Raw genomic sequence first — 55,118 nt, forward strand, 5'->3', positions numbered from 1 at the left:
CCTCGAAAACGCCGGAACCTGGCTTGAGGTCCGCGGCCACGAGGACCTCAACGGCCGGCCCCGGGCAACCTCCGCTGTGAAAGAATAAGCAACGTGACAAGCACTTTCGACTGCACTGATCCCGCCCTGCTCAGCGAAGGCCTGGCCCGGGCACAGCAGGCCATCGCCGCGCGGCAGTGCGTGGTCCTGCCCACCGACACCGTCTACGGCATCGGCGCCGACGCGTTCTCCGCGCAGGCCGTCGCCACGCTGCTGGCCGCCAAGGGCCGCGGGCGGAGCATGCCTCCGCCGGTGCTGATTCCCCGGGTGCAGACGATGGACGGGCTGGCGGTCGACGTCCCCGAGCAGGCGCGTGCCCTGGCCGAGGCCTTCTGGCCGGGGGGCCTGACGCTGATCCTCCACGCCCAGCCCTCCCTGACCTGGGACCTCGGCGACACCCGCGGCACGGTTGCGCTTCGGATGCCGGACGATCCCACCGCGCTGGAGCTGCTGGCCCTCACCGGCCCGCTGGCGGTCTCTTCGGCCAACCGGACCGGCTCGCCGGCGGCAGCCAGCGCCGCCGAGGCCCGCGAACAGCTGGGGGAGGCCGTCGAGGTCTACCTGGAAGCCGGTGAACGCACGGCTGCATCCGGGCCGGCGCTGGCCTCCACCATCGTTGACGCGACCTCGGTGCCGCTGCGGGTGGTCCGCCGGGGCGCCGTCGATATCGAACGGCTGCGCTCAGTGGTGCCGGACGTGCTGGACCTGGGCGAGGAGCCCGGCGAGGTCAGCGGTTCGAATGCCGGCGGGGAGCCGGCCGCCGGGTAGCTCCGGCACGCTTGGTCCGGCCGGCGCCGGCGCGCCGCAGGACGGCGTGGACGGAGGGGGCGGGAACGTTGCCCGTCCGTTCCGCCCACCCCGGCTCCTGGCGCTGGCCGAACCACATCAGTTCCACCCGCCGGAGCGGTCCGTGCAGGCGTTCGGAGGCCAGTGACGAGACGCGGTAGCCGACACGCAGCACGAGCCGGCACAGCCATGCCGGCAGGTGCAGCGGACGGCGCCCGCCCGCAGCCAGCAGCACATCGGATACCGACGCCTGTTCCCACGGCTGCAGGACCACGGCCGGAACTTCGCCGGGATGCATCGCCACCAGCTGCACGAAACGGGCCAGGGCGTCCACCGAGCTGACCGGCGTGGGCGCGGTCCCCGGCGCCGCGACGGAGGCCAGCGGCGAACCGGCCAGCCTGGCCAGGCGTTCCGTCGTCGGCCGGCCGGGACCCTGCACCGACGTTGCACGGATGGTCACCACGGAGCAGGAGCCGGCGGGGCGGGCCGCCAGGGCCTGTTCCCCGAACGCCTTGGAGCGCGAATAGGGCGAAAAAGGTTCCACCTGGCCGCTCTCGTCAAGGGAGGGCCGGTGGCCCTGGACCGCCGCGCTGCTCAGGTGCACGAAGCGCCGGACCCCGGCGGCCTCCGCTGCGTCGGCCGCCAGCACCGGCAGCAGGGCGTTGGCCCCGCGCAGGGCGGGTGAGTCCGCCGCGTCCGGCACCGCCAGGCCGGCGGCGTTGATCACGGCGTCGGCGCCCAGGAAGGTGCGGGCCAGGCGGGCCCGTTCGGCATCCAGGCGGGCAGCTTCCGCAGCCAGGTCCGCACCGCGGGAGGCGGCGGCCTCCAGCCGCGGCGCGGCCACGGCGCGCACCTCGACCCCGGTTTCCTCCAGCACCGCTCGGACCGCACCGCCGACAAAGCCGCCGGCGCCCAGGAGCACGATGACCGGCCGGCGTGCGGGGTCAGGCCCGGAGGGCGGGGAACCGCAGGGGCGGGGCAGGGAGGTACCGGAACTCATGAACCGCTTTCCACGGAGGACGGGGGGAGGGACTCGGCCAGCGGCGGCATGGGCCGCCAGGAGTCGTCGCGCAGGATGCGCCGGGCCTCACGCCAGCCGCGCAGCAGCGCGGCCGCTCCGCCGACCCGGTGCTCGACGGCCACCAGGCGGAGGACTTCCTTCGCCGCCGTCAGGGCCGTGCCGAGGGCAAAGCCGGCGGGGCTGAACACCCCGTGCTCCTGCAGGTACCGCGCCATGTAGCCGCGGTTGCGCATCATGCAGTACCGGCTCAGGTCGCTGGAATCGTTCAGGTGCCGGATGCCCAGGTCGATGCTGCGCTGCGGCCGCACCTTGCGCAGCACGAAATCGTTGACGTACAGGACCTCGTGGCGGCGGGAGGCCAGCCAGCCGTAGATGGTGTCGTCGCCGTTGATGAAGAAGCGCGCATCGGGCAGCCCGATCTCACGCACCAGCCCCGCGCTGATCAGCATGCCCTCGAAGCAGCCCACATTGGTGCGGAAGACGGGGCTGTCACGGAACACGTTGCCGGGGACGGGGTAGTGGATGCCCAGGGCGGGCAGGAACCGGTGCTGCCAGAAGAACGGCTTGCCGGCGTCGTCGAGCCGGCGGCCGTGGATGCAGTCGGCGGAGCCGGTCCACTTGCCCAGCGCGGCCAGCGCCCCGGGAAGGATTTCGACATCGTCGTCCATCAGCCACAACCACTGTGCGCCGGCGGCCAGCGCCTGCGCGGCGCCGGCGGCGAATCCGCCCGCACCGCCGGTATTGACCTCAAGGCGCACGACGTCGAGCGGCACCGGCAGGGTGCCCCGTGCGGCGGCGATCACGGCGCCGGTGTTGTCGGTGGACGCGTTGTCCACCACCACCACCCGCTCCGGCGCGGGGTCGAGTGCTGAAACCGTCGCCAGCAGCCCCGCGAGGTAGTCGGCGCGGTTGTACGTGGCGATGACGATCGTGACGGCGGGTGCGGCGGCCGCGGTGTCGGCGTAATCGGCGGAGGCCATGGCGCGCCCTAGAAGCCCAGCTCCGACGGTGCCCCGAACCGGCGGCCCCGCAGGCCGGCGCCGTAGGCCTTCAGCCAGGCGGCGAAGCCCCGCAGGTCGCGGCGGCGGGCAAAGTACACCGGGTAGCCGACGACGTCGGCGACCAGCGAACGCACCCGGCGGTACCGGCGGGTCAGTTCGCCCCGGTTGCGGTAGTAGTAGAACTGCTTGAAGGCGGTCTCGGGCACCAGCACGTGCCAGCGTTCGCCGAAGACCTCCTGCACCTCGGCCCAGGCGGCCGGATGGCTGAGGGCGGCGGTGGTCACCGTGCCGAAGGGGACGCCGGCGCGCCGCAGCCGCAGCATGAAGTCCGTCTCGTCGCCGCGGATGAACAGGCGCAGGTCCGGCAGGCCGACCTTGAAGAACACCTCGCGGCGGATCAGGGCGCCGTTGAAGAAATGCCCGACGCCGGGCAGGAACCCCTGCCTTTCAACCTCGGCCCGGTCATGCGTGAGCCTTCCGTCGATCCGGAAGTGGAAGGACAGGGTGTCGGGGCGGCCGGGAGCGACCACCAGGGGAAGCACGACGTCCAGGTTCCGTTCCCGGGCGGCCTCGAGCAGGACGGCCAGCACCTGGGGATCCTCGGGATGGGCGTCGTCGTCCATGATCCAGATCCACTCGGCGCCGGAGGCCAGCGCGGTGAGGATGGCCAGGGAAAAGCCGCCGGCGCCGCCCAGGTTCGTCTGCGAACGGACATAGCTGACCAGGCCGCCGGCCTCGGCGGCGATGTCGGCGACGTCGCGGCTGCCGGAATCGACGAGGGCGACGGTCTGCAGGGGAACGGTCTGCGCGGCGAGGGCCTTGAGCAGGGTCCGGACGTCGTCCGGACGGTCGAAGGTCACCGCTGCAACGGCCACGGAGTCAGCCACATTGATCCTTTCGCGGCCGCGTCCGGGCAACGGCGCTGAGCCGGTGCGCGCGGGGATGCGGTTAGTATTCTGGTTGGAGTCCACTCTATTACACGTTGACTCCGGAGCCCGGGTGCACCTGCCGGGCCCTGACACCAGAACGGGCACCATATCGGGCAGCGGATCGGGTACGGAGCCGGGACCTACAGCCGTTTGAGGAACATGACGCAATCACGCACGGAGCAGTCGGCAGCACACGGCGGGGACAAGCCCGCGCTGTGGCTCTGGTCCCAGTACGCCCTGGATTCCCTGGCCTGGATCGTGGCCATCGTGCTGGCCCTGGTGCTGCGCTACGAGCTGACCGTCGAACAGATCAGCCTTGGCGGACTGGCGGTGTTCTGCGCCGTCGCCGTGCTGACCCAGCTGGGTGTGGGCTGGTCGTTCGCGCTCTACCGGGGCCGCTACAGCTTCGGCAGCTTCCACGAGATGCGCCTGCTCGCCGTCGTGACCCTGGTGGTCTCCTCGATCCTCGTCCTGGTCAGCGTCCTGTTCGGCCTGGTCATCGACATTCCGCGCAGCACCGGCATCATCGCCTTCCCCTTCGCCTGCCTGTTCATGGCCGCGATCCGCTATCTGAAGCGGATGTACGTCGAGAGCCGGGTCCGCCCGGGAGACGAGGCCCACCGGGCCCTGATCTACGGAGCCGGCTTCCTCGGCGGCTCCCTGGTCACCCGGATGATGAAGGACCCGTCCTCTCCGTACTATCCCGTGGGGCTGATCGACGACGATCCGGCCAAAAAGCACCTGCGCCTGTCCACCGTGCCCGTGCTGGGCCGCCTCGGGGACCTGCCCGAGCTCGTCGCCCGCACCCGGGCCACCGTGGTCATCATCGCCATCGGCGACGCCGACGCCCGCCTGGTCCGCGAGGTCACCGACCGCGCCGAAGGCCTCGGCGTCCGGGTCCTCGTGCTGCCGCCGCTGCGCGACATGCTGGCCAAGGGAACGGCGGCAGGGCTCACCGACTTCCGGGAAGTGGCCGTGGAGGACCTGATCGGCCGCCGCCCGGTGGACATCCACGTCGACGAGGTGGCCGGCTACGTCTCCGGCCGGCGCGTCCTGGTCACCGGAGCGGGCGGCTCCATCGGCTCCGAGCTGTGCCGCCAGCTCACCGAATTCGATCCGGCCGAGCTGATCATGGTGGACCGCGACGAGACCGGCCTGCAGCTGACGCAGCTCTCCATCACCGGCCGCGGCCTGCTCAACGGCCGCGACACCGTGCTGGCGGATATCCGTGACGCCGCCGCGCTGGAACGCATCTTCCGCGAACGCCGCCCCGAAGTGGTCTTCCACGCAGCGGCGCTGAAGCACGTCTCCCTGCTGGAGCAGTACCCGCAGGAGGCGTGGAAGACCAACGTCCTGGGCACGGCCAACGTGCTGCGCGCCGCGGAAAAGGCCGGTGTCCGGCACTTCGTGAACATTTCCACCGACAAGGCGGCGAACCCGACCACCGTGCTGGGCCACAGCAAGCGGGTCGCGGAAAAACTCACCGCATGGATGGCCGGACACACCGGCGAGCGGTACGTCTCCGTCCGGTTCGGCAACGTGATCGGCAGCCGCGGTTCCATGCTGCCGCTGTTCACCGAACAGATCCGCCAGGGCGGGCCGGTCACGGTCACCGACCCCGAGGTCACCCGGTTCTTCATGACCATCCCCGAGGCCTGCCAGCTGGTCATCCAGGCCGGCGCGATCGGCCGCGGGGGAGAGGTCCTGATCCTCGACATGGGCGAGCCGGTGCGCATCCTCGACGTCGCGCGCCGGATGATCGCCATGTCCGGCAAGGACATCGAGATCGTCTTCACCGGCCTGCGCAAGGGCGAGAAGATGCACGAGGTCCTGGTCGGAACCGGCGAGGACGATTCACGGCCCTTCCATCCCAAGGTCTCCCACGCGCGGGTCCAGAGCCTGGACCCGGCGGACCTGGAGATGGACGAGTGGCTGGAGCGCTGCGGCCTCGGCCCCGAAGCCGGGCAGCCGGGCACCGGCGCCGCCACGGTACGCACCCTCGATTCCGGCGCCGCGCGCCGTGCGGACCCGTCGGCGGACCTGCCGGAACGGCGGATCGGCTGATGCTCCTGGCTGCTTCGGCCGCCGCTGCCTTCCTGGTCAGCCTGCTCCTGCCGTTCGCCTTCATACCTCTGCTGCGCCGCCTGGGCGTGATCGACGTGCCCAACGAGCGCTCCTCCCATACCCGGGCGGTGATCCGCGGCGTCGGTGCCACGGTGGCCGCGGGCGTGCTCGTCGGCCTGGCCGCCGTACTGCTCACCGGCTACGTCGCCGTGGACCGCTCCATCATCCTGATCCTTGCCGGGATGCTCTTCCTGGCCGCGCTGCTGGGCTGGGTGGAGGACTGGCGGGGACTCTCCGTGCGCACCCGCGCCGGGCTGCAGCTGGGCATCGGCCTGGCCGGCACCGGGGCACTGATCCAGGCCATGGACCAGAGCTGGTGGTGGGCCCCGGCCGGAATGCTGGCAATCGCGGGCTACATCAACGTTGCGAACTTTATGGACGGCATCAACGGGGTTTCCGGCCTGCACGCCGTCGTGGTCGGCGGGCTGTACGCCGTCAGCGGGATGCTGACCGGCCAGCTGTGGCTGACAGCCGCCGGCGTGGTCGTCGCTGCGGCCTTCGCCGCCTTCCTGCCGTGGAACCTCGGGCGCGGATCCGTCTTCCTGGGCGACGTCGGCAGCTACCTGCTGGGCGCCTCGATCGCGGGGATGGCCGTCGCCGCCTTCCTGGCCGGCATCTACGTCGAATACCTGCTCTTTCCCGTCGTGATCTATCTGGCCGACACCTTCACCACGCTGCTCTCGAGGGTGCGGCGGGGGGAGCGGTGGTACGCCGCCCACCGCGAGCACGTCTACCAGCGGCTGACCGACGCGGGCCTGAGCCATCTGCAGGCCACCGGCGTCGTCACCGCCTGCACCCTGCTGGTGGGCTCCACCGGCCTGGTGACGGCGGGTGCGTCCCTGGGCGTGACTGCGGCGGGAACGGTCTTTGCCGCGGCCGTGACCGCCTTCTATCTGGCCTCCCCGCGGATCTTCGCCGCCCGGGCGAACGCCTGACCGGAGCGGACTTCTATGTGCGGTAGAATTCCTGAGGGGCTGCAGCCAGCCCCGACATTTTCCGCAGTTCGACCACAGCAAGGATGACCCCTTCGCCATGAGCACCGCAGACGGCGCCCCGGCCGCCGGCTTCCTTGCCGCCTCCGGGGAGGAACGTTCCCCGTGGCTGAAGGTCCTGAAGGCGGCCCTGGCCTGGTCCGGCGCCGCCGGAGCGGCGTGCGCCGTCGCCGGCTTCGCCTTTGCGGGCGTTGCCGGCCTGGGAAGCGTCGCCTTCGCCTGGGTCCTGATCGTGGCGTTCTTCGCACTGAGCCTGCTGGTCGGGCACATCGTGGGCCGCAGTAATCCGGGCGGCACGATGGCCGTGTTCGTGGTGGTCTACGGCATCAAGGTGGTCCTGTTTGCGGCCGCACTGCTGTTCCTCGGCCGTCCGCAGTGGCTGGAGTCCGGCTGGTTCCTGGCCTCTGCGGTGGCTGCGACCGTGGCCTGGCAGGCAGGGGAAATCCGCGCCTTCTCACGCGTACGTTTCCTGCTTTATGACGACGCCGCGGACGCTTCGGCGGGCCCCGGCAGCGGGAGGGAAGCCTGAAATGCAGGAGAACAACGGCGGGGCCGGCTACGACGCCGGCATGCGCGTTTTCAGTTACATCGTTGGCGGGATCGTCGCCTGGGGTTTGATAGGGTTACTTCTGGACAATCTGTTCGATATGCGATGGCTGGTGCTCGTAGGAATGCTCTTCGGCGGTGCCGCTGGTTTCTACCTCGCCTACGCACACGGGCTGACCCGTCCCGTTGACTCAACTCCCGGCGGCACAGAGGCCAGGAACCGGGAGACCGAGCAGTAATGCCACAGTTTTTTCCAAGGGCACACAGATCTGCCCCGATACATATGCCCGATGAAGTACACAGCAGAGAGGAAACGCGTTGATCGCGCTTGCGCTCCCGGCGACCACTGAGGACGGATTCGTTCCGCCGGCAATTGATGAAATGCACCTCCCTGAAGTTTGGCCCTGGGGCGCGGAGTACGGCGACGGCATCGGGAAGCAGATGATCCTCGTCCTGCTGTCGGTGGGCATCATCGCCTGGTTCTTCATCGCCGCCTCCCGGCGCGGAACCCTGGTTCCCGGCCGGCTGCAGTTCCTGGGCGAGTGGGCCTACGGCTTTGTCCGCAACGGCATCGCCCGCGACGTGATCGGTGAGCGCGACTTCCTCAAGTTCGTGCCGTTCCTCTTCGCGCTGTTCTTCTTCATCCTGGTCAACAACATCTACGGTGCGATTCCGTTCATCCAGCTGCCGAGCTTCTCGCACCCCGGCGGCGCGTACCTGCTCGCGCTGATCGTGTACGTGACCTGGATCGGGATCGGCATCAGGAAGCACGGCATCCGTTACTTCAAGATGGCCGTCGTTCCCTCCGGTGTCCCGTGGTACATCCTTCCCGTCCTGGTGCCGATCGAGATCATCTCCAACTTCGTGGTCCGCCCGATGACGCACAGCCTGCGTCTGTTCGCGACCATGATGTCCGGCCACCTCATCGTCATGCTCGCCGGTTCCGGCATTGAATACCTGCTCGTGCTGCAGGACAACGTCCTGCTGCAGGGTGCCTCCATCCTCGTCCTCATCGGCGGCATCGCCATGTACATGCTGGAAGCCCTGATCATGGTCCTGCAGGCCTACGTCTTCGTCCTGCTGACCGCGATCTACATCCAGGGCGCCCTGGCGGACGAACACTAAGACTTCCCCCCAAAGGGAACCCCCAAGCAACCTCAACCTGCCTTCGGGCATCTTGAAAGGAAAAATAAGAAATGGAAATCACGGGTAGCCTCAACGCCATCGGTTACGGCCTCTCCGCCATCGGCGGCGCCATCGGCGTCGGCCTGGTGTTCTTCGCCTACATCTCCGGCGTGGCCCGCCAGCCGGAAGCCCAGCGCGTCCTTCAGCCCATCGCCTTCCTCGGCCTGGCCCTGACCGAAGCCCTCGCTATCCTTGGTCTGGTTCTCGCGTTCATTGTTGGCTAACCCCAGCCAACCGACCAACCAACCAGATAGGACGGGTGAATAGTGGATCAGGTAGCTATCCGGGCTGCCGCTGAAGGCGCCAACCCCCTGATTCCCAATGTTTGGGAAATCCTGGTGACGGGCATCAGCTTTGCGATTCTGATGTTCATCGTCGTGAAGTTCGTGGTTCCCGCTTTCGAGAAGGTGTACGCCGAGCGCGCCGCCGCCATCGAAGGCAACATCGAGAAGGCCGAAAAGGCGCAGGCTGAGGCCAGCGCTGCCCTTGAGGAATACAAGGCGCAGCTGAACGACGCCCGCACCGAAGCCAACCAGATCCGCGAACAGGCCCGTGCCGAAGGCGCGCAGATCCTGGCCGACCTCAAGGCCAAGGCTGCCGCCGAGTCCGCTCGCATCACCGAGCAGGCCCACGTGCAGATTGCCGCGGAACGCCAGGCGGCCGTCACGTCGCTGCGTGCCGAGGTTGGCACGCTGGCCACTGAGCTGGCCGGGCGCATCATCGGTGAAGCACTCGAGGACGATGCACGGTCGGCCCGCGTGGTGGACCGCTTCCTCGCGGACCTCGACAAAGAGAATGCAGGTGCAGCTAGGTAATGGCAGGTGTATCGAGCGAGTCGCTGGCCGCGGCACAGGAGCAGCTGGAGAAGTACCTCCCGCATGCGACTCTGTCGCTGGCTGAGGAACTCTTTGGAATCGTCGGCGTCCTCGACGCCGGTGCCGGGGTCCGCCGCGCACTGACCGATCCGACCCGCGAGGGTTCCGAGAAGGCGGCGCTGGTTTCCAACCTGTTCGCCGGCAAGGTCTCGCCTGAGGCGGAGACCATTGCCACGGGACTTGCTGCTTCCCGGTGGCGCGATCCGCGCGACATCGGCGACGCGCTCGAGCTCCTGGCGGCGACCGTGGTCTCCGCCGTGGCTGAGAACCGCGGTCCGGGAAGCGCCGGGCTGGACGCGCTGGAGGATGACCTGTTCCGGTTCAACCGGGCGGTTGCCTCGAGCCACGAGGTCCAGCGGGCGCTTTCCGACCCGCAGGCTCCGGCGGACTCCCGCACGGCGCTGGCTGAACGGCTGGTGCCCGGCGCCGGTCCCGAGGCCCTGGTGCTCATCCGACAGGCGGTTGCGCATCCGCGCGGCATGCGCCCCACCGGTGTGATCTCGCGCTTCCTGGAGCTGGTGTCCGCACGCCAGCGTCGGTGGATCGCGGAAGTCCGCTCCGCACGGCCCCTGACGGCCGAGCAGCGGACCCGCCTGCAGGCATCGTTGGACGCGCTCTACGGCCGTGAGCTGAAGATCAACGCCGAGGTGGACCCCTCCTTGATCGGCGGGGTCCGGATTACAGTGGGAGACGAGGTGCTCGACTCATCGGTCGTCTCCCGACTTTCCGAACTTCGACGGAAGCTCGCCGTCTAGGAGCTGGCCGAACAGCCCGTTCCACGAGCACGTTTTGAGAATTAATCCCGGTCATCGGCGTTCATCCGATGATCACAACATAGGAGAGCAGGGACTGCAGATGGCCGAATTGACCATCAACGCCGACGACGTCCGTAATGCGTTGAACGAATTCGCGGCGTCCTACGAACCCGGAAGCGCCGATCGCGTTGAGGTTGGCCGAGTCACCACCGCCAGCGACGGCATCGCCCGTGTGGAGGGCCTGCCCTCCGTCATGGCGAATGAGCTTCTTCGGTTCCAGGACGGCACCCTGGGCCTGGCCCAGAACCTTGACACCCGGGAAATCGGTGTCGTTGTCCTCGGTGACTTCACCGGCATCGAAGAAGGCCAGGAAGTGCACCGCACCGGCGAGGTGCTGTCCGTGCCGGTCGGCGACGGCTTCCTCGGCCGCGTGGTGGACCCGCTGGGCGAGCCCCTGGACGACATGGGACCGATCGAAGCGGAGGCCCGCCGCGCACTGGAGCTGCAGGCTCCGGGCGTGACCCAGCGTAAGTCGGTGCACGAGCCGCTGCAGACCGGCCTCAAGGCCATCGACGCGATGATCCCGATCGGCCGCGGCCAGCGCCAGCTGATCATCGGTGACCGCAAGACCGGCAAGACCGCCATCGCGGTCGACACCATCCTGAACCAGAAGGCCAACTGGGAGTCCGGCGACGTCACGAAGCAGGTCCGCTGCATCTACGTCGCGATCGGCCAGAAGGCTTCCACCATCGCCGAGATCAAGCGCACGCTCGAGGACCAGGGCGCGATGGAGTACACCACCATCGTCGCCTCCCCGGCGTCCGACCCGGCCGGCTTCAAGTACCTGGCGCCCTATGCCGGCTCGGCCATCGGCCAGCACTGGATGTACGGCGGCAAGCACGTCCTGATCATCTTCGATGACCTCTCGAAGCAGGCCGAAGCCTACCGCGCCGTGTCGCTGCTGCTGCGCCGCCCGCCGGGACGCGAAGCCTACCCGGGCGACGTCTTCTACCTGCACTCCCGCCTGCTGGAGCGCTGCGCCAAGCTCTCCGACGAGCTGGGTGCCGGCTCGATGACCGGCCTGCCGATCATCGAAACCAAGGCGAACGACGTTTCGGCCTACATCCCGACCAACGTCATCTCCATCACCGACGGCCAGATCTTCCTGCAGTCGGACCTCTTCAACGCCAACCAGCGCCCCGCGGTCGACGTCGGCATCTCGGTGTCCCGAGTCGGAGGTGCCGCTCAGCAGAAGGCCATGAAGAAGGTCTCCGGCACCTTGAAGCTGGAGCTGGCGCAGTACCGCGACATGCAGGCCTTCGCCATGTTCGCCTCGGACCTGGATGCCGCCTCCCGGCAGCAGCTGACCCGCGGCGCCCGCCTGATGGAGCTGCTGAAGCAGGGCCAGTACGCACCGTTCCCGGTCGAGGACCAGGTTGTGTCCATCTGGCTCGGCACCAACGGCCACCTGGACGACGTCCCGGTCGAGGACGTGCAGCGCTTCGAGTCCGAGTTCCTGGACCACGTGCGCCACACCTCCAAGGTCCTGACGGTCCTTGCCGAGACCGGCAAGCTGGAGGACAGCACGGTCGAGGAGATGCAGCGGCTCGTCGAGAACTTCAAGCCGGGCTTCTTCGGTGAAGGCGACAACCGCATGGTTGCCGCCGGACACGAGGAATACTCCGCGCTGGACGAGGAAGCCGTCGACCAGGAAAAGATCGTCAAGCAGAAGCGCTAGCGGCTTTGGAGCTCCGCGGCCGGGCAGCCCCCGGCCGCGGAGCCCTCGCCAAAGCCACGTAGCCCCCGGCCGAAGGGCCGGGAACCGAAAGGAAAAGTATGGGAGCCCAAATTCGGGTCTACCGCCAGAAGATCGCCTCGACCACGTCGATGCAGAAGATCTTCAAGGCGATGGAGCTGATTGCTGCCTCTCGCATTGGAAAGGCACGCAACCGAGTGGCTGCGTCCCTGCCGTATTCCAACGCGATCACCCGTGCCGTTTCTGCTGTGGCGTCCCAGTCGGAGATCGACCACCCGCTGACCACCGAGCCGGAGCAGATCCGACGCTCAGCAGTGCTGATCCTGACCTCCGACCGCGGCCTGGCCGGTTCCTACTCGGCCGGCGTGCTCAAGCAGAGCGAGTCCCTGATTGAGCTGCTGCACGAAGAGGGCAAGGAAGTCCGCCCCTACCTGGTGGGACGCAAGGCGCAGGCCTACTACGACTTCCGCGGACGCGAAGCCGTCAAGGTCTGGACCGGCGGCACCGATGCCCCGGAGTTCGAGACTGCACGCGAAATCGGCGCGGCGCTCCTGGAGGCCTTCAACACGCCTTACGAGGAGGGCGGCGTCGACGAGATCCACATCGTCTTCACGCGCTTCAAGTCGATGGTCGTCCAGGAGCCGGCGGTCATCCGCCTGCTGCCCCTGGAGGTCGTTGAGGAGGACCAGGCACCCACCGAGGGTGAGCTGCTGCCGCTGTACGAGTACGAGCCTGACCCGGAGCAGGTGCTTGACGCACTGCTGCCGCGGTACATCGAGTCCCGTATCTTCGCAGCCATGCTGCAGGCTGCCGCCTCCGAACTGGCTGCCCGCCAGCGCGCCATGAAGGCCGCCGGTGACAACGCCAACGACCTGATCAAGAAGTACACCAGGCTCCGGAACAACGCCCGCCAGGCGGAGATCACCCAGGAGCTTTCCGAGATCGTGGCCGGAGCGGACGCCCTGGCGTCCTAGCCGTACGAGCCTCAAGAACTTAGCCCACACGCCATCTACTGAGTGAAGTGAGAGAGATGACTGCCCAGACTGTCGAGCACGGAGCGACCTCCGCGGCTTCGGGTGCCACCGGCCGTATCGCCCGTGTCATTGGCCCGGTTGTCGACGTCGAATTCCCGGCTGACGCAATCCCCGAAATCTACAACGCGCTGACCACCGAGCTGACGCTCAACGGTGAGACCAAGACCATCACCTTCGAGACCTCGCAGCACCTGGGCGACAACCTCGTGCGTGCCATCTCGCTGCAGGCCACCGACGGCCTGGTCCGCGGCGCGGCCGTGACCGACACCGGTGCACCGATCACCGTTCCCGTCGGCGACGGCGTCAAGGGCCACATCTTCAACGTCCTCGGCAAGCCGCTGGACGTCACCGAGGACAAGCTCGAGATCAACGAGCGCTGGCCGATCCACCGCAAGGCCCCGAACTTCGCGGACCTCGAAGGCTCCACCGAGATGCTGGAGACCGGCATCAAGGTCATCGACCTGCTGACCCCGTACATCAAGGGCGGCAAGATCGGCCTGTTCGGCGGCGCCGGCGTCGGCAAGACCGTGCTGATCCAGGAAATGATCACCCGTGTGGCCCGCAACTTCGGCGGCACCTCCGTGTTCGCCGGCGTCGGCGAGCGGACCCGCGAGGGCAACGACCTCTGGGTGGAAATGGAAGAGGCCGGCGTCCTGAAGGACACCGCCCTTGTGTTCGGCCAGATGGATGAGCCGCCGGGAACGCGCCTGCGCGTGGCCCTGACCGGCCTGACCATGGCGGAGTACTTCCGCGATGTGCAGAACCAGGACGTGCTGCTGTTCATCGACAACATCTTCCGGTTCACCCAGGCCGGTTCCGAGGTGTCGACCCTGCTGGGCCGCATGCCGTCCGCCGTGGGCTACCAGCCCAACCTGGCTGACGAAATGGGCCTGCTGCAGGAGCGCATCACCTCGACCAAGGGCCACTCGATCACCTCCATGCAGGCGATCTACGTCCCGGCCGATGACTACACCGACCCGGCACCGGCGACCACCTTCGCCCACCTGGACGCGACCACCGAGCTCTCCCGCGAGATCGCCTCGCGCGGCCTGTACCCGGCCGTGGATCCGCTGACCTCCACGTCGCGCATCCTCGACCCGCAGTACGTGGGCCAGGAGCACTACGACACCGCGATCCGCGTGAAGCAGATCCTGCAGAAGAACAAGGAACTGCAGGACATCATCGCGATCCTCGGCGTCGACGAGCTTTCCGAAGAGGACAAGATCGTCGTGGCCCGCGCCCGCCGCATCCAGCAGTTCCTGTCGCAGAACACCTACACCGCCAAGCAGTTCACCGGCGTCGAGGGCTCGACCGTGTCCATCAAGGACACCATCGAGGGCTTCAAGGCCATCTGCGACGGCGACGTTGACCACATTGCCGAGCAGGCGTTCTTCAACGTCGGCGGCATGGACGACGTCGAGCGTCAGTGGGCGAAGATCCAAGAGCAGACCGGGAAGTAAGCCCCATGGCCGACACTGCTGAACTCGAAGTCGAGATCGTCGCGGCGGACCACTTCGTGTGGTCCGGCCCGGCCCGCCTGGTCAAGGCGCGTACCACGGAGGGTGACATCGGCATCATGCCGGGCCACACCCCGCTGCTCGCGATCCTGGCCGCCGGCGAGCTGGCCATCGACCCGGTGGACGGTAAGCGCATCGAGGTGTCCGTCGACGGGGGATTCTTCTCCGTCGACAGCAACCGCGTGGTCATCGTGGCCGACAACGCGAAGGTCAACGAGTCCGCAACCTCCGGGAACCGCTGACCAAACGCAATGAGCAGCTTCTATGTGTTCATTGCCCTGGCGGGCCTGCTGGGCCTCCTGGTTCTGGCCGTAGTGCTGTTTTGGGTGCGCCGCACGCAGCTGCGGCGCACCCTTGGCACATTTGACGCCTCCATCTGCCTCCCGCCCGGCGGGTGGCGGATGGGGGTGTGCCGCTATACGGACACCCGGCTGGAATGGCTCCGGCTGGTCTCCCTGAGCCCGATCCCGCGGTACCGCTTCCTGCGCAGCTCGCTGGAGATCGACGGCTGGCGCCAGCCCAGCGAGGCCGAACGGGCCCGGATCCAGCCCGGCGCCGTCGTCGTCAACCTGCGCTACGAGGGCGAGCCGCTGCAGATGGCGATGCGCTACGAGGTCTACACCGGGCTGTCCTCCTGGCTGGAGGCCGGTCCCGTGATCGGCATCGGCACCTGGCGCTGACCCGATCCTTTCCCGTGCCGCCGTCCCCCTAGGATGGAGGACATGGAAGACGTCATAGCAGTCACCGGCCCCTCCACGCTCAACGGCACCGTCCGGGTCCCCGGGGCCAAGAACAGCGTCCTCAAGCTGATGGCCGCCACCCTGTTGGCCGAGGGCGAATCCACCATCACCAACGTGCCGAACATCCAGGATGTCTGGATCATGGCCGAGCTGCTGCGCCGGCTGGGCTGCGCCGTGGACTACGACGTCGAGGCGGCCAGCGTGCGGATCGACGTGCCGCGGATGCCCGGGCATCAGGCGGATTACGACCTGGTCCGCGCGATGCGGGCCTCCATCAGCGTGCTCGGGCCCCTGGTGGCCCGCTGCCGCCGGGCTGAGGTCGCCCTGCCGGGCGGAGACGCCATCGGCTCCCGCGGACTCGACATGCACCGGGCCGGGCTGGAGCTGATGGGCGCCGAGATCAGCATCGATCACGGCTACCTGATCGCCAGCGTCCCCGAAGGCCTGCGCGGGGCGCGGCACATCCTCGACTTTCCCTCGGTGGGTGCCACCGAGAACCTCATGATGGCCGCCACCCTGGCAGAGGGCCGGACCGTGCTGGACAACGCGGCCCGGGAGCCGGAGATCACCGATATCGCCGAAATGCTCATCGACATGGGCGCCGACATCAGCGGCGTGGGCACCAACACCCTGGTCATCAACGGGGTGCCGAGCCTTCGCCCGGTCACGCACCGCGTGGTGCCCGACCGGATCGTGGCCGGCACCTGGGCCTTTGCCGCCGCCGTCACGGGCGGGACGATCACCATCCAGGACGCGGATGCCTCCGCCCTCACCGTGGTGCTCGACAAGCTGGTCCAGGCCGGCTGCGCCGTCACCGTCGATACCGACGGATTCACCGTCAAGGGGCCGGAGCGGCCCGAACCCATCAACGTCTCGACCCTGCCGTATCCCGGCTTCCCGACGGACCTGCAGCCCTTCGTGGTGGCCCTGAACGCCGTGTCCAGCGGTTCCGGGATGGTCACGGAAAACGTATTCGAGGCGCGCTGGGGCTTCACGTCCGAACTCGCCCGGCTGGGCGCCGTGGTGCGGCTGGACGGCCATCACGCCCTCGTCCAGGGCGTGCCCCGGCTCTCGGGAGCCCCCGTGGTCGCGAACGACATCAGGGCCGGGGCCGCGCTGGTCATCGCCGGCCTCGCGGCCGAGGGCACCACGGAGGTCCGCGGAGTGGACCACATTGACCGCGGCTACGAGCGCTTCATGGAGAACCTGCGGGGCCTGGGCGCCAGGGCGGTGCGTCGACGGGCCTAGGCTCCGGCAGGCAGGCACCGCGGGGCCGGCCTCTTAACGCAGGAACGGCTTCCTCCGGAGAGGAAGCCGTTCCGCGCCCGTGCCGTCAGCCGGGGCAGGCGGTTGGATCAGAGGGCGGTGACGCCGGTGGCCTGCGGGCCCTTGGCGCCCTGGCCGATCTCGAACTCGACGCGCTGGTTCTCATCGAGGGTCTTGAATCCATTGGACTGGATCTCGGAGTAGTGGACGAAGACGTCGCCGTCGGAATCGTCGGGGGTAATGAAGCCGAAACCCTTTTCGGCGTTGAACCATTTCACGGTTCCCTGTGCCATGTGAATCTCCTAAGGAAAGAAACTGCACCCGCCACTGTTATGGCGGGCCGCGCGCGGGGCGCCCTTACCGTTACCGAGGCGGGAAGACCCAATTCCTTGCCGGGGTTATACCGGGCGGCAGTTCCTTGAGGAGCTTCACGCTCGCAACCGTCTTGCGAGCATGCAAAACACCTACACAAAGACTGGCTATAGCCTTACATATGAAAAAGTCGCCGGTCAACGGATTTCGACATTTTTCTTTCGTCTTTTGCGGGTCGGGGGCGTAGGCTTTGCCGCGTGCTCAGTCCTGCACCGTTCCTGCGCGGACCACGGACAGCAGGTCGAGTCCGCCGTCGACCGCCACCACGTCCGCCCGCAGGCCGGTCCGCAGGGCGCCGAGCATTTCGTCGAGCCGCAGCACCCCGGCCGGGACCGCCGACGCGGCCAGGACGGCGTCGCCCAGCGGCACGCCCGCCGACACCGCGGTGCGTACCCCGTCCAGCACGCTGGATGTGCCGCCGGCCAGCGAGCCGCCCTCGGCCAGCACGGCCCGGCCGCCGCTGACCCGGACGCGGGAGGACCCCAGCAGGTAGCTGCCGTCGCCCAGGCCCGCCGCCGCCATCGAATCGCTGACCAGGGCCACGTTCGCTGCCCCGGCCAGGGCGAAGACGGTACCGACCATGGCGGCGTCCAGATGGACTCCGTCGCCGATCAGTTCCACCACGGCCTCTCCCGCCGCGGCCGCACGGAGGCAGGCTCCGGCCGGGCCGGGCTCGCGGTGGTGCAGCGGCGGCATGCCGTTGAACAGGTGCGTCACCGTGGGGCGCCGGTCGGGGCCGGCGGCGTCGGACAGCACCCGCCGGGCCCGGGCAAGGGACGCGGCGGCCGCCCGGTCGCCGGCGTCGGTGTGCCCCGCCGAGGGAACGACGCCGGCCGCCGCCAGCGCGTCCACCAGGGCATCGGCGCCGGGCAGTTCGGGCGCGTACGTCATGGTGGCCAGGGCGCCGGGCGCGGCGTCGAGCAGCCGGGCCAGGACGGCGGGGGAGGGGTCGATGAGGAAGGAAGGATCCTGCGCCCCGCACCTGCGGGTGGAGAGGAAGGGCCCTTCGGCGTGCAGCCCCGCGATCAGGCCCTCGTCCACCAGCGGCGCCAGGGTCCGGAAGGCCTCGGCCATGCGCGCCGGCGGCCCCGCGACGACGCTGGCCAGGAACGTGGTGGTGCCGCTGCGGTGCAGGTGGGCGGCGGCGCGGCGCGCGTCGTCGGCCACGGCGGTGCTGAAGTCCGCGCCGACGGCGCCGTGGCAGTGCAGGTCCACCAGGCCCGGCAGCAGCAGCGCCCCGGCGGGCAGGTCAAGGACCGGCAGCGGCCGGACATCCGGCGCCGCGGACGCTTCGCCGACGAAGGTGAGTACGCCGTCCTCCCAGCACACCGCTCCCTCGTCGATGATTCCGCCGGGAGCGACGACGGTGCCGAAGGCACAGCCGGAGGCGGCGGGTGAGGAGGCGGCGGAGGTGGTGCTCATAGGGGGATTCTATGCACTTTCGGAATCCGTTTTTGTCCGCCCGCGGCGGTGGCGGGAGCGTCAGAAGAGCCGGGACTCGCTGTCATCGACGCCGCGCATCTCGTCGTAGTCCAGGGTCAGGCAGCGGATGCCGCGGTCCTCCGCGAGCACGCGGGCCTGCGGCTTGATCTGCTGCGCGGCGAACACGCCGCGGACCGGAGCGAGCAGCGGGTCGCGGTTGAGCAGCTCCAGGTAGCGGGTCAGCTGCTCCACGCCGTCGATGTCGCCGCGGCGCTTGAGCTCCACGGCCACGGTGGCTCCGGAGGCGTCCCGGGCGAGGATGTCCACCGGCCCGATCGCCGTCATGTACTCCCGCCGGATCAGCGTGCTGCCGGCGCCCAGCAGGTCGATCTGCTCGGCCAGCAGGCGCTGCAGGTCGGCCTCGACGCCGTCTTTGATCAGGCCGGGATCCACGCCCAGGTCGTGGCTGAGTTCGGAGAACTGCTCGTAGACGTTGATCACCAGGCGGTCGTCGGTCTTGGTGCTGGCGACGTTCCAGACCTCGAGCACGCCGGCCTCGGCGTCGTCGGGCCCCGGCTCGGTGATGCGCAGGGTGGCCGGGGGGCTCATCCAGTTCAGCGGCTTGTAGGAGCCGCCGTCGGAGTGGATGAGGACCGAACCGTCGGCCTTCACCATCAGCAGCCGGACGGCCAGGGGCAGGTGGGCGCGGAGGCGTCCGATGTAGTCAACGGAGCAGCGGGCTATCACTAAACGCACAGTTGCACTTTACCCGCTGGGCTCGGGCACAATGATGAGCATGCCCCGCTCCAACCGCCCCCGCCGCACCCCCGGCGCCACGGCCGCCGGACGGACGGCCCGGAGCAAATGGGCCCGGGCTGCCCCCGAGTACGACCTCGAGCGGACCCGCGCGGGCATTCCGCACCGCGAATCCGCCGCCGACGGCGAGTGGTCGGTGCGGCGTATCACCGCCTCGAATGCGGCCAAGGAGTACCGCTGCCCGGGCTGCGGACAGGTCATCCCGCCGGGCATCGCGCATGTCGTGGCGTGGCAGGAGGACTCGCTGCTGGGTCGGCAGACGGCCGTGGAGGACCGCCGGCACTGGCACGAGCGCTGCTGGCGTTCCCGCCCCGGCGGCAGGCTGCGCTGACCGCTGTCCCCGCCTAGCGCTGGTCCTGGCGGCTGATCAGGACTTCCTTCAGCAGCAGCATGACCGCCGCGGCGGTCGGGATGGCGATCAGCGCCCCGAGGACGCCCAGCAGCGAACCGCCGGCGATGACGGCAATGACGGCCACCGCGCCGGGCACGGCCACGGCACGGCTCATGATGCGCGGGGAGACGAAGTAGGCCTCGAACTGCAGGTAGGCCATGTAGAGGATGGCGAAGACGACGGCCGTCTGCCAGCTGGCCGTCAGCGCCACCAGCGACACCAGGATCAGCGCGATCGGCGGGCCCACCAGCGGGATGAAGGCCAGCAGGGCGACGACGAAGGCCAGCAGCACGGAGAACGGCACGCCGGTGATGGTCATCACGATGAAGGCATAGGTCGCGTCCAGCACGGCGACCACGCCCTGGCCGATCACGTAGTTGCCCACGGAGGAGGTGATCTCCTCCGAGAGCTGCTCCACCCGCCGCCTGCGGCTGCGCGGGGCCAGGCGGTAGGCCCACGCCTTCATCGACGGCAGGGAAGCGAGGAAGTACAGGGTCAGGACCAGGATGATCAGCGTGCCGAACAGGCCGTTGGCGATCACCGACCCCACGCTGAGGACCCCGCCGAACACGCCGCCCAGGGCCTCGCTGTTGGAGAAGAATCTGTTGATCTCCTCGCCCAGCCGTTCCCGGACGTGGAACTGGTCCTCGACGGTGCGGAAGAAGTCCGAGTCCAGGAAGGCGTTGACGTACCCGGGCGCGTTGGCCACGATCTCGCTGGTCTGGTTCACGATGGTCGGAATCAGGGTCGCGAAGAAGCCGGCGATGATGCCCGCCAGGGCCAGGACCGTCAGCGTGATGCCGGCCGGGCGCGGCAGGCCGCGGGCGGCGAGCCAGCGAACCACCGGATCCAGGCCCAGGGCGATGAACAGCGCAGCCCCGATCCAGACCAGCAGTTCGCCGACGTTGGTGACCATGAAGTAGAGCAGCAGGGCAAAACCGACGCCGACGGTGAACAGGAAACCGAACCGGACGGGATTGGTGCTCACGTCCCGCGCCGGTGCCGGATGGACCGCGACGGCGCCGGCGGCCTCCTCTGGCTCCGGGGGCGTGCCGGCTGTGTCGGCTGTGCCGGCTTCGGGAGGAAACTCGAAGCGGCGGCGGGGGCGGGCGCCGGGCACCCGGGCCCGGGACAGGCGTGCCGCCGCGGACACCAGCTTGGCGCGCAGCTCGTGTCCGGGCGCGGCGCGCTGCGGGCCGCCGTCGGAACGGGTGCCGTCGGCTCCGCCGGTCCCGTTGGTCCCGCCTGACGGGCCCGGGCCGCTGTCCTCGCTCATCTGCGCAGATTCCCCCTGCTGGTGCCTGTGGATATGAAGCGAAGGTTATCAGGACCACCCCTGCCGCACCCGCCGCCGCCCGAAGCCCAAATAGGCCCGCCTATGCCGATTCGTTACCATTGGGCTGTAACGGCCCGCTGCCCCGTGGGCGTGCCGCTGCTCCGTGCCGCCGGACCCACCGGCTCCGGCAGACCCGTGACGACGATAGGTAAGTTGTGCGAAACAAGACAGCAGTTCCGCTCATAGTGCTCGGCGTCGTGCTGATGCTCATCGGCATCGGCCTGCGCACCGTCTGGGCACCGCCGGAAACGGCCACCGCCCGCTCCGCGGAGGACACGCCTGCCTCGGCGCTGACGGTCCTGGAGCCCGGGGTCCTTCAGGACCGCTCGGGACCGGTGCGGATCCGTGCGACCGGCGAGGGGAACCTGCTGCTCGCCGTCGGCCGGGCCGACGACGTCGACGCCTGGGTGGCCGACGCGGCCGTGACCAGGCTCAATGACGACGGCGATGCGCTGGCCGGAGAGCGGACCGAGGGCGAGGCCGAGGTGCCTTTCCCCGCCGGCTCCGATCTTTGGGTCGTCGAGGAAACCGGCGAGGGCGCCGTTGAGTACGCCTACGAGCCGCCCGCCGAGGGCAGCTGGAAGATCCTGCTCGCCTCCGACACGGGCCAGGCACCCACGGCCGTCGAGGTCAGCTGGGCCAACGACTCCACCAACCCCCTGGCGCTGCCGCTGATCGTGCTCGGCGCGCTGGTGGCCGTGCTGGGCGCGGCCCTGGGCTTCCTGCCCGGCCGCGGAGGCGGCGGACGCCGCGCCGCGGACACACCTGCCGGCAACCGGCCTCCCCGCCAGGCGCAGGAGGCCGGAACACTGCAGCGCCGCGCCGTGCGTCCCGCAGCGGTCCTGGCCGCCCTTGCGCTGGCCGCGGTCCCGGCGGCGGGAGCTTCCGCCGCCGATGACGACGGGCAGGAGACTCCGGTCCCCGTGGTCCTGGATTCGCAGCTGCAGCGCATCCTCGACGACGTTTCGGCCACCGTGGAGGCGGCAGACGCGGCCTCCGACCCCGCCGGCCTCGAAGCCCGGGTCGCCGGCGCCGCCTTGGCCATGCGCACCGCCAGCTATGAGGTGCGGGCCAAGGCACCCGATCTGCCTGCCCCGCTGCCCGTGGCGGCCGAACCGGTCCGGGCCCGCCTCGTCGAGTCCACCGACGCCGGAGAGTGGCCCCGCCGGCTGCTGGCCGTCACCCAGGCCGAAGGCCAGCAGGTGCCGCAGGTGCTGATGCTGGTGCAGGACTCGGCCCGCCAGAACTACCGCCTGACCAGCGCCGTCGGGATGCTCCCCGGCACCACGTTCCCGCCCGTCCCGGCGGCCGGCTCCGGCGTGGACGCCGTCGCCGCGGACTCCGCCGAGGGACTGGGGCTCTCCCCGGCGGCGGCCATGGACGCGGTCGCCGACGCCCTGACCAATCCCGACGGAGCCAATGCCGACACCTTCGCCGAGAACACCTTCGCCGAGGCCGTCACGCGCTTCCAGTCCGAGGTCACGGCCAACCCGGAGAACGAGTTCGCCACCATCAGCTTCCAGCACACCGCCGAGCAGAACCAGACCCAGGCCCTGCGCACGGCGGACGGCGGTGCCGTGGTCACCGGCTACATGGTGCACAACTACAGCAGCTCACCGCGGGAGGCCGGAGACTCGATCAACCTCAGGGACACCGTCTACGAGGCCCTCACCGGCGAAGCCGTGACCGACACGGGGATCGATGTCCGCTACGGCGAAGCCGTGCTGCTCTACCTGCCGCCCGCCGGCAGCGGCGAGCAGGCCCAGGTGATCGGCGCCGCCCAGCAGCTGCTGAACGCCGTCCTGAAGTAGCCCGCCGCAGACCGAAAACCGGCCCGGACAGCTGTCCGGGCCGGTTTTCGCTGCCGGCACCCGCGGGGTGCCGGCAGCGGCCTCCTGACCGATCCGAGAAGACGTATTAGGGTGAAGCAATGAGCATTCCGAACGGCCGTCCCGCACCGGGGCCTTCCGCGTCCATGAACCTCAGGGGGGCGGTGGATCTCTCCGCCCTCAAGGCCCGCGCCTCCGCCCCGGCGCCCTCGCCCGGCGGCGGCGACGAGGCCGGCGCCGGCGCGTCCGCCTGGACTGCGGAGGTGAACGAGCAGACCTTCCCGCAGGTCATCCAGGTGTCGTCCCAGGTGCCGGTGCTGATCGACCTGTACTCGGCCGACCTCGAGGCCTCGCGCCAGGTCAGCGAGGCGCTGGCCCGGATCACCGCCTCCCTCGGCGGCCGGGTGCTGCTGGCCCGGGTGGACGTCAACGCGTATCCGCAGATTGCCCAGGCCTTCCAGGCGGTGGCGGTGCCGACCGTCGCGGCCGTCCTCAAGGGCCAGCCGGTGCCGCTTTTTGAAGGCCCGGTGCCCGAGGACCAGATCCGCGGCGTCATCGACGAGCTGCTGCGCGTGGCGGAGGCCAACGGCGTCACCGGTTCCCTCGGCGCCGACGCCGGGACCGGCGCCGCGGACGAGGCGGAGGAGGCGCCCCTGCCGCCCCTGCACCAGGAGGCCTACGACGCGATCGTCGCCGGCAACTACCAGGGCGCGGCGGAGGCCTACCGGAAGGCCCTGGCTGAACAGCCGGCCGACGCCGAGGCCCGGGCCGGCCTGGCGCAGGTGGAGCTGATGGGCCGGCTGCAGGGAGTCGACGCGCAGCAGCTGCGCGACAGCGCCGCACAGCAGCCCGACGACGTCGACGCCCAGCTGGCGGTCGCGGACCTGGATGTTTCCGGCGGCCACGTCGAAGACGCGTTCAACCGGCTGGTGCGGCTGGTCGCCCGTACCGCCGGTGAGGACCGGGAGCGGACCCGGCTGCGCCTGCTGGACCTGTTCGAGGTCGTCGGCACTGCCGACCCGCGGGTCACGAAGGCCCGCTCCGCCCTGGCCCGCGCACTCTTCTAGGGGCGGGGCGCTGCCGACGCCGGGGGGCCCCGGGTGCTCCCTGCGGACTACTCCGCCGGGGGCAGAGGCCGGTGCCGAAGCGCGGGCAGCCCCTGCAGGCCGCTCCGCGGCCGGCAGGTCTGGTCCCTGCGACGGATGGCAGCCGGTCCCCGGATTGCTAGCGTGGGAGTCATGTCACACGCTTCCTCCACTCCGCCCCCCGCCGGGGCCCAGCCCGCCCCGCCGGCCCTGGCCCTGCGCGGGCTGGTCAAGACCTTCGGTCCCAAGGTCGCCGTAGCCGGCATCGACCTGGACGTTCCCGCCGGCTCCTTCTACGGGCTGGTCGGTCCCAACGGCGCCGGCAAGACCACCACCCTGTCGATGGCCACCGGGCTGCTCCGCCCGACAGCCGGCGGGGCGTGGGTGCACGGCACCGATGTGTGGGCGGAGCCGCTCAAAGCCAAGCGGCTGATGGGCATCCTGCCCGACGGCGTCCGCCTGTTCGACCGGCTCACCGGCGAGCAGCTGGTTACCTACGCGGGGCTGCTGCGCGGCATGGACAGGGACACGGTGCGCGAACGCGTCACGGACCTGCTCTCCGCCCTGGACCTCGCCGGCGACGCCGGCACCCTGGTGGTCGACTACTCCGCGGGCATGACCAAGAAGATCGCCCTCGCCTCCGCGCTGATCCACGCGCCGAAGCTGCTGGTGCTCGATGAGCCGTTCGAGGCCGTCGATCCCGTTTCGGCCGCCAACATCCGTGCCATCCTGGCCAACTACGTGGCCTCCGGCGGGACGGTCATCGTCTCGAGCCACGTCATGGACCTGGTCCAGCGCATGTGCGACCACGTGGCCGTCATCGCCCGCGGCCAGGTCGTCGCGGCGGGAACCGTCGACCAGGTGCGTGCCGGGCGCAGCCTGGAGGAACGTTTCGTCGACCTCGTCGGCGGCCGCACCACGGGGGAGGACCTTTCATGGTTGCGCACCTGATCCGGCTGAAGCTGCTGCTGCTGCGCAACTCCCTGCGGCGCAGCCCGTGGCAGCTGGTCGGCCTCATCCTGGGCGGGCTGTACGGCCTGGGCATGCTGGGGCTGCTGATCGTGGGCGTCTTCGTGCTCACCGCCGCCGAGCCGGCCCTCTCCGCCGTGGTGGGCGTCATCGCCGGCAGCCTGGCAGTGGCCGGATGGGCGCTGCTGCCGGTGTTCCTCGCCGGCGCGGACATGACCCTGGACCCGGCCCGCTTCACGACCTACGCCGTCCCCATGCGCCAGCTCCTGGCCGGCCTGGCCATCGGCGGCCTGATCGGGCTTCCCGGCCTGCTGACGCTCCTGGCCGCCCTCGGCTGGGGCCTGTCCTGGTGGCAGGACCCGGCGGCGGCCGCGGCCGGCGTCGTGTTCGCGCTGGTGGCGGTGCTGACCTGCGTGGCGCTCTCGCGGGTGGTGGTGACCGCGGCGACGTCGCTGACCGGCAACCGCCGCTACCGTGACATCACCGCGGTGGTCGCCATCGTGCCGCTGATGCTCCTCGGCCCCGCGATGGCGCTCATACCCCAGGAACTGGACGGCTGGGGCCCCTTCCTGGAACGGCTCGCCGGCTACCTGGCCTGGACGCCGCTCGGTGCGGCCTGGGCCGTGCCCGCCGATCTCGCACTCGGCAGCCCCGGCACGGCCGCGCTGCGGGGACTGCTGGCCCTGGCCTTCCTGGCGGCGGCCCTTTGGGCCTGGAAGCACCTGCTCAGCCGGGCCCTGGTCACTCCCGGGCACCAGGCCTCCGCCAAGCGGGCCGCCGGCCGGCTGGGGTTCTTCGGCCGCTTCCCCGGCACCCCCGCCGGCGCCGTGGCCGCCCGTGCCCTGACCTACTGGTTCCGCGACCCGCGGTACGGTGCCTCCCTGCTGGTGGTGCCCCTGCTCGCCGTCGTCCTGGTGGCCTACGGAGGCAGCAGCGGGGCGGGCATGCTGCTGGCCATGGGCCCCCTGGTGGGGTTCCTGCTCGGCATTTCCCTCGCCGCCGACGTCGCCTTCGACAACACCGCCTTTGCCCTGCACCTGGCCGCCGGAGTCCGCGGCCGGGATGACCGGGCCGGCCGCGTGCTGGCCGCCGCGGTCTTCTCGGTGCCGCTGACCGTCGCCGCCGCCGTGCTGCCGCCGGCCCTCACCGGCCGGATGGACCTCGTGCCGGTGCTGCTGGGGATCTCGATGGCGCTGCTGCTGTGCGGCTTCGGCCTCTCCAGCGTGGTGTCGGCCCGCTTCACCTACAACGTGCCGCTGCCGGGCGAAAGCCCGTTCAAGACGCCTCCGGGCTCGGCCGGGCGGTCGCTGCTGGTCAACACGGGCTCCATGGTGGCCCTGATCGTGCTGTGCCTGCCGGCGCTGATTCCGGCAGTGGCGGCCCTGGTCACCGGCAGCCCGCTCTGGAGCTGGACGGCGCTCGCGCTGGGCGTCGGCTGGGGCTGCGCCGCGATGGTCCTGGGCATCCGGATCGGCGGCACCTGGGTGGACCGCCGCGGACCCGAGCTGCTGGCCCAGGTCGCGGTCCACAAGTGAGCATGCGGACGACGGCGGCGCGCACCGGGCACCTGGGCGCCGCCGTCGTCCGCGGGTACTAAGATGGTTCTCATGAGCCTGCCACCAGATCCCTTCGAGAACGATCCGGCGCACAGCGACCCCCGCGGCGGAACCGCCGTCATCGAACGCCAGGAACAGCGCGAGCTCGTTGAGCCCGGCGACGCCGAGCGCTTTTCGCACTACGTGCGCAAGGAAAAAATCATGGAGTCCGCCCTCACGGGTGAACCGGTGATCGCCCTGTGCGGCAAGGTGTGGACTCCGGGCCGCGATCCGAAGAAGTTCCCGGTCTGCCCGCAGTGCAAGGAGATTTACGAGGGTCTGCGCCCCGGCGGCGACGACTCCGGCAAGAAGCGCTGACTTTTCCCCAGGCCACGGCCCCGGCACAGCTGCCCGGGTCGTGGCCTGAGTGCGTCCAGCGCCCCCGCGTGCCCCCTGTCCGCGGGGGCTGCGCACCGGCAACACCCCGCAATCCTGAAAGGTGCCCTCCGACGAGTGAGCTCTGAAACCCTCTTCGGCTCCGGCCCGACCCTGCCGCCCGCCTATCCCGAACGTGCCGCCTGGGGCACCGCGCCCAAGCTCCGCCAGTGGCAGGCGGAAGCCCTGGAAAAGTACTTCGCCAAGAACGCCGGCGACTTCCTCGCCGTCGCGACCCCCGGCGCCGGCAAGACCACCTTCGCGCTGCGCGTGGCCACGGAACTCGTGGACCGCGGCATCGTGAACCGGATCACCGTCGTCGCGCCCACCGACCACCTCAAGCGCCAGTGGGCCGACGCCGCGGCCCGGGTGGGGCTGGCGCTGGATCCGAACTTCAAGAACTCCGACGGCCGGCACGGCGCCGGCTTCATCGGCGTGGCCGTCACCTACGCGCAGGTGGCCTCCAAGCCGATGCTGCACCGGGCCAAGACCGAGGCGGCGCGGACCCTGGTGATCCTGGACGAGATCCACCACGGCGGCGACGCGCTGAGCTGGGGCGACGGCATCCGCGAGGCCTTCGAACCGGCCACAAAGCGGCTGGCCCTGACCGGCACGCCGTTCCGCTCCGACACCGCCCCGATCCCGTTCGTGGACTATGTGGAGGACGGCGCCGGGATCCGCCGGTCCAAGGCGGACTACACCTACGGCTACGGCAGCGCCCTGCGCGACCACGTGGTCCGCCCGGTGATCTTCATGGCCTACTCCGGCCAGATGCGCTGGCGCACCAGCGCCGGCGAGGAAATGGCGGCCTCCCTCGGCGAAGCCGCAGTGACCAAGGACATCACCGCCCACGCCTGGCGGACCGCCCTGAACCCCCAGGGCGAGTGGATTCCCGCGGTGCTCGCTGCCGCGGACCGGCGGCTCACCGAGGTGCGCCGCACCGTGCCCGACGCCGGGGCGCTGGTGATTGCCACCGACCACGAGGACGCCCGCGCCTACGCCGGCCAGCTGAAGAAGATCACCGGGGAATCGCCCACGGTGATCCTGTCCGACGATGCGAAGGCCTCGGAAAAGATCGAGGAGTTCTCCGCCGGGACCACCCGCTGGATGGTGGCGGTGCGCATGGTGTCCGAAGGCGTGGACGTGCCGCGCCTGGCCGTGGGCGTCTACGCCACCTCGACGTCGACTCCGCTGTTCTTCGCCCAGGCCGTGGGCCGTTTCGTGCGTGCCCGCAAGCGCGGCGAGACGGCGTCGGTCTTCCTGCCGTCGGTGCCGGTGCTGATGGCGCTGGCGAACTCGATGGAACAGGAACGCGACCACGCCCTGGACCGGCCGGAAAGCGCGGAGGAGGACGGCTTCAGCCCCGAAGAGGCGCTGATGGAGGCCGCGAACCGCTCCGAGAAGGCCTCGGATGAGCTGACCCGGCAGAAGTTCGAGGCCCTGGAGTCCCAGGCTTCCTTCGACCGGGTGCTGTTCGACGGCAGCGAGTTCGGCACCGGCGGCGAAATGGGCAGCGAGGAGGAGGACGACTTCCTCGGCATTCCCGGCCTGCTGGACGCCGACCAGGTGGCCGTGCTGCTGCGCCAGCGCCAGCACGAGCAGCTGCGCCGGGGCAAGGGCCGCTCCGCCCCGGCTCCCGAGCCCGCCGCGCAGGTGGTGGACCACCGCCAGCTCACCGAGCTGCGCGCGCAGCTGAACAAGAACGTCGCCGCCTGGTCCGCCCGCTCCGGAATGCCGCACGGCGTCATCCACACCGAGCTGCGGCGCATCTGCGGCGGGCCCGCCGTCGCGCAGGCCAACGAGGAACAGCTGAACAAGCGGCTGAAAAAGCTGCAGGACTGGTTCATCGGACGCAAATAGCGTCCGCTGAACCAGCCCTGCGGGCTGCGGCCGGTCCTGCCTACAGGTCGGCCAGCTCGACGCCGGCGTCCTCCATCTCCGCGAAGGCCGCCAGGACGCCCTCGCGGCTGATGCCCCGGGTCAGGTCTTTGATCACGGTGGTCGTGTAGCCGGCCGCAACGGCGTCGAGCGCGGTGGCACGCACGCAGTAGTCGGCCGCGAGGCCCACGATGACGACCTCGTCGACGTCGTTCTCGCGCAGCCAGTCGTCCAGGCTCACCGCCTCGTCCGGCTCCTGCACGGCGTCCGGATCCCCGGTGGGCACTTCGTCGTCGGGCACCAGCAGCGCCTCGAAGCCCGAATAGGCCGCCTCGTACTGCCCCTTGCGGAAGAACGCGTCGATCAGTTCGGGATCCAGGTCCGGATGCAGCGCGGCGCCGGAGGAACCGGCCACGCAGTGCACCGGCCAGCTGTCCACGAAATCGGGGTTCTCGGAGAAGTGGCTGCCGGGATCGATGTGCCAGTCCTGGGTGGCGGCCACCAGGTCGTACCGGTCGGCGTTGGTCTCCAGGTAGTCCGTGATCTCGCCCGCGGTGTCGGCGCCGCCGGCCACCGCCAGCGAACCGCCCTCGCAGAAATCGTTCTGGACGTCTACCACGATCAGTGCACGCGCCATCGGCTACTCCTCGTACTCGGTGGGAATGACGGGTTCCCCGCGCTGCAGTCGGGACACAGCAGGGGGCAGTTCGGCCAGCGAGGCGGCATGCCGCTCGCCGGCCCGGGTGACGGCCTTGGGGCCGGTCCAGCCCGGCAGCACCTCGCCGTCGGCGACGAACTGGTGCAGCAGGGGGCGGTCGTTGCTGTCGGAACGCGGGGCGTGGCCCACACCGACCACCTCCGCGGTGGCGGTGCCGGCCTCGTCCAGGCGGCGCAGGGCATACTTGCGCCCGCCCAGGGAGGCCTTGCCCTTGGAGGCCTTGGCCACATCCACGAACCCGTCGGCTCCTTCGCGGCTGACCAGCTTGTACACCAGTCCGGCGGTGGGTGCGCCGGAGCCGGTGACGAGCGAGGTGCCGACGCCGTAGGCGTCCACCGGGGCGGAGGCCAGCGCGGCGATCGCGTACTCGTCCAGGTCCGAGGTGACCATGATGCGGGTGCCCGGGTTGCCCAGGTCGTCGAGCAGGGTCCGTACGGACCGGGCCAGCTCGACCAGGTCACCGGAGTCCAGCCGGACGCCCCCGAGTTCGGCCCCGGCCACCTCGACGGCGGTGCGGACGCCCTGCTCGACGTCGTAGGTGTCGACCAGCAGGGAGGTGCCCAGACCGAGCGCGGCGGTCTGCGCCTCGAAGGCCTGCTTTTCGGAGTCGTGCAGCAGGGTGAAGGAGTGGGCGGCGGTGCCCACCGTGCGCAGGTCGTAGCGCAGTCCTGCCTCCAGGTTGGAGGTGCTGTTGAAGCCGGCGATGACGGCGGCCCGGGCCGCGGCGACCGCGGCCTCCTCGTGCGTGCGGCGCGAGCCCATCTCGATGCAGGGCCGGCCCTGTGCGGCGAGGGTCATCCGGGAGGCCGCGGAGGCGACGGCGCTGTCATGGTTCAGGACCGAAAGCAGCATGGTCTCGAGGATGCAGGCCTCCGCGAAGCTGGACTCCACGATGAGGATCGGCGAATGCGGGAAGTAGGCCTCGCCCTCCGCGTAGCCGAAGATGTTGCCGCTGAAACGGAAGTCGGCCAGCCAGTTGAGGGTGCCCGCATCCACCACCCGGCTGGCTTCCAGGAAGGCCAGCTGCCGGTCCGAGAAGCGGAAGGTCGACAGCAGCTCCAGCAGGCGGCCGGTGCCGGCGACCACCCCGTAGCGGCGCCCGTCCGGCAGCCGCCGGGCGAAGACTTCGAAGACCGAGCGGCGCTCCGCGGTGCCCGCATGCAGGGCGGCCTGGAGCATGGTCAGCTCGTAGTGGTCGGTGTACAGGGCCGAATGGGGCGGCTGCCAGGTGCTGAGGCTGTTCACGGATACGACTTTAGCCCCCGAGGCGCCGTGCCGCTCCTGCTGTGACGACGGCTCCCTACAATGGAACGATGAGCATTGCCACCGAGCCCGGCACCCGCACCGGCGGACAGACGGAGCAGCAGGACCTGACGGTCTCCGACGTCCCGTGGGTGGTGATTGTCTGGAACGACCCGGTGAACCTGATGAGCTACGTCAGCTACGTCTTCCAGAGCCACTTCGGCTATTCGGCCGCGAAGGCGCACCGGCTGATGCTCGAGGTGCATGAGCAGGGCAGGTCGGTGGTGGCCTCGGGCAGCCGGGAGGAAGCCGAGCGGCATGTGCAGGCCCTGCACACGTACGGGCTCTGGGCGACGTTCCGCCGCGCCGACGAGTCCTGAGCCGGCTCCGGCTCCCGACGACCCCAACCACGAAGTACGGACGGACACCATGGCAACAGGTTTCAAACTGACCCGCCGGGGCATCGCGGCCTCGCTTGAGCAGGGGGAGCGGGACCTGCTGCGCAGCCTCTTCGCCGACGTCCTCGGCATGCTCGAGTCCGCCGCCCCGAAGGACGAGGATCCGCTGGCGGCCCTGGTGGGCATGGACTCCTCCGCCCGGGTCCCGGAGGACCCCGCCCTGCTGCGGCTGCTGCCTAACGCGGTGCGCGGCGACGACGGCGAGGCCCTGGAGTTCCGCCGGCTCACCGAGCGCTCGCTGCGGGAAAGCAAGGCCGGAGCGCTGCGCGGTGCCGCCCTGCTGCTGGAATCCTCGCCCGTCGTGCTGGACGACGAGCAGGCCCGCTGGTTCGCCCGCGCCTTGAACGACGTCCGGCTGGTGCTGGGCGAACGGCTCGGGCTGCGCACCGATGAGGACGCCGAACGCCTGCACGGGATCACCGATCCGGGCAAGGCCGAAAACGTCGAGGACTACTTGGCGCTGGTCTACAACTTCGTGACCTGGCTGCAGGAGACGCTCATGACAGCCATGCTCGGGCAGCTGCCCCGGCGCTAGTCGGAAACCCGGGCGCAGCGGGTTCCCGATCCGCGTGTTTTGTGACCAACGGCACGAACCCCCGGGTGGGCCGGATGGACCGCGAAGACTATTGTCGATACATCATGAGCTCGAACCCCGCCTTTTCCCTGCAGCAGACCCCGGACGCCCCGATCGGTATCTTCGATTCCGGTGTCGGCGGGCTCACCGTGGCGCGGTCGGTCATCGACCAGCTGCCCAAGGAATCCATCCTGTACGTGGGCGACACCGCCAACGGTCCCTACGGGCCGCTGCCCATCGCGCAGGTGCGGGCGAACGCGCTCGGGGTAATGGACGAGCTGGTGGATTCCGGCGTCAAGGCCCTGGTCATTGCCTGCAACTCGGCGTCGGCGGCGGTGCTCCGGGACGCCCGTGAACGCTACACACGGCGCTGGGGCATTCCGGTGATCGAAGTCATCCAGCCTGCGGTCCGCCGCGCCGTCGCCGCCACCCGCACCGGACGGATCGGCGTGATCGGCACGGCGGCGACGATCGGCTCCCGGGCCTATGACGACACCTTCGCCGCCGCCCCCCACCTGGAGGTGTCCTCGGTGGCCTGCCCCGCCTTCGTGGACTACGTGGAGGCCGGCATCACCTCCGGCGCCGAACTGCTCGCCACCGCGGAGGAGTACCTCGCGCCGCTGAAGGAACGCCGGGTCGACACGCTGGTCCTGGGCTGCACCCATTACCCGCTGCTCACCGGCGTCATCTCCTACGTCATGGGCGAAGAGGTCACCCTCGTCTCCAGTGCCGAGGAGACGGCGAAGGACGTCTACCGCGCCCTGGTCTCGCACGGCCTGCAGCGCGACGCCGACGCCGTGCCCGAGCACCACTTCCTGGCCACCGGCGACGCGGCCTCCTTCGAGCGCCTCGCCCGCCGCTTCCTAGGCCCCGAGGTAACCGCCGTCGAGCAGGTCGACAGCGTCTCGGCCCACTATCCCACCGGCAGCATGGCCCGGATCACCCCCGAGCTGGCCGCGGCGGCCCGCGCCGAGACCCGGCTGCGGGCGGCGTCGGGACACGGTGCCGCATGAAGCTGACCATTGTGGGCTGCAGCGGCTCCTTCCCGGGCCCGGCCTCACCGGCCTCCTGCTACCTGGTGACCGCGAACGACGGCGAACGGGACTGGCGGATCCTGCTGGACCTGGGCAACGGGTCCCTGGGTGCCCTGCAGCGCTACATGGACCTGCGCGACATTGACGCCGTGCTGCTCAGCCACCTGCACCCGGATCACTGCATGGACCTGTGCGGGTTGCACGTGGCCGTGCACTGGGACCCGGCCGGCTGGAACCGGGACCGGATCACGGTCTGGGGACCGGCGGACACCGCCGACCGGATGGCGACCGCGTACGGGCTGGAGCTGGATCCGGGCATGCATGAGGACTTCGAGTTCAACGCCTGGACCGCCGGCCGGCCGGTGACCATCGGGCCGTTCACGGTCACTCCGCATCCGGTGCGCCATCCGGCCGACGAAGCGTACGCGCTGCGCGTCGAGGCCCGCAGCGTGGCGGCCGACGGCAGCGCCACGCTGCGCACGCTCGCCTACTCCGGCGATACCGACTCCTGCCAGGGGCTGATCGACTCGGCCCGCGACGCCGACGTCTTCCTCTGCGAGGCGGCCTTCCATGAAGGCCGCGACGACGCCATTGACGGGGTGCACCTGACGGGCCTGCGCGCCGGCGAGGCAGCGGCCGAAGCCGGAGCGCGCCGGCTGCTGCTGACCCACCTGCCCGTCTGGAACGACGCGAACCGGAGCGTCCAGGAGGCCCGCCGGGCCTACGACGGGGACCTCGCGGTCGCCGTGGCCGGGGTGTCCTATGAGGTCGGCAGTGCGTTCACGGCGCCCCTGGCCGCGGCGCCGGGCCCGGCCGCGCCGGCGGCGGGCCGATAGACTGGCTCAATGACTTCAGCTTCCGCCGGTTCCTCCCAGCCCTCCAGCTCCGTCCAGGCGGGCGGCGCCGTCCGCCGCGCCGACGGGCGCACTCCCGACCAGCTGCGCGACATCAGCATCACCCGCGGCTGGTCCAGCCAGGCTGAAGGTTCCGCGCTGATCGAATTCGGCGGCACCCGGGTGCTCTGCACCGCCTCGCTGACCGCCGGCGTGCCGCGCTGGCTGAAGGGCGAGGGCAAGGGCTGGGTCACCGCCGAATACGCCATGCTGCCGCGGGCCACCAACACCCGCAACGACCGCGAGTCGGTCAAGGGGAAGCTGGGCGGGCGCACCCATGAGATTTCGCGGCTGATCGGCCGGTCGCTGCGCTCGATCATCGACACCAAGGCCCTCGGCGAGAACACCATCGTGCTGGACTGCGACGTCCTGCAGGCCGACGGCGGCACCCGCACCGCAGCGATCACCGGCGCCTACGTGGCCCTGGCGGACGCGGTGGCCTGGGCCAAGGCCAACAAGCTGATCAATGCCAAGGCCGAACCGCTGCTGGACTCGGTGGCGGCGGTCAGCGTCGGCATCATTGACGGGGTGCCCATGCTGGACCTGCCCTACGTTGAGGACGTACGGGCCGAGACGGACATGAACGTCGTCGTCACCGGCTCGGGGAAGTTCGTCGAGGTCCAGGGCACCGCGGAAGGAGCCCCCTTCGACCGGGCCGAACTGGATGCGCTGCTCGACCTGGCCCTGCTCGGCACCGCCGAGCTGGCCGACATCCAGCGCCGCACCCTGGGCCTGGCGTGAGCGCGGCGCCCCGGCTGGTGCTGGCCACCCGCAACGCCGGCAAGCTGCGCGAACTGCGCGAACTGCTCCGCGGGCAGGTGCCCGGGCTCGACGTCGACACCCAGGTGGTCGATGCCGAAGCCGTGGGCGCACCCGACGTGGCTGAAACGGGCACCACCTTCGAAGCGAATGCCCTGCTGAAGGCCCGCGCCGTGGCGGAGGCGACCGGACTGCCGGCGGTCGCCGACGACTCCGGGCTCGCCGTCGACGTCCTGGGCGGTGCGCCGGGCATCTTCTCCGCCCGCTGGGCGGGCCGGCACGGCGACGACGCGGCCAACCTGCAGCTGCTGCTCGCACAGCTGGCCGACATCGCCCCTGAACACCGCTCGGCGGCCTTCGTGTGCGCCGCAGCCCTGGCGCTGCCCGGGGGAGCGGGGGAGCAGGTGGAGCGCGGCGAACTGCGCGGCACTCTGCTGCAGGCTCCGCGCGGCACCGGCGGCTTCGGTTACGATCCGATCCTCGCGCCGGAAGGATCCCAGCGCAGCACCGCCGAGCTGACGCCCGCCGAGAAGAACGCGATCAGCCACCGCGGGCAGGCCTTCCGGGCGCTGCTGCCCGCCCTGGTCCGGGCCCTCGCCGGGGCTCCGGTTCCGCCCCCCGCTGCCCCGTAGGGCAGAATGGGAGGCGCTATGACTATCCTGATTCCCGCCGCCGCCGAGGCCGCCGCCACCGACGGATCCCTGATCGAACGCTTTGCCGACTGGTCCGTCGAGCTCATGGAGACCATCGGTGCTCCGGGAGCCGGGCTGGCCATCGCCCTGGAAAACCTGTTCCCGCCGCTGCCCAGCGAGGTGATCCTGCCGCTGGCCGGATTCGCCGCCAGCCAGGGCAACTTCTCCATCATCGCCGCCCTGATCTGGACCACGCTGGGCTCCGTCGTCGGCGCCCTGGCGCTCTACGGGATCGGCGCCTGGCTGGGGCGGGACCGCATGCGCGCCGTTGTGGACAAGATGCCGCTGGTGGACCTGGAGGACGTGGACAAGGTCGAGGCCTGGTTCGCCCGCCACGGCTACAAAGCGGTGTTCTTCGGACGGATGATCCCCATCTTCCGCAGCCTCATCTCCATCCCCGCGGGCATCGAGCGCATGCCGGTGGGCATGTTCCTGCTGCTGACCACCGCCGGCTCACTGATCTGGAACACCATCTTCGTCTGCGCGGGGTTCCTGCTGGGCGAAAACTGGCACGTGGTGGAGCAGTACGCCGACGTCTTCCAGAAGATCGTCATCGCCGCCGTGGTGATCGGGGCCGCGTGGTGGCTGGTGTCCAAGATCCGCACCAACCGCCGCCGCCGGGCCGCGGAGCGGGGCGACGCCTGAGTGCAGGACCTCGCCTTCACCGCAATTGACTTCGAAACAGCCAACGGATTCCGCGGCTCTCCCTGCGCCGTCGGCCTGACCAAGGTCCGCGGCGGCCGGGTGGTCGAGGAGGCCGCCTGGCTGATGCGCCCGCCCGCCGGACACGACCACTTTGACTTCCGCAACGTGCGGATCCACGGCATTGAGGCGGAAACGGTGGCCTCCGCGCCCCGGTTCGGCGAACTGTTCGCCGAAATCGGAGCGTTCATCGGCGAGGACATCCTGGTCGCGCACAACGCCGCCTTCGACCTGGGCGTCATCCGCTCGGCCCTGGAGGTCTCCGACCTGCCCGGGCCGGCCTACGACTACACCTGCACGGTGCAGCACTCCCGCCGGACCTACACGCTGGCGTCGCATTCGCTGCCGTTCGCGGCGGAAGCCGCCGGAGTGCCGCTGGTGAACCACCACGACGCCGCCGAAGACGCCCGCGCCTGCGCCGGAATCATGATCGACGTCGTCCGCCGCGCCGGCTGCGCCTCGCTGGCGGAGTACTTCGCGGCCGCCAATCTGCGCCCCTCGCATATGCCGGCCTACCGGCCCGGCATCGATGAGATGTCCCGGCCCACCAGGGACATCCTGGCCCGGGGCACCATGCCGCCGGCTCCGCGCTGGCCCAAGGAGGGGGAGAACACGGCGCCGAATCCCGACGCCGACCCGGGCCACCCGCTGTACGGCCGCTCGATCGTGTTCACCGGTGAGCTGGCGATGCCCCGGCAGACCGCCAAGGACCTGGCTGCCGGCGTGGGTGCCCGTCCGGCCAGCACGGTCACCCGCAGCACCGGGGTGCTCGTGGTGGGAGACGGATTCGACGCCGCCGAACTGCGCAGCGGCCGGCTGACCGGCAAGGCGCGGCGGGCGCTGGACCTGATGGAACAGGGGCGCGAGATCCTAGTGCTCTCCGAGGTGCAGTTCCTGCAGATGCTCGAGGCCAGGCTTCCCGCCTAGCCCTCGGCTGCGCTCCCGGTGACCCGGATGAGGTCCGCCGCCACGAGCTCCAGCGCCGCCGCCGCCGGTTCCGCCGCGGAGAGCGACGGCACCGCGTTGTCACCGAGCCAGGTGCCGACCAGCGCGCCGGCCGCTGCGCCGGCCACGGGTCCGCCGGCGGCCGCCGCCGCCTGGACGGCGCTCCGGTAGCCGGTCGGGTCGGCAGGCCGGACAGCCGATGATGGGCCGACCGGCTGGTTCTTCTCCGGCCCGTCTGGCTGCTCCTCGTCCGCCGGTTGGTCGTCCGGCAGCTGCGCGCCCGCGGCAACGGCCAGCACGGCCTGGACGGCCGCGGCCAGCACCACGTCCGCCCGCCGTCCGCTGCCGCCGCCGTCGCCGGCCGGGCCAGCTGCAGGCAGCCGCCCCGCCGCACCCTCCGCCTGCGCGGCGGCCAGGGCCCGGGCCAGTTCGGGCACGGGCTCGGAGCCGGCGAGGGCGGCTGCCTCCGATACAGCCGCCTGCGGCGGCCGGCCCTCCGCCAGGGCGTGGACGACGGCGGCCAGCGCCGCTGCGGCATGCCAGGCCAGCGGATGGCCGTGCGTCAGTGCGGCGCCGTTCAGGGCGATCCGGGCCGCGGCCTCCACCGGAAGATACGGAATCAGTCCGGCGGGCACCGAACGCAGCAGCACGCCGTCGTCGTCGGCCCCCGGGTTGACCGGACGCCCGATGGATCCCATGTCCGGCAGGGTGAGCGCCCGCCCGGCGGGAGCATCGGGCCGGGCGGACACACCGGCGCCGGCCAGCAGCCGGTCCAGCGGGCGCGCCGGGGCAGCCGGGGCGCCGTCGTCCACGGGCAGGCCGCGCACCCGGGCCCAGCGCAGGTAGGCCAGCCAGAGGCAGGCCGTTTCATCGGCGCTCACGCCGTCGTTGGCCCACTGCAGCGCCTCAACGAGCCCGTCCACCGTGTAGAGGGCCAGCTCGGCCTCATCGGTTGGACGTCCCGTCCCGCCGGGGAGTGGCTGCAGCAGGCTGTCGGCGGCCAGCAGGCCGGCGAGGCAGCCCCGGATGCGTCCGGCTGCGGAGGGAACGGCGGATTCAGGCTCTGGGTGCGGAAGGGAAGTCACGGCTACCAGCTTAGGCGGCTTCCGCCGGCGGCCCTGCGGTCCTCCTGCCGGCGCTCAGGGTTTTTCCATGCTGTGCACAGACGCCCCGGGCAGGCTGGGGTAGTTTGTAGCCGGGGCCACACCGGCCCTGCGAAGCATCCCGCGGGCTTCCGCCCGCCCAAGGACAGGACGCGATTTCTCCCATGACTGCTCCCAATACTTCCGGCGCGAGCGCGGCCGGGACCGCACACCCCGAACCCTCCGAGCGCGGCGCCGGGCGCCGCTACGGTCTGGTGGGCCGGTCCGTGGCGGAAGCCGCAGGCACCGCGCTGCTGATCTTCGCAGGCTTCGGACTGACGATCTTCAGCACGCAGGGGGGAGTGCCGGCGCCGTTCGGCTTCGGCCTGGGCCTTGCCGCTGCCATGGTCGCGTTCGGCTATGTCTCCGGCGGCCACTTCAACCCCGCCATTACCGTGGGCTCCGCCGTCGCGGGCCGCACGCCCTGGATCGCGGTCGGGCCCTACGTCGTCGCGCAGCTGATCGGCGCCGTCTTTGGCGTCTTCGTGCTCTGGACCGCCCTCAGCGGATACCCGCAGGTGACCTCCGTCAGCCAGATCTTTGCCCAGTCCGTCAACAGCTTCGGCGAGGACAGTGCCCTCGGCTTCCCGCTGGCGGGCGCGCTGCTGCTCGAGGTGATCGCCGCCGCGCTGCTGACCGCTGTGTTCCTGGGCGCCACGGCCGGTTCCGGCCTGCGTTCCGGTGCCGCGCCCTTTGCCGTGGGCCTGGCCTACGCGGTGCTGCTGGCCGTCCTGGGGCCGGTGACCGGCGGCGGGCTGAACCCGGCGCGGTCCACCGCCCCGGTGCTGTTTGCCGACTTTTCCGGCGGCGGGCAGCTGTGGCTGTTCTGGGTTGCTCCGCTGGTGGGCGCGGTCATCACCGGCCTGATCTACCGCAGCATCGACCTGGTCCCGGGCCCCGCGGAGCGCATTGACGATGGGTCCTCCGTCGCCGGGCCCGCGGCGGAGGGGGAGCGGACGGAGGTCCGCACGCAGCCCCGGACCGGCGCTGCCGCCGGGACCGCCGGGACCACCGGGACTGACGCCGGTCCGGCTGCCGCGGAGGAAACCGGCAGGCCCGACGACACGGCCGGCGACGCGGCGCGCAGCTTCGACACGCCCGGAGACGACGGCGATGAGGGCCGGCGCGGCCGCAGCTAGGACCGCAGCCGGTAGGCCGCCCCCTCCCGGTTCCGGAATCCGGAACTGTCGGAGGTGGCGGGTAGGTTGAAGGTATGCGGATTCTCCACACCTCCGACTGGCACCTCGGCCGTTCCTTCCACGGCGTCGGCATGCTCGAGGCTCAGCGGGACTTCCTGGCCAGGCTGGTCGAGACGGTCACGGAACACAGCGTTGACGCGGTCCTGGTGGCCGGAGACGTGTACGACCGTGCCCTGCCGGGCGTTGACGTGGTCCGGCTGCTTGACGAGGCCCTCGCGGCGGTCACCGGCGCCGGCGCCCAGGTGATCATCACCTCCGGCAACCACGACTCCGCCGCGCGGCTGGGCTTCGGCGGGCGGGTCCTGGAACGCGGCGGGGTGCACCTGCGCACCCGCCCCGCCGACCTGGACCGGCCGGTGCTGCTCTGCGGCCCCGCGGAACAGGGCGGTGGCCGGGGCACCGAACCGGTCGCCGTCTACGGGATCCCTTATCTGGAGCCGCGGCTGGCTGCCGCTGAACTGGGGGTGGACCGCCCCTCGCATGAGGCCGTCCTGGCCGAGGCTGTGCGGCGGATCCGCGCGGACGTCTCCCGCCGGGCCGCCGACGGTGCTCCGGTGCGGCCCGTAGTGATGGCCCACGCCTTCGCCAGCGGAGGCCTCAGCTCCGACAGCGAGCGGGACCTTGCCGTGGGAGGGGTGGGCGCCGTCCCGCTGGACCTGTTCGACGGCTTCGCCTACACGGCCCTGGGCCACCTGCACGGCCGGCAGGTCCTCGCCCCGGGCACCCGTTACAGCGGATCCCCGCTCGCCTATTCATTCTCCGAGGCGGGGCAGGACAAGGGCGCCTGGCTGCTGGACTTCGGGGAGGGCTTCTCGCCCGCGGTGGAGCAGGTGTCCTGGCCACAGCCCAGGCGCCTGGCCGTGCTCCGCGGGGAGCTGGAGCAGCTGCTGGCGGATCCCGGGCTGGCCTGGGCCGAGCAGGCCTGGTGCCAGATCACGCTGACCGACCGCGAGCGGCCCGCCCGCGCCATGGACCGGCTCCGGCAGCGCTTCGCCGACACCCTGGTGCTGACCTTCGATCCGCCGCCCGGTGCCGACGGTCCCGTCCAGACCTACAGCCAGCGGATGGCCCGCGCCGCCGACGATCTCGATATCTGCTGCGGGTTCCTCGAACACGTGCGGTCCCGCGCAGCGGACGACGCCGAGCGCTCGCTGATCGCCGAAGTCCTGACTGCCGTCCAGGCCGAGGAGGCGACGGCATGAGGATCCATCGGCTCGAAATCCAGGCCTTCGGGCCATTCGCCGAACGGCAGGTCATCGACTTTGACGACGTCGGGGCGCAGGGGCTGTTCCTGCTTAACGGCCCCACCGGTGCAGGCAAGACCAGCGTGCTTGATGCGATCTGCTTCGCCCTGTACGGGGGCGTTCCCGGGGCGCGGCAGCAGGCGAAAAGGCTGCGCAGCGACCACGCTGAACCGGCTGCCGTTCCCGAGGTCGTCCTGGAGTTCTCCTCCGGCTGCCGCCGGCTGGAGGTGACCCGGTCACCGCAGTGGGAACGGCCGGCCAAGCGCGCCGGAGGGCGGGCGACGGTCACGGAACAGGCGCGGACCCTGCTGCGTGAACTGGTCAGCGGGCAGTGGGTGGAGAAGTCCGCCCGCAACGACGAAGCGTCCGCGGAAATTCAGGCGCTGCTCGGCATGAACAAGGAACAGTTCACCCGGGTGGTGATGCTGCCGCAGGGCGACTTCGCCGCTTTCCTGCGCGCCGACGCCACCGAACGTGCGGTCCTGCTGCAGAAGCTCTTCGGCACCGACCGGTTTGAGCGCGTGGAGGAGCAGCTGCGACTGGAGGCGGCCGCGGCCGAAGCGACGCTCGCAGCGGAGCAGCGGGAACTGGACCACGTCCTGCGGCGCGCCGACGACGAAATGCTCCGCCACCGCGAGGACCTGTCGGTGACGGAAGCCGGAACGCAGGCCGGCAGCGCCCCCGGGGAACCCGCCGAGGCGGACGGGCCCGGAGAGGACACGGCGGCGGCCCCGGACGAGGCGGCAGATCCGGTCCAGCGCATCGCAGCAGCCGAGGACCGGCTGAGGACGCGGCTCAAGCAGGCCGAAGAGGACCTCGTCGGCGGGGAAGCGGCGGTGGCCGAAGCCGAACAGGCCTGCACCACGCTGCACGCGCGGCGGGAACGCGGACTGGACCGCAGCCGGCTGGCCCGGGACAAGGAGCGCCATCGGCAGGAGGAGGCGTCGCTGGAGCCGGTTCGGGCACAGCTGCAGGCCCACCGGCACGCGTGTGCCGTGGCGGGCGTGCTCGACGCGTGGCAGGCCGCGGCGGATGCGGCCGCGCAGGCCGAAGACGCTGCGGCGGATGCGGTCGATGCCCTGGCCCGCCGCCTGCAGGAGCCGCCCCTGGCCTACGGCGCCCTGCCGGCTGAGCGCGACGCGCTGGCGGAGCCGCTGACCGGGCTTGATTACACCCTGGCCGAGGACCTCGCCGCGGCCAGGGCCGGGCTGGCGGAGGAGGAGCGGGCCGCGCAGCTGGCGGCGGAGGCAACGCTTGCCGCCGACCAGGCCGCACAACATTCCCGCGGTGCCGAAGCGGCCGCCGCCGAACGGCTCCGGCTGCGCGCTGAGCTCGACGCCGTGGAATCGGACCTGGAGCGGCTCAAGGACGCCGGGGCGGTGCTGCAGGGCCTGCGACGGGACCTCGCCGAGGCCGAGGCGACCGCACGGGCCGTGACCGCCTTCCGGAAGGTCGCAGCTGCCGCGGCGTCCGCGGCAGCCGGTGCCGCTGACCTGCGCGGCCGCTACCAGGACCTGCGCGGGCAATGGCAGGACGCCGTCGCCCGCCGCCTGGAACAGGCCGCTGCCGACCTTGCGGCCGGGCTCGTTCCCGGCAGCTCCTGCCCGGTGTGCGGAGCCGTGGAGCATCCGGCGCCCGCACCTCCGCCGGCTGACGGCGAAGCCGTTGATCGGGAGGCCGAGGAGCAGCTGCGCGAGAAGGTCGCGGCAGCCGAAGAGGACTGGGAGGCGGCGCGGCGCGAGGCCGAGGCGCTGGCCCTGCAGCAGGAGGGCCTGCGCGCGCAGGGCGGCGACGGTGACGCCTCGGACGCTGCCGGGCGGGTTCAGGCGCTGCAGCAGGCAATACAGGAGGCCGTCCGCGAGGCGGAAGCCCTCGCCGCCGGCGAACAGCGCCGGGAACAGCTCCAGGCCCGGCAGCAGGGCCAGGCCGAGGCCGAGCAGGAAGCCCGCGTGGCGGAGGCCGCGGCCCGGACCCGTGCGGCGGAAGCACAGCAGCGCGCCGCCGAACTGGCGGCCAGGACCGGAGAGCTGCGCGGCGGGTTCGACACCCTGGCCGGGCGCGTCGCGGTCCTCACCGAACTGCGCCGCCTGGTTGAAGCGGCGCGCACGGCGCTGGGCCGGGCCGAAGCACGCGCAGCCCGAAGCCTTGAGGCGGAGGCCGCCCTGGCCGCGGCCCTGGCCGGCACCGAGTTCGCCGACGCCGGCGGGGTCCGCGGGGCGCTGCTGGACGAGCCCCTGGCGCGGCACCTGCAGGAGCGCGTCGAGGAGCACGAGGAGCAGGGCCGGCGGCTTGCCCTGCGGGAAGAGGCCCTGGGCGGGCAGGACGACGACGGCGGCCGGCCGCTGCCCACGGAGGACGAGATCGCCGCCGCCGAGGCCGGTCTGGAATCCCTGCGGCTGCGGCGCCGCGCAGCCGACCTGCTGGTGCAGCGGCTGCGGGACTCAGCCGATGTCCTCGCCGGGTACGCGGTCCAGGCGCGCGCGGTGAGCGCGCGGGTGGAACCGCTGGCGGCCCGCTGCGAGCTGCTGCGCGGGGTGGCCGACGCCGCCCGCGGGGCGGGGGAGAACCGCTACCGGATGGCCCTGAGCACCTACGTCCTGGCCGCGCGGCTCGAGCAGGTGGCGGCCGCCGCCACGGAACGGCTCGCGGCGATGACCGGGGGCCGCTATGCCCTGGTGCACAGCGACGCCCGTTCGGGGAACCGCAGGGCCGGGCTCGGGCTGCACGTGATTGACGGATGGACCGGCCAGAGACGTGATACCGGCACCCTCTCCGGCGGCGAGGGATTCATGGCGTCGTTGTCACTGGCCCTGGGCCTCGCCGACGTGGTGCAGCAGGAAGCCGGAGGCGTCAGCATCGAGACCCTCTTCGTCGACGAGGGGTTCGGCAGCCTCGACGACCAGTCACTGGAACAGGTGATGGACGCGCTGGAAGGCCTGCGCGACGGCGGCCGGGTGGTCGGGCTGGTCAGCCACGTGGCCGAAATGAAACAGCGGGTCACCTCCCAGCTGCAGATCGTCAAGGGGCGTCGCGGCTCGCACATCGTCACCCGGCTGACCGGCGGCGACATCGGGTAGAATGGCGGGGAAAGCCGGGTCCGGCGCATCGGGAGGAGGGACGATGCGCACAATTTTTCCTGTCTAAGGTCAAATGAGCATCCGCACTTCTTCTTCAGCCTCATCCGACGCCCACACCGATTCCCCCCGGGACCCCGCCGCCGACGGCGCGGCTGTTTCCGACGCCGCTGAGTCCGGACTGACCGGCAGCCGGTTCGGACGGATCCGCCGCCTGGCCGGCGGCAGCTTCTTCACCATCGCCTTCCTCGCCCGCCTGCCCCTGGCCATGCTCACCGTCGGCGCCCTGACCCTGGTCACCGCGGCCAGCGGCTCCTACGCCACCGGCGGTTTCGCCGCCGGAGCGGTAGGCATCGGTTCCGCGATCGGCGCCCCCGTCGTCGGTTTCCTGGCCGACCGCCTGGGCCAGCGCGGCGTCCTGCTCACCACCGCCGTCCTGAACCCGCTGGCCATCGGCGCGACCCTGCTCGGCGCCGCGGCGCTCGAGCCGGACACCGCTCCCTGGGCCGTGCTGGCCGCATGCCTGCTGATGGGCGCCTCCACCCCGCAGGTGGGGCCGATGGCCCGCGTCCGCTGGATGGCCCTGACGTCCCGCCGGGGATCGGCGCAGGACCTGGACACGGCGCTGTCCTATGAGGGGACCGCCGACGAACTGACCTTCGTGCTCGGGCCGGCGCTGGTCGGCCTGCTTGCCTCCGTGATCGCCCCCTGGCTGCCCCTGGCGCTGGCGGCCCTGCTGACCGCCTCAATGGTCACCGCCTTCGCCCTGCACCCGACGGCCGGCGTCGTCGGCGCCGGCCGCAGCGGCAGGGCCGCACCGGCCCCGCTCTCCCTGCGCGCCGGGGCGACGATCGCCGTGCCCGTGCTGGGCATGCTGGCCATGGGCACGTTCTTCGGGTCCATGCAGACCAGCCTCACCGCGTTCAGCGGAAGCTTCGGCATGACGTCCGCCGCCGGCCTGCTCTACGCCGTGATGGGGCTCAGTTCAGCCGCAGCGGCACTGTCCGTCGCCTACTGGCCCGCCCGCATCGGGCCGGTAGCCCGCTGGCTGCTTTCCTCGGCCGGAATGTTCGCCCTGGTCTGGCTCGTCCTGCTGCCCGCTGATGTCCCCACCATGGTGGTGGCGCTGTTCGTGCTCGGCATTCCGGTCGGTCCGACGATGGTGAGCATTTTCGCCGTCGGGTCCGTGGTCGCACCCCGCCACCTGGTGGGCACGGTGATGACGCTGCTGGCCAGCGGCACAGTCGCAGGCACCGCCCTGGGGTCCGCCCTGGCCGGCCCGCTCGCCGAGGCCCACGGCCACGGCGCGTCGCTGCTGGTGCCTGCCGGGGCGGCCACCGCCATGCTCCTGCTCAGCCTTGCCGCCCACCTCGTCCTCCGCCGCACGCGCGCCTGAACCGGTCCGCGGCCCCTGCAGGTTCCGGCCATGCTTTCGGCAGGCTCTGGCCGAGGACCGGAAGGTGGCTTAGTATCAATGAAGGCGCAGGTGGGAGCCACATCCGCCTGCGGAACCGGATCAAGGAGCACCGATGAGCGAATCCCAGAAGGAAAACGGCGGGGCTGGCCCCGAAGGCACCATCCCCGCGCAGGAAGACGGCGTTGGAGCCGCCACGACGGATGAGCCCACGAGCTTCGAGCCGGAGGAGGATCCCGAAGCCGCCGAGGACCAGGGCAACAGCTAGCCGGACACAGACATAAGGAAGGCCCCCGGGGGATTCCCGGGGGCCTTCCTTATGTTCACCTGGCCGGCAGCTGCCGTCGGCTCAGAGGGACGGCGCGTGGTCCGGCGGCTGCGGAATGTAGATGTTGCCGGTGGTGATGCCTCCGGTGACCTGGTCCTCCGGTGCCGGTCCGGCGGCCGGCGGTTCCGGGAGGGACTGCTCGGGTTCAACCGCCAGGGAGCGCAGGGCCACCGCGGCCTCGTGGGCTTCCGGGCGCTCTTCGACCCGGCGGGACGTCATCGCCCGCAGCAGGTCGGTCCACTCCGGCCCGACGTCGGCGGGAATCTCGGGATCGCGCAGCAGTCGGGCCACGGCGGATTCAACGATCGGCCCGGGGAACGCCTTCTCTCCGGTCAGGCATTCCAGCAGCACCAGGCCCAGGGAATAGATGTCGGAGCGTGGCGTGACCTCGCCTCCGGAGGCCTGCTCCGGGCTGAGGTAGCTGGCCGTGCCGATGGTCGCGCCGTGCGCCGTGGCGACAGTGGCTTCGATGAGCCGTGCGATGCCGAAGTCGGTCAGGCGCGGGTAGAGCCGGGTGTCCTGATCCGCCTGCGGAAACAGCAGGATGTTGGCCGGCTTCACGTCCCGGTGGATGACACCGTTGGTGTGCACGTAGTTCAGCGCGTCCGCGAGATCGGCGCCCAGCGTGGCCGTGGTCAGGGCCGGCAGCGCCCCGTTTTTCAGGCGCCGGCGCAGGTCCGGACCGTCGACAAGCTCCATCACGAGGTAGCTGGAACCACGGCCGGTCTCGTCGTGGTAGACGCCGGCGTCGAGCAGGGTCACCAGGCCGGGATGGTTCAGGGTGGCCAGCAGTGAGGTTTCCGTCTGCTGGCGGCGCTGTTCGTCATCGCCGACGGCGCTGGGCTGGAACAGCTTCACCGCCACTTCACGCCCGAGGTTTTCGTCCACCGCGCGGTAGACAGCAGCCGCACCGCCGGAACCAATCAGCTCAACGGTCCGGTACCGCTGTCCCAGGAGTACATCCACGGGTGTCCTCCTCGAGGTTCATCAAACAAATCATCAGCAGACTGAGGAATTTTTCTCCACGAAAGTCCGCCTTGACCATCCTATCTTGTCTTTCTAGCTATTTAGACAATGCGGATAAGCCGTAGCCAAAACGAGATAATCGCCGTGTCTGCGGGGACCGTGCGGCCCCCGCAGACGGACCTACCCGGCGAGGAACCCGATGGCGGCGGTCTTGAAGGCGCGTGAGGTCACCGCGTTGGTGTGCGTCCTGGCGGGCAGCCGCACCAGTTCGGCCTGTCCGCTGAGCTCCACGAGCTCGGGGGCGGTGGCCGCAAGGTCGTCCCGCTCACCGGCGACCAGGAGCAGGGGCATCGACGGCACGAGCGCGGCCGGAGTGAACGGCTCACACTTAATGGCCTCCACCATCTGCAGCAGGGCGCCGACGTCGTTGCCGGGAGCGAGCTGCGCCATCTTCAGCAGCTCCGCCGTCCGGGCATCGGCCACCGGTTCGCCGCCGGCCAGTTCCCTGCGGGCCGCCTCGAGATCGAAGTCGGCCAGCGGGTCGCCGCTGCCGGGCCCGCCGAGCACCATGCGGTGGACCAGCTCGGGCTGGGTCGCGCCGAATTCCCAGGCCAGCCGGGAGCCGAGCGAGTACCCGATGATGTCCACGCCGGAGTCCGGGTCGTCCTCGGCCAGCGGAGCCGTCCCGGCGTCCTGCAGCAGCTGCAGCAGTTCGGCGCGCAGGCGGCTGGGCCGGTATTCCTCCCGGTCCGCCGGCGCCGGGCTGCGCCCGTGGCCGGGCAGGTCCACGGTGATGACGGTGCGTCCGGCCGCGGTCAGCGCCGCGATCCAGCCCGAATCCTCCCAGTTGAGCTTCGTCGAGGAGGCGAACCCGTGCAGCAGCAGGACCGGGCGCCCGACGGCGGCGGCGCCGTCGGGCGCGTGGGTCTCACTGAACAGCCCGGGAGCGGTGCCCTCGACCAGGTGGGACTCGACCCCCACGCTCAGTCCTCGTCGAGGTCGACGGCGGACAGGCGGACCCGGCGCCGGGCCGGACCCTCCTGCGGGACGGTGCCGACGATGCCGGCCGTGTCGTCGGGAACCTCGAAGACGATGAGCGGCTCGCCCACATTGATCTTCTCGCCCGGCTCGCCGTAGATGCGGGCCACGCGGCCGGCCTGCGGGGAGGGCAGTTCAAGCGCGGACTTGGTGGTCTCCACCTCGACCAGCGGCTGGTTGCGCTCCACCTGGTCGCCCACGGACACGAACCATTCCAGGACGGTGGCCTCGATCAGGCCCTCACCGAGGTCGGGCAGGGGGAAGGGAATTTCAGCCACGTCGGTACTCCAATACTCGCTGGATCCCGAAGAGGATCCGGTCAATGTTCGGGATGTATTCATCTTCGAGGTCACCCGAGGGATACGGTACGTCGAATCCGGTAACCCGCTCAACGGGCGCCTTGAGCGTGTCGAAGCAGTGCTGCGTCACGAGCGCGGCCACCTCGGCGCCCAGCCCGGAGGTCAGCGGCGCCTCATGTACGACGACGGCGCGGCGGGTCCGGGCGACGGATGCGGCAAGGCCGGCGGCGTCGATCGGCTTGAGCCAGCGCAGGTCCAGGACCTCGACCTCGATGCCGTCCTCGGCGGCCAGCTCGGCGACCTGCAGGCAGCGCGCCACCATGGCGCCCCAGGCGATGAGGGTGACGTGGCGGCCGGCCCGGACGACCTTGGAGCCCAGCGGCGAGCCGCCGTCGGCCAGGTCCACCTCGGCCTTCTGCCAGTAGCGCGACTTCGGCTCCATGAAGATCACCGGGTCCGGCCGGGAGCCGGCGTACTTGAGCAGGTGATAGGCCTCGTGCGGGCTCGACGGCGAGACCACCTTGAGTCCGGGCACGTGCGCGAAGAGCGCCTCGAGGGACTCGCCGTGGTGCTCGGGGGCCCGGATGCCGCCGAAGCTGGGCACCCGCAGGGTGATCGGCATCGGCAGGGTGCCCCGGCTGCGGTAGTTCATCCGCGCCACCTGGGTAATGATCTGGTTAACCGCCGGATAGGCGAAGCCGTCGAACTGCACCTCGGGGATGGGGTGCCAGCCGGCCATGGCCATGCCGACGGACAGGCCGAGGATGCCCGATTCGGCCAGCGGGGTGTCGAACACCCGGTCGGCGCCGAAACGCTGCTGCAGGCCGTCGGTGATCCGGAAGACGCCGCCCAGCCGGCCGACGTCCTCACCGAGGACGGCGGCCTTGGGGTTGGCTTCCAGGATTTCGGCCAGCGCCCGGTTCAGGGCCTGCTGCATGGACAGCGTCTCGGTGCGCGGGCCGGTGCCGGCGGGGGCGACGGCGTCCACGGACTGCTCCTGGGCAGCGGCGCCGCCGGTGTTGGCCTCTGCGGCGGCGAGGTCCGATGCACCGCGGGCGGTGCTCAGCTTCTCAGACATGCTCGGACTCCTCTCGCCAGGCGGCGGCCTGGGCCTGAAGTGCTTCGGTGGGTTCCTGGAAGACGAAGTCGAACAGTTCGCTGCCGGGGCGCGGCTGCAGCGCCATGACGCCTTCGCGGACGCGGTCCGCCTCGGCGGCGCCGGCGGCCCGCGCTTCGTCGAGGAACTGCTGGTCGGCGACGCCCTCGGAGAGCAGGCGGGAGGCCAGCAGCTCCAGCGGGTCGGTGCCGCCGTCGCGCCGTTCCTCGTCGAGGCTGCGGTAGCGGCCGGGATCGTCGGAGGTCGAGTGCGGGCCGCGGCGGTAGGTCATGGCCTCGATGAGGACCGGGCCCGCACCGGAGCGGGCGTGCTCCAGGGCGGCCCTGGTGGCCTGGACGACGGCGGCGACGTCGTTGCCGTCCACGGTGATGCCGGGCATGCCGTAACCGGCCGCGCGGGCGGCGACGCGGCCGCCGGCGACCTGGGACTCGGTCGGCAGGGAGATGGCCCAACCGTTGTTCTGGACGAAGAAGACCACCGGTGCCTTGAGCACACCGGCGAAGTTCATCGCCTCGTGCACGTCGCCCTGGGAGCTGGCGCCGTCGCCGAAGTAGGTGATCGCCGCGCCGTCGGAGCCGTCCAGGCGCTGGGCGTGCGCCCAACCCACGGCGTGCAGCACCGAGCCGCCCACGACCGCCTGGATCGGGGCGAGCCGGGTTTCGACCGGGTTGTACAGGCCGCCGTGCCAGGAGGCCTTGTGGGTGGACATGTACTGAACCATGTCCACGCCCATGGCCAGGGCGACGCCCATTTCACGGTAGGTGGGGAAAACGAAGTCGCGGGTGGTGTCGACGGCGAAGGCGCTGCCGACCTGCGCGGCCTCCTGGCCCAGTTCGGGGGCGTAGCCGGGAATGATGCCCTGGCGCTGCCAGGCGACGGCGGCGACGTCGAGTTCGCGCACCGCCGCGAGCAGCCGGTACAGCCGGCGCAGCTCGTCCGCGGTCAGCGCCGGGATGCTCGTGGTGTTTAGGTCCATGGAGGAAACGTAGCTGTGGCTGGCGTCACTGAGCAAAGCGGCGCGGAAACGCTGTGCAGCGTGTACAGATCGTGCCGCCGTGCGCGGTCCCGGCTAGGCAATCTGTACAGTTGGAGAGACGATGCCGCAACTGCAGGAGGACCCGCCCATGTCCGTGGATTCACTCGACGCCCGCCTGGTGCGCCTGTTCACCGACGATCCCCGGATGTCGGTGCTCGAGGCGAGCCGGGTGCTCGGCGTCGCCCGGGCAACGGTGCAGGCGCGCCTGGACCGGATGCAGCGCGAAGGCGTCATTGCCGGGTGGGGGCCGCGGATCGATCCGGCTGCCCTCGGGTACGACGTCGTGGCCTACTGCTCGCTGGCGATCGCCCAGAACCGGGGGCACTCCGCGGTGGTGGAGGCGCTGTCGAGGATTCCGGAGATCCAGGAGGTGCACACCGTGTCGGGGGAGAGCGACCTGCTGGCCCGCGTGGCCGCCCGGTCCAACTCCGACCTCCAGCGGGTGCTGGACTCGATCGTGGCCACGGGCACGATCATGCGCTCCTCCTCGGTGATCGTGCTCAACACGCACTTCGAACACCGCACGCTGCCGCTGCTGGATGCCACAGCCGCCGACGGCGCGCCGCGCGGGCGGGGTGCCCGCGCCGTCCGGCCCGCAGGCGACTGACCTGCCACGGGATGTCACAACCGGACGCAGTGCTGTGGGATGAGTTAGAGTCAGCCTGACCTTAACCATTTCCCATCATTCCCACCCCGTGCCGCGGCCCCCTCCTGGAACCCCGGCCGCACCCGGACAGGAGGCGGAACCGTGCACCTGCCCTTCGCCAACGTCTCCGAACGCGAGCAGCAGCCGCCGAGCCTGGCGCTGTCCACGGTGATCTTCGCGCTGCGCCCCGATCCGCGGACCGGACGCAGCTCGCTCTGGCTGCCGCTGGTCCGGCGGATCCGCCAGCCGTACCGGGACCGGTGGGCGCTGCCGGGCGGACCGCTGCTGGCCCGCGAATCCCTCGCTGCCGCCGCGGCCCGCAACCTCGCCGAAACCACCGGCCTGGCCCCCCGGTACCTGGAGCAGCTCTACGCGTTCGGCGGCCCCGAGCGCTCGCCGGCGCCCCGCGTCGTCTCGATCGTCTACTGGGCGCTGGTCCAGCCCGACGAGGCGGCGCTGGCCCGCGAAGAGGAGAACGTGCGCTGGTTTGAGGCGGGCAGCCCCGGCGAACTGGCCTTCGACCACAACGACATCGTCGCCTACGCCCTCTGGCGGCTGCGCAACAAGATGGAGTACGCCTCCATCGCCTACGCGTTCCTGGGCGAGAAGTTCACCCTCGCCCAGCTGCGTGAGGTGTATGAGGCGGTGCTGGGCCGGGAGCTGGACCCGGCCAACTTCCGCCGCCAGCTGCGCAGCGCGGCGGACATCGAACCCACCGACGAATACCTGCAGGGCGGCCGGCACCGCCCGCCCCGCCTGTACCGCTACACCGGTTCCCTGGCCGCCGCCTCCGGCGCGCCGTCGTCCACCCACCACCTGGAGCAGCCATGACCATCGCCCCCTCCGCCGGCGTCGCCGCCGCCGTCCGCCTGCTGACCGGCGCCGCAGCCGCCGCCGGCGCCGCCTCCAACGGCGTCTGCACCCCGGGCCTCGCCGCCGCGCCCTGGGAGCTGGATGCCGCGCCCGTGCCGGCGTACGGCCCGGGCGCCTCGCTGGCCGACCCCGCGCCGGCCGGCACCCCCCGGCAGGGGCCGCTGCCCGAGGAGTACCGGTTGGCCTCCGACGAAGAGCTGGAGGAACGGATCCGGGCCGCCCGGCGCACGCTGGGGAACCGCGCCGTCATCCTCGGCCACTTCTACCAGCGGGACGAGGTGGTGCGGCACGCCGATTTCGTGGGCGACTCCTTCCAACTCGCGCAGGCGGCGCTGGATCGCCCCAACGCCGAGGCGATCATCTTCTGCGGCGTGCACTTCATGGCCGAAACGGCGGACATGCTCTCCGGGCCGGAACAGGCCGTGATCCTGCCGAACCTGGCCGCCGGATGCTCCATGGCGGACATGGCGGACATCGACTCCGTCACCGACTGCTGGGACCAGCTGACCGCCCTGTTCGGTGATGCGCCCGACGCCGCAGGCCGGCAGCCGGTGATTCCGGTGACCTATATGAACTGCTCGGCGGACCTGAAGGGGTTCGTCGGCCGGCACGGGGGCATTGTCTGCACCTCCTCCAACGCGGCCACGGTGCTGCAGTGGGCCTTCGAGCGGGGCCGGCGCGTGCTGTTCTTCCCGGACCAGCACCTGGGCCGCAACACCGCCAAGGCGATGGGCGTGCCGCTGGAGGCCATGCCGATGTGGAATCCGCGCCTGCCGCTGGGCGGCAACACCCCGGACGTCCTGGAAAAGGCGCAGGTGCTGCTGTGGAACGGGTTCTGCTCGGTGCACAAGCGCTTCACGGTCGCCCAGATCGAGAAGGCGCGGGCCGAGCATCCCGGCGTGCGGGTGATTGTGCATCCCGAGTGCCCCATGCCCGTGGTCGATGCCGCCGACGAGGCCGGCTCCACCGACTATATCCGCCGGGCGATTGCCGCCGCGGAACCGGGCAGCATATTCGCCGTCGGCACCGAGATCAACCTGGTGAACCGGCTGGCCGCCCAGCATCCCGAGCACACCATCTTCTGCCTTGATCCGGTGATCTGCCCGTGCTCGACCATGTACCGCATCCATCCGGGCTACCTCGCGTGGGTGCTGGAGGAACTGGTGCAGGGCCGGGTGGTCAACCGGATCACGGTGCCCGACGACGTCGCGGCGCCGGCCCGCGCCGCGCTGGAACGGATGCTGGCGGCCCGTCCGTGACGGTCGCCGTCGTCGGCTCCGGCCTGGCCGGACTCTGGACCGCGCTGTGCACCGCCGCCGCCTGCCCCGGCGAGGACGTCGTCGTGGTGACCAAGGGCCGGCCGGGGGAGGGCAACACCGCCTGGGCGCAGGGCGGCATCGCCGCCGTCCTGGCCGAAGGGGCGGACCCGGGTGACAGCCCGGACCGCCATGCCGCGGACACGCTGGCGGCGGGGGCCGGCCACGGCAGCGCCGAAGCGGTCCGGCTGCTCTGCGCGGCGGCGGACGGACAGATCCGGAACCTGGTCCGCGCCGGGGCCCGCTTCGACACCGGCCCCGACGGCGCGCCGGCGCTGGCCCGGGAAGCGGCACACTCCTTCCGCCGCATCCTGCACATGGGCGGCGATGCCACGGGTGCCGGGATCATCGCCGCCCTGCTGCCTGCGGTGCGCTCGCAGCCGAACATCACCGTCCTGCCGGAGACCATGGCCGTCCGCGTCCTGCTCGACGGCGGCCGGGTAACCGGACTCGAGGTGCTCTCGCGCGGGGCGCGGCACCGGCTGGCGGCCCGCGCCGTCGTGCTCGCCACCGGAGGGGCCGGGCAGATGTACGAGCACACCACCAACCCGGCCTCCGCCACCGGCGACGGCGTGGCCCTGGCCGCCCGGACCGGTGCCCGGCTGCGGGACCTGGAGTTCCTGCAGTTCCACCCGACCTCGCTGAATGTCCCCGGCAACCCGCTGATCTCCGAAGCCGTCCGGGGGGAGGGCGCGGTGCTGCGCGACGACGCCGGGCTGCGGTTCCTGCCCCGGTACGCCCGCGACGCGGAGCTGGCAACGCGTGACGTCGTGGCACGCGGGATCGCCGCACATCTGGCCGCCACCGGCGGGCGCGGGGTCTGGCTCGACGCCACCGGTGTCGCGGCCCGTCACGGGCACGGGTGGCTGGAGCGCCGCTTTCCCGCGCTGGCCGCCCTGACCCGCGGCCACGGCTGGGACTGGGAACGCGAACCGGTTCCGGTGGTGCCCGCCGCGCACTACTGGATGGGCGGCGTGGCCACGGACCTGTCTGCCCGGACCTCCGTCCCGGGCCTGTACGCCGCCGGGGAGACCGCCTGCACCGGTGTCCACGGCGCCAACCGGCTCGCCTCCAACTCGCTGCTCGAAGCCCTGGTCTTCGCCGCCCGGGCAGCAGCCGCGCTCGCCGCTCCCATCGCACAGCGGGAAGCGGCTGAGGAGGCAGTGGTCGGGGCGGTGTCCGGAACCCGGGCATCCGTCGCAGCGGCCGGCGTCGTCCCCGCGCACGATGACGGATCCGATGCCGCGCCCGACGCCGGACCTGCCCCCGATGCCGTCCGGCGGCTGATGACCGCCCACGCCGGCATCCTGCGCAGCGGGCCCGGCCTGAGCTTGGCCCGGACCGCCATCGGCCGGCCGGGGGAGCCGGAGGCGGCCGACCCGGCCGCGCACGAAGCCGCCAACCTGGCCACCTGCGCGTCGCTGCTGCTGGAGGCGGCGCTCGCCCGGCCCGGCAGCCTCGGCGCACACCACCGGACCGAAGACCCGGCCGCGGGCCGGGCCGCCGCCGGCACCCCCGTCGCGGCCACAGCCGAAGAAGCCAGAGCCGAAGAACCCACCAGGAGCCTGATCCCATGACCACCGCCCACTCCGACACTCCGGCAGGACTGCCCGCCGCGCCGTCCGCCGCACCTGCTGCACCGCCCGGACCGGTGACACGGGCCCCGTCGTCCGGTCCCGCGCCCGCCGCCTGGGGGACCGAGGGCCCGGAACCGGCAGCGGTCGAGGCGGTGGTCCGCGCCGCGCTCGCCGAGGACCTGCCCTGGGGTGACCTCACGTCCACCGCGCTCATACCCCCGCACGCTCGGGCGACGGCGTTTCTCACGGCGCGCGAACCCGGCGTCTTCTGCGGCGGTGCCGTCATCGAGGCGGCCTTCCGGGCGCTGGATCCGCAGGCAGAGGTGCTGCTGCTGGTGAAGGACGGCGACGGGTTCGACGCCGGCGGGCTGCTGGCCGAGGTCAGCGGCAACGCCCGGGCGGTGCTGGGTGCCGAGCGGGTGGCCCTGAACCTGGTGCAGCGGCTGAGCGGCATCGCCACGCTCACGGCCGCGTTCGTGGCCGAAGCCGCCGGAACCAAGGCCCGCATCGCCGATACGCGCAAGACCACCCCCGGCCTGCGGATGCTGGAGCGCTGGGCCGTGCGCTGCGGCGGCGGGTCCAACCACCGCTTCAGCCTTTCGGACGCGGTAATGGCCAAGGACAACCACCTGGCCCTGCTCACCGCCGGGGGAGGAGGCCTCGCCGCGGCGCTGCGGGCCGCCAAGGCGCGGCTGCCGCACACCGTGCACTTCGAGGTGGAGGTGGACCGGCTGGACCAGATCGAGGAGGTCCTCGCCGGCGGCGCCCACACCGTCCTGCTGGACAACTTCACCCTTGAGGACCTGCGCCGCGGGGTGGAGCAGATCGCCGGCCGGGCCCTCGTGGAGGCCAGCGGCAACGTCCGGCTCGACACCGTACGGGCCATCGCCGAAACCGGGGTGGACATCATCTCCGCAGGGGCCCTCACCCATAGTGTCCGGGCCCTGGACCTGGGCCTGGACGTCGGCTTTGAGGACGGCGGCGAACCGGACGCCCGCGCATGATCTACCTCGACGCCGCCGCCACCGCCCCCGTGCGCGAAGACGTGCTGCAGACGATTGCCCCGCTGCTGACCCGGGACTTCGGCAATCCCTCCAGCAGCCACGGTGCCGGCGAGACCGCTGCGAGGGCCCTGGACTACGCCCGGCGGACTGCCGCCGGGGTGCTCGGCTGCCGGCCGGGCGAGATCGTGTTCACC

57 protein-coding genes (2 of these 57 cut by a window edge) are annotated in these 55,118 nt (G+C 71.1%); 42 read left to right on the forward strand and 15 right to left on the reverse strand.

Features of this window, described 5'->3' with window-relative positions; translation table 11 throughout:
• Both prmC and AC5RUW_RS14540 read left to right on the forward strand, forming a co-directional pair.
• A protein-coding gene (gene prmC / locus AC5RUW_RS14535; protein ID WP_494161339.1) for a peptide chain release factor N(5)-glutamine methyltransferase crosses the window boundary here: on the forward strand, window positions 1–88 show its end. 788 nt of this gene lie to the left of the window's left edge; only the last 88 of its 876 coding nucleotides appear in the window; its start codon lies off the left edge, out of view; its stop codon occupies window positions 86–88.
• A 5-nt stretch (window positions 89–93) separates the two neighbouring features.
• Window positions 94–807: an L-threonylcarbamoyladenylate synthase gene (locus tag AC5RUW_RS14540; protein ID WP_494161340.1), complete on the forward strand. Its 714-nt coding sequence runs from the start codon at window positions 94–96 to the stop codon at window positions 805–807.
• Here the strand turns inward: AC5RUW_RS14540 and AC5RUW_RS14545 are convergent.
• Genes AC5RUW_RS14545 through AC5RUW_RS14555 form a run of 3 tightly spaced genes read right to left on the reverse strand, consistent with a single transcriptional unit; the run spans window position 767 to window position 3,734 of the window.
• Entirely contained in the window at window positions 767–1,825 is a 1,059-nt protein-coding gene (locus AC5RUW_RS14545; protein ID WP_494161341.1) for an NAD-dependent epimerase/dehydratase family protein, read from the reverse strand. The genes AC5RUW_RS14540 and AC5RUW_RS14545 overlap by 41 nt on opposite strands.
• A complete protein-coding gene (locus AC5RUW_RS14550) occupies window positions 1,822–2,826 on the reverse strand; it encodes a glycosyltransferase (protein WP_494161342.1) in 1,005 nt (334 codons plus the stop codon). The genes AC5RUW_RS14545 and AC5RUW_RS14550 overlap by 4 nt, the downstream gene beginning before the upstream one ends.
• A gap of 8 nt (window positions 2,827–2,834) precedes the next feature.
• Window positions 2,835–3,734 carry a glycosyltransferase gene (locus AC5RUW_RS14555; protein ID WP_494161343.1) on the reverse strand — a complete coding sequence of 300 codons (900 nt, stop codon included), beginning with the start codon at window positions 3,732–3,734 and terminating at the stop codon, window positions 2,835–2,837.
• A 201-nt stretch (window positions 3,735–3,935) separates the two neighbouring features.
• On the opposite strand from AC5RUW_RS14555, the gene AC5RUW_RS14560 reads away from it, so the two are divergent.
• The 14 genes from AC5RUW_RS14560 (at window position 3,936) to murA (ending at window position 16,548) form a co-directional block, all read left to right on the forward strand.
• Window positions 3,936–5,840 (forward strand): polysaccharide biosynthesis protein, encoded by a 1,905-nt coding sequence (locus AC5RUW_RS14560; RefSeq protein WP_494161344.1) that lies wholly within the window; start codon window positions 3,936–3,938, stop codon window positions 5,838–5,840.
• Window positions 5,840–6,835 (forward strand): MraY family glycosyltransferase, encoded by a 996-nt coding sequence (locus tag AC5RUW_RS14565; RefSeq protein ID WP_494161345.1) that lies wholly within the window; start codon window positions 5,840–5,842, stop codon window positions 6,833–6,835. Before AC5RUW_RS14560 ends, AC5RUW_RS14565 begins: the two co-directional genes overlap by 1 nt.
• Window positions 6,836–6,932: 97 nt before the next feature.
• Window positions 6,933–7,421: a hypothetical protein gene (locus tag AC5RUW_RS14570; RefSeq protein WP_494161346.1), complete on the forward strand. Its 489-nt coding sequence runs from the start codon at window positions 6,933–6,935 to the stop codon at window positions 7,419–7,421.
• 1 nt (window position 7,422) lies between these two features.
• Window positions 7,423–7,677 (forward strand): AtpZ/AtpI family protein, encoded by a 255-nt coding sequence (locus AC5RUW_RS14575; protein ID WP_494005314.1) that lies wholly within the window; start codon window positions 7,423–7,425, stop codon window positions 7,675–7,677.
• 79 nt (window positions 7,678–7,756) lie between these two features.
• On the forward strand, window positions 7,757–8,563 hold the full coding sequence (atpB, locus tag AC5RUW_RS14580) for a F0F1 ATP synthase subunit A (RefSeq protein WP_494161347.1): 807 nt from the start codon (window positions 7,757–7,759) through the stop codon (window positions 8,561–8,563).
• 71 nt (window positions 8,564–8,634) lie between these two features.
• Window positions 8,635–8,847 carry a F0F1 ATP synthase subunit C gene (locus AC5RUW_RS14585; RefSeq protein ID WP_494005312.1) on the forward strand — a complete coding sequence of 71 codons (213 nt, stop codon included), beginning with the start codon at window positions 8,635–8,637 and terminating at the stop codon, window positions 8,845–8,847.
• A gap of 42 nt (window positions 8,848–8,889) precedes the next feature.
• A complete protein-coding gene (locus AC5RUW_RS14590) occupies window positions 8,890–9,438 on the forward strand; it encodes a F0F1 ATP synthase subunit B (protein WP_494161348.1) in 549 nt (182 codons plus the stop codon).
• Window positions 9,438–10,253: a F0F1 ATP synthase subunit delta gene (locus tag AC5RUW_RS14595; RefSeq protein ID WP_494161349.1), complete on the forward strand. Its 816-nt coding sequence runs from the start codon at window positions 9,438–9,440 to the stop codon at window positions 10,251–10,253. Before AC5RUW_RS14590 ends, AC5RUW_RS14595 begins: the two co-directional genes overlap by 1 nt.
• Window positions 10,254–10,353: 100 nt before the next feature.
• A complete protein-coding gene (gene atpA / locus AC5RUW_RS14600; RefSeq protein WP_494161350.1) occupies window positions 10,354–11,991 on the forward strand; it encodes a F0F1 ATP synthase subunit alpha in 1,638 nt (545 codons plus the stop codon).
• 98 nt (window positions 11,992–12,089) lie between these two features.
• On the forward strand, window positions 12,090–12,983 hold the full coding sequence (locus AC5RUW_RS14605; RefSeq protein WP_494161351.1) for a F0F1 ATP synthase subunit gamma: 894 nt from the start codon (window positions 12,090–12,092) through the stop codon (window positions 12,981–12,983).
• Between the two features lie 56 nt (window positions 12,984–13,039).
• Window positions 13,040–14,503: a F0F1 ATP synthase subunit beta gene (gene atpD, locus AC5RUW_RS14610; RefSeq protein WP_494005307.1), complete on the forward strand. Its 1,464-nt coding sequence runs from the start codon at window positions 13,040–13,042 to the stop codon at window positions 14,501–14,503.
• A 5-nt stretch (window positions 14,504–14,508) separates the two neighbouring features.
• Entirely contained in the window at window positions 14,509–14,802 is a 294-nt protein-coding gene (locus tag AC5RUW_RS14615; RefSeq protein ID WP_494005306.1) for a F0F1 ATP synthase subunit epsilon, read from the forward strand.
• Window positions 14,803–14,811: 9 nt separating this feature from the next.
• Window positions 14,812–15,240 carry a DUF2550 domain-containing protein gene (locus AC5RUW_RS14620; protein WP_494005305.1) on the forward strand — a complete coding sequence of 143 codons (429 nt, stop codon included), beginning with the start codon at window positions 14,812–14,814 and terminating at the stop codon, window positions 15,238–15,240.
• A 42-nt stretch (window positions 15,241–15,282) separates the two neighbouring features.
• Entirely contained in the window at window positions 15,283–16,548 is a 1,266-nt protein-coding gene (murA, locus tag AC5RUW_RS14625; protein ID WP_494161352.1) for a UDP-N-acetylglucosamine 1-carboxyvinyltransferase, read from the forward strand.
• Window positions 16,549–16,655: 107 nt separating this feature from the next.
• On the opposite strand, the gene AC5RUW_RS14630 is transcribed toward murA, so the two are convergent.
• The 3 genes from AC5RUW_RS14630 to nucS all read right to left on the reverse strand — a co-directional run bounded on the left by AC5RUW_RS14630 (window position 16,656) and on the right by nucS (window position 19,116).
• On the reverse strand, window positions 16,656–16,859 hold the full coding sequence (locus tag AC5RUW_RS14630; protein ID WP_325790278.1) for a cold-shock protein: 204 nt from the start codon (window positions 16,857–16,859) through the stop codon (window positions 16,656–16,658).
• A 280-nt stretch (window positions 16,860–17,139) separates the two neighbouring features.
• A complete protein-coding gene (locus AC5RUW_RS14635) occupies window positions 17,140–18,360 on the reverse strand; it encodes an N-acetylglucosamine-6-phosphate deacetylase (RefSeq protein WP_494161353.1) in 1,221 nt (406 codons plus the stop codon).
• A gap of 60 nt (window positions 18,361–18,420) precedes the next feature.
• Complete coding sequence (gene nucS / locus AC5RUW_RS14640; protein WP_494005302.1) at window positions 18,421–19,116, reverse strand: endonuclease NucS; 696 nt, start codon at window positions 19,114–19,116, stop codon at window positions 18,421–18,423.
• A 40-nt stretch (window positions 19,117–19,156) separates the two neighbouring features.
• On the opposite strand from nucS, the gene AC5RUW_RS14645 reads away from it, so the two are divergent.
• Entirely contained in the window at window positions 19,157–19,507 is a 351-nt protein-coding gene (locus tag AC5RUW_RS14645; protein WP_494161354.1) for an Rv1322 family protein, read from the forward strand.
• Window positions 19,508–19,520: 13 nt separating this feature from the next.
• Here the strand turns inward: AC5RUW_RS14645 and AC5RUW_RS14650 are convergent, their stop codons facing one another.
• Window positions 19,521–20,843 (reverse strand): AI-2E family transporter, encoded by a 1,323-nt coding sequence (locus AC5RUW_RS14650; protein ID WP_494161355.1) that lies wholly within the window; start codon window positions 20,841–20,843, stop codon window positions 19,521–19,523.
• 215 nt (window positions 20,844–21,058) lie between these two features.
• Between AC5RUW_RS14650 and AC5RUW_RS14655 the strand changes: the two genes are divergently transcribed.
• The 6 genes from AC5RUW_RS14655 to AC5RUW_RS14680 all read left to right on the forward strand — a co-directional run bounded on the left by AC5RUW_RS14655 (window position 21,059) and on the right by AC5RUW_RS14680 (window position 28,616).
• A complete protein-coding gene (locus tag AC5RUW_RS14655) occupies window positions 21,059–22,714 on the forward strand; it encodes a DUF8094 domain-containing protein (protein WP_494161356.1) in 1,656 nt (551 codons plus the stop codon).
• A gap of 119 nt (window positions 22,715–22,833) precedes the next feature.
• Window positions 22,834–23,799, forward strand: a complete 966-nt coding sequence (locus tag AC5RUW_RS14660) for a tetratricopeptide repeat protein (protein ID WP_494161357.1) — start codon at window positions 22,834–22,836, stop codon at window positions 23,797–23,799.
• Between the two features lie 171 nt (window positions 23,800–23,970).
• A complete protein-coding gene (locus AC5RUW_RS14665) occupies window positions 23,971–24,768 on the forward strand; it encodes an ABC transporter ATP-binding protein (protein WP_494005297.1) in 798 nt (265 codons plus the stop codon).
• Window positions 24,753–26,321, forward strand: a complete 1,569-nt coding sequence (locus tag AC5RUW_RS14670; RefSeq protein WP_494161358.1) for a transporter — start codon at window positions 24,753–24,755, stop codon at window positions 26,319–26,321. The genes AC5RUW_RS14665 and AC5RUW_RS14670 overlap by 16 nt, the downstream gene beginning before the upstream one ends.
• A gap of 63 nt (window positions 26,322–26,384) precedes the next feature.
• Window positions 26,385–26,699, forward strand: a complete 315-nt coding sequence (locus AC5RUW_RS14675) for a DUF3039 domain-containing protein (protein WP_494161359.1) — start codon at window positions 26,385–26,387, stop codon at window positions 26,697–26,699.
• A 135-nt stretch (window positions 26,700–26,834) separates the two neighbouring features.
• The gene (locus AC5RUW_RS14680) at window positions 26,835–28,616 is read left to right on the forward strand and encodes a DEAD/DEAH box helicase (protein WP_494161360.1); all 1,782 of its coding nucleotides are present in this window, start codon (window positions 26,835–26,837) and stop codon (window positions 28,614–28,616) included.
• Between the two features lie 40 nt (window positions 28,617–28,656).
• On the opposite strand, the gene AC5RUW_RS14685 is transcribed toward AC5RUW_RS14680, so the two are convergent.
• Both AC5RUW_RS14685 and AC5RUW_RS14690 read right to left on the reverse strand, forming a co-directional pair.
• Window positions 28,657–29,271: a nicotinamidase gene (locus AC5RUW_RS14685; RefSeq protein ID WP_494161361.1), complete on the reverse strand. Its 615-nt coding sequence runs from the start codon at window positions 29,269–29,271 to the stop codon at window positions 28,657–28,659.
• Window positions 29,272–29,274: 3 nt separating this feature from the next.
• Window positions 29,275–30,597 (reverse strand): nicotinate phosphoribosyltransferase, encoded by a 1,323-nt coding sequence (locus AC5RUW_RS14690; RefSeq protein WP_494161362.1) that lies wholly within the window; start codon window positions 30,595–30,597, stop codon window positions 29,275–29,277.
• A gap of 68 nt (window positions 30,598–30,665) precedes the next feature.
• Here AC5RUW_RS14690 and clpS point away from each other — a divergent pair, with 68 nt between their 5' ends.
• The 8 genes from clpS (at window position 30,666) to AC5RUW_RS14730 (ending at window position 36,633) form a co-directional block, all read left to right on the forward strand.
• A complete protein-coding gene (clpS, locus tag AC5RUW_RS14695; RefSeq protein ID WP_494161363.1) occupies window positions 30,666–30,974 on the forward strand; it encodes an ATP-dependent Clp protease adapter ClpS in 309 nt (102 codons plus the stop codon).
• A 49-nt stretch (window positions 30,975–31,023) separates the two neighbouring features.
• Window positions 31,024–31,587, forward strand: a complete 564-nt coding sequence (locus AC5RUW_RS14700) for a DUF2017 domain-containing protein (protein WP_494161364.1) — start codon at window positions 31,024–31,026, stop codon at window positions 31,585–31,587.
• A 104-nt stretch (window positions 31,588–31,691) separates the two neighbouring features.
• Window positions 31,692–32,639 (forward strand): glutamate racemase, encoded by a 948-nt coding sequence (gene murI / locus AC5RUW_RS14705; protein ID WP_494161365.1) that lies wholly within the window; start codon window positions 31,692–31,694, stop codon window positions 32,637–32,639.
• Window positions 32,636–33,496 carry an MBL fold metallo-hydrolase gene (locus AC5RUW_RS14710; protein ID WP_494161366.1) on the forward strand — a complete coding sequence of 287 codons (861 nt, stop codon included), beginning with the start codon at window positions 32,636–32,638 and terminating at the stop codon, window positions 33,494–33,496. The genes murI and AC5RUW_RS14710 overlap by 4 nt, the downstream gene beginning before the upstream one ends.
• Window positions 33,497–33,505: 9 nt before the next feature.
• Complete coding sequence (rph, locus tag AC5RUW_RS14715) at window positions 33,506–34,294, forward strand: ribonuclease PH (RefSeq protein WP_494161367.1); 789 nt, start codon at window positions 33,506–33,508, stop codon at window positions 34,292–34,294.
• Window positions 34,291–34,944 (forward strand): RdgB/HAM1 family non-canonical purine NTP pyrophosphatase, encoded by a 654-nt coding sequence (gene rdgB / locus AC5RUW_RS14720; protein ID WP_494161368.1) that lies wholly within the window; start codon window positions 34,291–34,293, stop codon window positions 34,942–34,944. Before rph ends, rdgB begins: the two co-directional genes overlap by 4 nt.
• Before the next feature lie 18 nt (window positions 34,945–34,962).
• Window positions 34,963–35,649 (forward strand): DedA family protein, encoded by a 687-nt coding sequence (locus AC5RUW_RS14725; RefSeq protein WP_494161369.1) that lies wholly within the window; start codon window positions 34,963–34,965, stop codon window positions 35,647–35,649.
• Window positions 35,650–36,633 carry an exonuclease domain-containing protein gene (locus AC5RUW_RS14730; protein WP_494161370.1) on the forward strand — a complete coding sequence of 328 codons (984 nt, stop codon included), beginning with the start codon at window positions 35,650–35,652 and terminating at the stop codon, window positions 36,631–36,633.
• Here the strand turns inward: AC5RUW_RS14730 and AC5RUW_RS14735 are convergent.
• Complete coding sequence (locus AC5RUW_RS14735) at window positions 36,630–37,736, reverse strand: ADP-ribosylglycohydrolase family protein (RefSeq protein WP_494161371.1); 1,107 nt, start codon at window positions 37,734–37,736, stop codon at window positions 36,630–36,632. The genes AC5RUW_RS14730 and AC5RUW_RS14735 overlap by 4 nt on opposite strands.
• A 182-nt stretch (window positions 37,737–37,918) precedes the next feature.
• Here AC5RUW_RS14735 and AC5RUW_RS14740 point away from each other — a divergent pair, with 182 nt between their 5' ends.
• The 5 genes from AC5RUW_RS14740 (at window position 37,919) to AC5RUW_RS14760 (ending at window position 44,992) form a co-directional block, all read left to right on the forward strand.
• Window positions 37,919–38,932 carry an MIP/aquaporin family protein gene (locus AC5RUW_RS14740; protein WP_494161372.1) on the forward strand — a complete coding sequence of 338 codons (1,014 nt, stop codon included), beginning with the start codon at window positions 37,919–37,921 and terminating at the stop codon, window positions 38,930–38,932.
• Window positions 38,933–39,006: 74 nt separating this feature from the next.
• Window positions 39,007–40,194 carry an exonuclease SbcCD subunit D gene (locus AC5RUW_RS14745; protein ID WP_494161373.1) on the forward strand — a complete coding sequence of 396 codons (1,188 nt, stop codon included), beginning with the start codon at window positions 39,007–39,009 and terminating at the stop codon, window positions 40,192–40,194.
• The gene (locus tag AC5RUW_RS14750; RefSeq protein ID WP_494161374.1) at window positions 40,191–43,313 is read left to right on the forward strand and encodes an AAA family ATPase; all 3,123 of its coding nucleotides are present in this window, start codon (window positions 40,191–40,193) and stop codon (window positions 43,311–43,313) included. Before AC5RUW_RS14745 ends, AC5RUW_RS14750 begins: the two co-directional genes overlap by 4 nt.
• Before the next feature lie 73 nt (window positions 43,314–43,386).
• The gene (locus AC5RUW_RS14755) at window positions 43,387–44,706 is read left to right on the forward strand and encodes an MFS transporter (RefSeq protein ID WP_494161375.1); all 1,320 of its coding nucleotides are present in this window, start codon (window positions 43,387–43,389) and stop codon (window positions 44,704–44,706) included.
• Window positions 44,707–44,839: 133 nt separating this feature from the next.
• On the forward strand, window positions 44,840–44,992 hold the full coding sequence (locus tag AC5RUW_RS14760; protein WP_494005278.1) for a hypothetical protein: 153 nt from the start codon (window positions 44,840–44,842) through the stop codon (window positions 44,990–44,992).
• 81 nt (window positions 44,993–45,073) lie between these two features.
• Here AC5RUW_RS14760 and AC5RUW_RS14765 read toward each other — a convergent pair whose 3' ends face one another.
• The 5 genes from AC5RUW_RS14765 to AC5RUW_RS14785 form a co-directional block, all read right to left on the reverse strand.
• On the reverse strand, window positions 45,074–46,018 hold the full coding sequence (locus AC5RUW_RS14765; protein WP_494161376.1) for a serine/threonine-protein kinase: 945 nt from the start codon (window positions 46,016–46,018) through the stop codon (window positions 45,074–45,076).
• A gap of 180 nt (window positions 46,019–46,198) precedes the next feature.
• Window positions 46,199–47,005: an alpha/beta fold hydrolase gene (locus AC5RUW_RS14770; RefSeq protein WP_494161415.1), complete on the reverse strand. Its 807-nt coding sequence runs from the start codon at window positions 47,003–47,005 to the stop codon at window positions 46,199–46,201.
• A complete protein-coding gene (locus AC5RUW_RS14775) occupies window positions 47,002–47,334 on the reverse strand; it encodes a biotin/lipoyl-containing protein (protein ID WP_494161377.1) in 333 nt (110 codons plus the stop codon). Before AC5RUW_RS14775 ends, AC5RUW_RS14770 begins: the two co-directional genes overlap by 4 nt.
• Entirely contained in the window at window positions 47,327–48,292 is a 966-nt protein-coding gene (locus AC5RUW_RS14780) for an alpha-ketoacid dehydrogenase subunit beta (RefSeq protein WP_494161416.1), read from the reverse strand. The genes AC5RUW_RS14775 and AC5RUW_RS14780 overlap by 8 nt, the downstream gene beginning before the upstream one ends.
• A gap of 133 nt (window positions 48,293–48,425) precedes the next feature.
• Entirely contained in the window at window positions 48,426–49,448 is a 1,023-nt protein-coding gene (locus AC5RUW_RS14785) for a thiamine pyrophosphate-dependent enzyme (protein WP_494161378.1), read from the reverse strand.
• Window positions 49,449–49,596: 148 nt separating this feature from the next.
• On the opposite strand from AC5RUW_RS14785, the gene AC5RUW_RS14790 reads away from it, so the two are divergent.
• From AC5RUW_RS14790 to AC5RUW_RS14815, 6 genes are all read left to right on the forward strand, one after another.
• A complete protein-coding gene (locus AC5RUW_RS14790; protein ID WP_494161379.1) occupies window positions 49,597–50,115 on the forward strand; it encodes an Lrp/AsnC family transcriptional regulator in 519 nt (172 codons plus the stop codon).
• Between the two features lie 141 nt (window positions 50,116–50,256).
• Window positions 50,257–50,985 carry an NUDIX hydrolase gene (locus AC5RUW_RS14795; RefSeq protein WP_494161380.1) on the forward strand — a complete coding sequence of 243 codons (729 nt, stop codon included), beginning with the start codon at window positions 50,257–50,259 and terminating at the stop codon, window positions 50,983–50,985.
• Complete coding sequence (gene nadA / locus AC5RUW_RS14800; protein ID WP_494161381.1) at window positions 50,982–52,286, forward strand: quinolinate synthase NadA; 1,305 nt, start codon at window positions 50,982–50,984, stop codon at window positions 52,284–52,286. The genes AC5RUW_RS14795 and nadA overlap by 4 nt, the downstream gene beginning before the upstream one ends.
• On the forward strand, window positions 52,283–53,920 hold the full coding sequence (nadB, locus tag AC5RUW_RS14805) for an L-aspartate oxidase (protein ID WP_494161382.1): 1,638 nt from the start codon (window positions 52,283–52,285) through the stop codon (window positions 53,918–53,920). Before nadA ends, nadB begins: the two co-directional genes overlap by 4 nt.
• Entirely contained in the window at window positions 53,917–54,924 is a 1,008-nt protein-coding gene (gene nadC / locus AC5RUW_RS14810; RefSeq protein ID WP_494161383.1) for a carboxylating nicotinate-nucleotide diphosphorylase, read from the forward strand. Before nadB ends, nadC begins: the two co-directional genes overlap by 4 nt.
• On the forward strand, window positions 54,921–55,118 hold the start of the coding sequence (locus tag AC5RUW_RS14815; RefSeq protein ID WP_494161384.1) for a cysteine desulfurase family protein. The gene runs 951 nt beyond the window's last position; only the first 198 of its 1,149 coding nucleotides appear in the window; the start codon lies at window positions 54,921–54,923; the stop codon falls past the right edge of the window. Before nadC ends, AC5RUW_RS14815 begins: the two co-directional genes overlap by 4 nt.

This window comes from Arthrobacter sp. Y3222053 (genome assembly GCF_059092805.1).

What these genes read in the sequence shown, in the direction of transcription:
- AC5RUW_RS14545 (WP_494161341.1), bottom strand. Translation starts at nt 1,825, where the DNA reads ATGAGTTCCGGTACCTCCCTGCCCCGCCCCTGCGGTTCCCCGCCCTCC.
- AC5RUW_RS14550 (WP_494161342.1), bottom strand. Translation starts at nt 2,826, where the DNA reads ATGGCCTCCGCCGATTACGCCGACACCGCGGCCGCCGCACCCGCCGTC.
- AC5RUW_RS14560 (WP_494161344.1), top strand. Translation starts at nt 3,936, where the DNA reads ATGACGCAATCACGCACGGAGCAGTCGGCAGCACACGGCGGGGACAAG.
- AC5RUW_RS14565 (WP_494161345.1), top strand. Translation starts at nt 5,840, where the DNA reads ATGCTCCTGGCTGCTTCGGCCGCCGCTGCCTTCCTGGTCAGCCTGCTC.
- AC5RUW_RS14570 (WP_494161346.1), top strand. Translation starts at nt 6,933, where the DNA reads ATGAGCACCGCAGACGGCGCCCCGGCCGCCGGCTTCCTTGCCGCCTCC.
- AC5RUW_RS14575 (WP_494005314.1), top strand. Translation starts at nt 7,423, where the DNA reads ATGCAGGAGAACAACGGCGGGGCCGGCTACGACGCCGGCATGCGCGTT.
- AC5RUW_RS14585 (WP_494005312.1), top strand. Translation starts at nt 8,635, where the DNA reads ATGGAAATCACGGGTAGCCTCAACGCCATCGGTTACGGCCTCTCCGCC.
- AC5RUW_RS14595 (WP_494161349.1), top strand. Translation starts at nt 9,438, where the DNA reads ATGGCAGGTGTATCGAGCGAGTCGCTGGCCGCGGCACAGGAGCAGCTG.
- atpA (WP_494161350.1), top strand. Translation starts at nt 10,354, where the DNA reads ATGGCCGAATTGACCATCAACGCCGACGACGTCCGTAATGCGTTGAAC.
- AC5RUW_RS14605 (WP_494161351.1), top strand. Translation starts at nt 12,090, where the DNA reads ATGGGAGCCCAAATTCGGGTCTACCGCCAGAAGATCGCCTCGACCACG.
- atpD (WP_494005307.1), top strand. Translation starts at nt 13,040, where the DNA reads ATGACTGCCCAGACTGTCGAGCACGGAGCGACCTCCGCGGCTTCGGGT.
- AC5RUW_RS14615 (WP_494005306.1), top strand. Translation starts at nt 14,509, where the DNA reads ATGGCCGACACTGCTGAACTCGAAGTCGAGATCGTCGCGGCGGACCAC.
- AC5RUW_RS14620 (WP_494005305.1), top strand. Translation starts at nt 14,812, where the DNA reads ATGAGCAGCTTCTATGTGTTCATTGCCCTGGCGGGCCTGCTGGGCCTC.
- murA (WP_494161352.1), top strand. Translation starts at nt 15,283, where the DNA reads ATGGAAGACGTCATAGCAGTCACCGGCCCCTCCACGCTCAACGGCACC.
- AC5RUW_RS14630 (WP_325790278.1), bottom strand. Translation starts at nt 16,859, where the DNA reads ATGGCACAGGGAACCGTGAAATGGTTCAACGCCGAAAAGGGTTTCGGC.
- AC5RUW_RS14635 (WP_494161353.1), bottom strand. Translation starts at nt 18,360, where the DNA reads ATGAGCACCACCTCCGCCGCCTCCTCACCCGCCGCCTCCGGCTGTGCC.
- AC5RUW_RS14645 (WP_494161354.1), top strand. Translation starts at nt 19,157, where the DNA reads ATGCCCCGCTCCAACCGCCCCCGCCGCACCCCCGGCGCCACGGCCGCC.
- AC5RUW_RS14650 (WP_494161355.1), bottom strand. Translation starts at nt 20,843, where the DNA reads ATGAGCGAGGACAGCGGCCCGGGCCCGTCAGGCGGGACCAACGGGACC.
- AC5RUW_RS14660 (WP_494161357.1), top strand. Translation starts at nt 22,834, where the DNA reads ATGAGCATTCCGAACGGCCGTCCCGCACCGGGGCCTTCCGCGTCCATG.
- AC5RUW_RS14665 (WP_494005297.1), top strand. Translation starts at nt 23,971, where the DNA reads ATGTCACACGCTTCCTCCACTCCGCCCCCCGCCGGGGCCCAGCCCGCC.
- AC5RUW_RS14670 (WP_494161358.1), top strand. Translation starts at nt 24,753, where the DNA reads ATGGTTGCGCACCTGATCCGGCTGAAGCTGCTGCTGCTGCGCAACTCC.
- AC5RUW_RS14675 (WP_494161359.1), top strand. Translation starts at nt 26,385, where the DNA reads ATGGTTCTCATGAGCCTGCCACCAGATCCCTTCGAGAACGATCCGGCG.
- AC5RUW_RS14685 (WP_494161361.1), bottom strand. Translation starts at nt 29,271, where the DNA reads ATGGCGCGTGCACTGATCGTGGTAGACGTCCAGAACGATTTCTGCGAG.
- clpS (WP_494161363.1), top strand. Translation starts at nt 30,666, where the DNA reads ATGAGCATTGCCACCGAGCCCGGCACCCGCACCGGCGGACAGACGGAG.
- AC5RUW_RS14700 (WP_494161364.1), top strand. Translation starts at nt 31,024, where the DNA reads ATGGCAACAGGTTTCAAACTGACCCGCCGGGGCATCGCGGCCTCGCTT.
- murI (WP_494161365.1), top strand. Translation starts at nt 31,692, where the DNA reads ATGAGCTCGAACCCCGCCTTTTCCCTGCAGCAGACCCCGGACGCCCCG.
- AC5RUW_RS14710 (WP_494161366.1), top strand. Translation starts at nt 32,636, where the DNA reads ATGAAGCTGACCATTGTGGGCTGCAGCGGCTCCTTCCCGGGCCCGGCC.
- rph (WP_494161367.1), top strand. Translation starts at nt 33,506, where the DNA reads ATGACTTCAGCTTCCGCCGGTTCCTCCCAGCCCTCCAGCTCCGTCCAG.
- AC5RUW_RS14725 (WP_494161369.1), top strand. Translation starts at nt 34,963, where the DNA reads ATGACTATCCTGATTCCCGCCGCCGCCGAGGCCGCCGCCACCGACGGA.
- AC5RUW_RS14740 (WP_494161372.1), top strand. Translation starts at nt 37,919, where the DNA reads ATGACTGCTCCCAATACTTCCGGCGCGAGCGCGGCCGGGACCGCACAC.
- AC5RUW_RS14745 (WP_494161373.1), top strand. Translation starts at nt 39,007, where the DNA reads ATGCGGATTCTCCACACCTCCGACTGGCACCTCGGCCGTTCCTTCCAC.
- AC5RUW_RS14750 (WP_494161374.1), top strand. Translation starts at nt 40,191, where the DNA reads ATGAGGATCCATCGGCTCGAAATCCAGGCCTTCGGGCCATTCGCCGAA.
- AC5RUW_RS14755 (WP_494161375.1), top strand. Translation starts at nt 43,387, where the DNA reads ATGAGCATCCGCACTTCTTCTTCAGCCTCATCCGACGCCCACACCGAT.
- AC5RUW_RS14760 (WP_494005278.1), top strand. Translation starts at nt 44,840, where the DNA reads ATGAGCGAATCCCAGAAGGAAAACGGCGGGGCTGGCCCCGAAGGCACC.
- AC5RUW_RS14780 (WP_494161416.1), bottom strand. Translation starts at nt 48,292, where the DNA reads ATGCAGCAGGCCCTGAACCGGGCGCTGGCCGAAATCCTGGAAGCCAAC.
- AC5RUW_RS14785 (WP_494161378.1), bottom strand. Translation starts at nt 49,448, where the DNA reads ATGGACCTAAACACCACGAGCATCCCGGCGCTGACCGCGGACGAGCTG.
- AC5RUW_RS14790 (WP_494161379.1), top strand. Translation starts at nt 49,597, where the DNA reads ATGTCCGTGGATTCACTCGACGCCCGCCTGGTGCGCCTGTTCACCGAC.
- nadA (WP_494161381.1), top strand. Translation starts at nt 50,982, where the DNA reads ATGACCATCGCCCCCTCCGCCGGCGTCGCCGCCGCCGTCCGCCTGCTG.
- nadC (WP_494161383.1), top strand. Translation starts at nt 53,917, where the DNA reads ATGACCACCGCCCACTCCGACACTCCGGCAGGACTGCCCGCCGCGCCG.